Origin of the sequence: Streptomyces sp. HPF1205 (assembly GCF_020400825.1) — a bacterium.
GTDB lineage: Bacteria > Actinomycetota > Actinomycetes > Streptomycetales > Streptomycetaceae > Actinacidiphila.
The window spans coordinates 56,641-112,989 of record NZ_JAINVH010000014.1; the positions used below are offsets into that span (position 1 = coordinate 56,641).

The 56,349-nt window shown below is 73.8% G+C and carries 49 protein-coding genes and 2 pseudogenes (2 of these 51 cut by a window edge); 17 read left to right on the plus strand and 34 right to left on the minus strand.

The features are described 5' to 3' along the window. Together K7G61_RS17700 and guaA are read right to left on the minus strand one after the other, a co-directional pair. Positions 1-461 carry the 5' portion of a DoxX family membrane protein gene (locus tag K7G61_RS17700; RefSeq protein ID WP_225847837.1) on the minus strand. 79 nt of this gene lie to the left of the window's left edge, so only the first 461 of its 540 coding nucleotides appear in the window; it begins with the start codon at positions 459-461; its stop codon lies off the left edge, out of view. Between the two features lie 124 nt (positions 462-585). Further along, a complete protein-coding gene (gene guaA / locus K7G61_RS17705) occupies positions 586-2,256 on the minus strand; it encodes a glutamine-hydrolyzing GMP synthase (protein WP_263984517.1) in 1,671 nt (556 codons plus the stop codon). A 202-nt stretch (positions 2,257-2,458) separates the two neighbouring features. Between guaA and K7G61_RS17710 the strand changes: the two genes are divergently transcribed. Next, complete coding sequence (locus K7G61_RS17710; RefSeq protein ID WP_225847839.1) at positions 2,459-2,830, plus strand: chorismate mutase; 372 nt, start codon at positions 2,459-2,461, stop codon at positions 2,828-2,830. A gap of 377 nt (positions 2,831-3,207) precedes the next feature. On the opposite strand, the gene K7G61_RS17715 is transcribed toward K7G61_RS17710, so the two are convergent. From K7G61_RS17715 to K7G61_RS17745, 7 genes are all read right to left on the minus strand, one after another. After that, positions 3,208-5,112 carry a GMC oxidoreductase gene (locus K7G61_RS17715; RefSeq protein ID WP_374204153.1) on the minus strand — a complete coding sequence of 635 codons (1,905 nt, stop codon included), beginning with the start codon at positions 5,110-5,112 and terminating at the stop codon, positions 3,208-3,210. A gap of 33 nt (positions 5,113-5,145) precedes the next feature. Next, positions 5,146-6,753: a succinic semialdehyde dehydrogenase gene (locus K7G61_RS17720; RefSeq protein WP_225847840.1), complete on the minus strand. Its 1,608-nt coding sequence runs from the start codon at positions 6,751-6,753 to the stop codon at positions 5,146-5,148. 134 nt (positions 6,754-6,887) lie between these two features. Continuing rightward, positions 6,888-8,549, minus strand: a complete 1,662-nt coding sequence (locus K7G61_RS17725) for a serine/threonine-protein kinase (protein ID WP_225847841.1) — start codon at positions 8,547-8,549, stop codon at positions 6,888-6,890. Between the two features lie 272 nt (positions 8,550-8,821). Next, positions 8,822-11,023 (minus strand): protein kinase, encoded by a 2,202-nt coding sequence (locus K7G61_RS17730; RefSeq protein WP_225847842.1) that lies wholly within the window; start codon positions 11,021-11,023, stop codon positions 8,822-8,824. 178 nt (positions 11,024-11,201) lie between these two features. After that, complete coding sequence (locus tag K7G61_RS17735; RefSeq protein ID WP_225847843.1) at positions 11,202-13,121, minus strand: serine/threonine-protein kinase; 1,920 nt, start codon at positions 13,119-13,121, stop codon at positions 11,202-11,204. An 80-nt stretch (positions 13,122-13,201) separates the two neighbouring features. Next, on the minus strand, positions 13,202-14,977 hold the full coding sequence (locus K7G61_RS17740; protein ID WP_225847844.1) for a serine/threonine-protein kinase: 1,776 nt from the start codon (positions 14,975-14,977) through the stop codon (positions 13,202-13,204). 58 nt (positions 14,978-15,035) lie between these two features. Next, positions 15,036-16,742: a glycerol-3-phosphate dehydrogenase/oxidase gene (locus K7G61_RS17745; RefSeq protein ID WP_225847845.1), complete on the minus strand. Its 1,707-nt coding sequence runs from the start codon at positions 16,740-16,742 to the stop codon at positions 15,036-15,038. Between the two features lie 253 nt (positions 16,743-16,995). On the opposite strand from K7G61_RS17745, the gene K7G61_RS17750 reads away from it, so the two are divergent. Both K7G61_RS17750 and K7G61_RS17755 read left to right on the plus strand, forming a co-directional pair. Continuing rightward, on the plus strand, positions 16,996-18,288 hold the full coding sequence (locus K7G61_RS17750) for a nucleotide sugar dehydrogenase (protein WP_225847972.1): 1,293 nt from the start codon (positions 16,996-16,998) through the stop codon (positions 18,286-18,288). A 141-nt stretch (positions 18,289-18,429) separates the two neighbouring features. Then, the gene (locus K7G61_RS17755) at positions 18,430-19,044 is read left to right on the plus strand and encodes a hypothetical protein (RefSeq protein WP_225847846.1); all 615 of its coding nucleotides are present in this window, start codon (positions 18,430-18,432) and stop codon (positions 19,042-19,044) included. Between the two features lie 87 nt (positions 19,045-19,131). On the opposite strand, the gene K7G61_RS17760 is transcribed toward K7G61_RS17755, so the two are convergent. Beyond that, positions 19,132-20,256 carry a GuaB3 family IMP dehydrogenase-related protein gene (locus K7G61_RS17760; protein WP_225847847.1) on the minus strand — a complete coding sequence of 375 codons (1,125 nt, stop codon included), beginning with the start codon at positions 20,254-20,256 and terminating at the stop codon, positions 19,132-19,134. 399 nt (positions 20,257-20,655) lie between these two features. Between K7G61_RS17760 and K7G61_RS17765 the strand changes: the two genes are divergently transcribed. Together K7G61_RS17765 and K7G61_RS17770 are read left to right on the plus strand one after the other, a co-directional pair. Next, positions 20,656-21,699, plus strand: coding sequence for a glycosyltransferase family 2 protein (locus K7G61_RS17765; protein WP_225847973.1), 1,044 nt, complete (start codon positions 20,656-20,658; stop codon positions 21,697-21,699). 152 nt (positions 21,700-21,851) lie between these two features. Further along, positions 21,852-22,016, plus strand: coding sequence for a hypothetical protein (locus K7G61_RS17770; protein WP_225847848.1), 165 nt, complete (start codon positions 21,852-21,854; stop codon positions 22,014-22,016). A gap of 64 nt (positions 22,017-22,080) precedes the next feature. On the opposite strand, the gene guaB is transcribed toward K7G61_RS17770, so the two are convergent. The 3 genes from guaB to K7G61_RS17785 all read right to left on the minus strand — a co-directional run bounded on the left by guaB (position 22,081) and on the right by K7G61_RS17785 (position 25,294). Further along, a complete protein-coding gene (gene guaB, locus K7G61_RS17775; RefSeq protein ID WP_225847849.1) occupies positions 22,081-23,580 on the minus strand; it encodes an IMP dehydrogenase in 1,500 nt (499 codons plus the stop codon). A gap of 237 nt (positions 23,581-23,817) precedes the next feature. Next, positions 23,818-24,423 carry a sigma-70 family RNA polymerase sigma factor gene (locus K7G61_RS17780; protein WP_225847850.1) on the minus strand — a complete coding sequence of 202 codons (606 nt, stop codon included), beginning with the start codon at positions 24,421-24,423 and terminating at the stop codon, positions 23,818-23,820. 259 nt (positions 24,424-24,682) lie between these two features. Further along, entirely contained in the window at positions 24,683-25,294 is a 612-nt protein-coding gene (locus K7G61_RS17785) for a response regulator transcription factor (RefSeq protein ID WP_003948568.1), read from the minus strand. A 499-nt stretch (positions 25,295-25,793) separates the two neighbouring features. Between K7G61_RS17785 and K7G61_RS17790 the strand changes: the two are divergent. Next, positions 25,794-26,075, plus strand: a pseudogene (locus K7G61_RS17790) (WhiB family transcriptional regulator); the annotation flags it as partial. A gap of 429 nt (positions 26,076-26,504) precedes the next feature. On the opposite strand, the gene K7G61_RS17795 reads toward K7G61_RS17790, so the two are convergent. After that, on the minus strand, positions 26,505-27,419 hold the full coding sequence (locus K7G61_RS17795; protein ID WP_225847851.1) for a LysR family transcriptional regulator: 915 nt from the start codon (positions 27,417-27,419) through the stop codon (positions 26,505-26,507). Positions 27,420-27,502: 83 nt separating this feature from the next. On the opposite strand from K7G61_RS17795, the gene K7G61_RS17800 reads away from it, so the two are divergent. The 4 genes from K7G61_RS17800 (at position 27,503) to K7G61_RS17815 (ending at position 31,112) form a co-directional block, all read left to right on the plus strand. After that, entirely contained in the window at positions 27,503-28,672 is a 1,170-nt protein-coding gene (locus tag K7G61_RS17800; RefSeq protein WP_225847852.1) for an aminotransferase class V-fold PLP-dependent enzyme, read from the plus strand. A 120-nt stretch (positions 28,673-28,792) separates the two neighbouring features. Further along, positions 28,793-29,572 (plus strand): GNAT family N-acetyltransferase, encoded by a 780-nt coding sequence (locus K7G61_RS17805; protein WP_225847853.1) that lies wholly within the window; start codon positions 28,793-28,795, stop codon positions 29,570-29,572. A 2-nt stretch (positions 29,573-29,574) separates the two neighbouring features. Beyond that, positions 29,575-30,288, plus strand: coding sequence for an MOSC domain-containing protein (locus K7G61_RS17810; protein ID WP_225847854.1), 714 nt, complete (start codon positions 29,575-29,577; stop codon positions 30,286-30,288). 44 nt (positions 30,289-30,332) lie between these two features. Then, a complete protein-coding gene (locus K7G61_RS17815) occupies positions 30,333-31,112 on the plus strand; it encodes an SDR family oxidoreductase (RefSeq protein ID WP_225847855.1) in 780 nt (259 codons plus the stop codon). Between the two features lie 128 nt (positions 31,113-31,240). Here the strand turns inward: K7G61_RS17815 and groL are convergent, their stop codons facing one another. Both groL and groES read right to left on the minus strand, forming a co-directional pair. Further along, positions 31,241-32,863 carry a chaperonin GroEL gene (gene groL, locus K7G61_RS17820; protein ID WP_225847856.1) on the minus strand — a complete coding sequence of 541 codons (1,623 nt, stop codon included), beginning with the start codon at positions 32,861-32,863 and terminating at the stop codon, positions 31,241-31,243. A gap of 129 nt (positions 32,864-32,992) precedes the next feature. Next, positions 32,993-33,301 carry a co-chaperone GroES gene (gene groES, locus K7G61_RS17825; RefSeq protein ID WP_225847857.1) on the minus strand — a complete coding sequence of 103 codons (309 nt, stop codon included), beginning with the start codon at positions 33,299-33,301 and terminating at the stop codon, positions 32,993-32,995. Positions 33,302-33,557: 256 nt separating this feature from the next. Here groES and K7G61_RS17830 point away from each other — a divergent pair, with 256 nt between their 5' ends. Continuing rightward, positions 33,558-34,733 (plus strand): class I SAM-dependent methyltransferase, encoded by a 1,176-nt coding sequence (locus K7G61_RS17830; RefSeq protein WP_225847858.1) that lies wholly within the window; start codon positions 33,558-33,560, stop codon positions 34,731-34,733. Positions 34,734-34,787: 54 nt separating this feature from the next. Here K7G61_RS17830 and K7G61_RS17835 read toward each other — a convergent pair whose 3' ends face one another. From K7G61_RS17835 to tsaB, 5 genes and pseudogenes are all read right to left on the minus strand, one after another. Continuing rightward, positions 34,788-35,669, minus strand: a complete 882-nt coding sequence (locus K7G61_RS17835) for a polysaccharide deacetylase family protein (protein WP_225847859.1) — start codon at positions 35,667-35,669, stop codon at positions 34,788-34,790. Between the two features lie 99 nt (positions 35,670-35,768). Then, the gene (locus K7G61_RS17840; RefSeq protein WP_225847860.1) at positions 35,769-36,041 is read right to left on the minus strand and encodes a hypothetical protein; all 273 of its coding nucleotides are present in this window, start codon (positions 36,039-36,041) and stop codon (positions 35,769-35,771) included. Continuing rightward, the gene (gene tsaD, locus K7G61_RS17845) at positions 36,038-37,234 is read right to left on the minus strand and encodes a tRNA (adenosine(37)-N6)-threonylcarbamoyltransferase complex transferase subunit TsaD (protein ID WP_225847861.1); all 1,197 of its coding nucleotides are present in this window, start codon (positions 37,232-37,234) and stop codon (positions 36,038-36,040) included. Before tsaD ends, K7G61_RS17840 begins: the two co-directional genes overlap by 4 nt. A gap of 178 nt (positions 37,235-37,412) precedes the next feature. Then, positions 37,413-37,895 (minus strand): annotated as a pseudogene (rimI, locus tag K7G61_RS17850) (ribosomal protein S18-alanine N-acetyltransferase); the annotation flags it as partial. 71 nt (positions 37,896-37,966) lie between these two features. Further along, on the minus strand, positions 37,967-38,632 hold the full coding sequence (gene tsaB / locus K7G61_RS17855) for a tRNA (adenosine(37)-N6)-threonylcarbamoyltransferase complex dimerization subunit type 1 TsaB (RefSeq protein WP_225847862.1): 666 nt from the start codon (positions 38,630-38,632) through the stop codon (positions 37,967-37,969). A 172-nt stretch (positions 38,633-38,804) separates the two neighbouring features. Between tsaB and K7G61_RS17860 the strand changes: the two genes are divergently transcribed. Then, positions 38,805-39,380 carry a hypothetical protein gene (locus K7G61_RS17860; protein ID WP_225847863.1) on the plus strand — a complete coding sequence of 192 codons (576 nt, stop codon included), beginning with the start codon at positions 38,805-38,807 and terminating at the stop codon, positions 39,378-39,380. A gap of 145 nt (positions 39,381-39,525) precedes the next feature. Further along, positions 39,526-39,777, plus strand: a complete 252-nt coding sequence (locus K7G61_RS17865) for a hypothetical protein (RefSeq protein ID WP_225847864.1) — start codon at positions 39,526-39,528, stop codon at positions 39,775-39,777. A 91-nt stretch (positions 39,778-39,868) separates the two neighbouring features. Here the strand turns inward: K7G61_RS17865 and tsaE are convergent, their stop codons facing one another. The 4 genes from tsaE to K7G61_RS17885 all read right to left on the minus strand — a co-directional run bounded on the left by tsaE (position 39,869) and on the right by K7G61_RS17885 (position 44,457). Then, complete coding sequence (gene tsaE, locus K7G61_RS17870; protein ID WP_374204155.1) at positions 39,869-40,426, minus strand: tRNA (adenosine(37)-N6)-threonylcarbamoyltransferase complex ATPase subunit type 1 TsaE; 558 nt, start codon at positions 40,424-40,426, stop codon at positions 39,869-39,871. A gap of 11 nt (positions 40,427-40,437) precedes the next feature. Further along, positions 40,438-41,643 (minus strand): alpha/beta fold hydrolase, encoded by a 1,206-nt coding sequence (locus tag K7G61_RS17875; RefSeq protein WP_225847865.1) that lies wholly within the window; start codon positions 41,641-41,643, stop codon positions 40,438-40,440. A 5-nt stretch (positions 41,644-41,648) separates the two neighbouring features. Further along, the gene (gene alr, locus K7G61_RS17880; protein WP_225847866.1) at positions 41,649-42,827 is read right to left on the minus strand and encodes an alanine racemase; all 1,179 of its coding nucleotides are present in this window, start codon (positions 42,825-42,827) and stop codon (positions 41,649-41,651) included. A gap of 190 nt (positions 42,828-43,017) precedes the next feature. Continuing rightward, a complete protein-coding gene (locus tag K7G61_RS17885) occupies positions 43,018-44,457 on the minus strand; it encodes an NAD(P)H-hydrate dehydratase (RefSeq protein ID WP_225847867.1) in 1,440 nt (479 codons plus the stop codon). 118 nt (positions 44,458-44,575) lie between these two features. Here K7G61_RS17885 and K7G61_RS17890 point away from each other — a divergent pair, with 118 nt between their 5' ends. Together K7G61_RS17890 and K7G61_RS17895 are read left to right on the plus strand one after the other, a co-directional pair. Beyond that, positions 44,576-44,833, plus strand: a complete 258-nt coding sequence (locus K7G61_RS17890) for a type II toxin-antitoxin system Phd/YefM family antitoxin (RefSeq protein ID WP_225847868.1) — start codon at positions 44,576-44,578, stop codon at positions 44,831-44,833. Beyond that, positions 44,830-45,090: a Txe/YoeB family addiction module toxin gene (locus tag K7G61_RS17895; RefSeq protein ID WP_225847869.1), complete on the plus strand. Its 261-nt coding sequence runs from the start codon at positions 44,830-44,832 to the stop codon at positions 45,088-45,090. Before K7G61_RS17890 ends, K7G61_RS17895 begins: the two co-directional genes overlap by 4 nt. Before the next feature lie 13 nt (positions 45,091-45,103). Here the strand turns inward: K7G61_RS17895 and K7G61_RS17900 are convergent, their stop codons facing one another. Further along, complete coding sequence (locus K7G61_RS17900; RefSeq protein WP_225847870.1) at positions 45,104-45,472, minus strand: holo-ACP synthase; 369 nt, start codon at positions 45,470-45,472, stop codon at positions 45,104-45,106. Positions 45,473-45,649: 177 nt separating this feature from the next. Here K7G61_RS17900 and coaA point away from each other — a divergent pair, with 177 nt between their 5' ends. Continuing rightward, complete coding sequence (gene coaA, locus K7G61_RS17905; RefSeq protein ID WP_225847871.1) at positions 45,650-46,624, plus strand: type I pantothenate kinase; 975 nt, start codon at positions 45,650-45,652, stop codon at positions 46,622-46,624. Between the two features lie 15 nt (positions 46,625-46,639). Here the strand turns inward: coaA and glmM are convergent, their stop codons facing one another. The 4 genes from glmM to K7G61_RS17925 form a co-directional block, all read right to left on the minus strand. Beyond that, positions 46,640-47,998 (minus strand): phosphoglucosamine mutase, encoded by a 1,359-nt coding sequence (gene glmM / locus K7G61_RS17910; RefSeq protein ID WP_225847872.1) that lies wholly within the window; start codon positions 47,996-47,998, stop codon positions 46,640-46,642. 288 nt (positions 47,999-48,286) lie between these two features. Next, on the minus strand, positions 48,287-48,802 hold the full coding sequence (rpsI, locus tag K7G61_RS17915; protein ID WP_225847873.1) for a 30S ribosomal protein S9: 516 nt from the start codon (positions 48,800-48,802) through the stop codon (positions 48,287-48,289). 39 nt (positions 48,803-48,841) lie between these two features. After that, complete coding sequence (gene rplM / locus K7G61_RS17920) at positions 48,842-49,285, minus strand: 50S ribosomal protein L13 (RefSeq protein WP_225847874.1); 444 nt, start codon at positions 49,283-49,285, stop codon at positions 48,842-48,844. A gap of 337 nt (positions 49,286-49,622) precedes the next feature. Further along, a complete protein-coding gene (locus tag K7G61_RS17925; RefSeq protein ID WP_225847875.1) occupies positions 49,623-51,269 on the minus strand; it encodes an ABC-F family ATP-binding cassette domain-containing protein in 1,647 nt (548 codons plus the stop codon). Positions 51,270-51,407: 138 nt separating this feature from the next. Here K7G61_RS17925 and K7G61_RS17930 point away from each other — a divergent pair, with 138 nt between their 5' ends. Then, positions 51,408-52,772, plus strand: a complete 1,365-nt coding sequence (locus tag K7G61_RS17930) for a hypothetical protein (protein ID WP_225847876.1) — start codon at positions 51,408-51,410, stop codon at positions 52,770-52,772. Positions 52,773-52,818: 46 nt separating this feature from the next. Here K7G61_RS17930 and truA read toward each other — a convergent pair whose 3' ends face one another. The 4 genes from truA to rpsD form a co-directional block, all read right to left on the minus strand. Further along, on the minus strand, positions 52,819-53,676 hold the full coding sequence (gene truA / locus K7G61_RS17935) for a tRNA pseudouridine(38-40) synthase TruA (RefSeq protein ID WP_225847877.1): 858 nt from the start codon (positions 53,674-53,676) through the stop codon (positions 52,819-52,821). 96 nt (positions 53,677-53,772) lie between these two features. Next, positions 53,773-54,336 carry a 50S ribosomal protein L17 gene (rplQ, locus tag K7G61_RS17940; RefSeq protein ID WP_225847878.1) on the minus strand — a complete coding sequence of 188 codons (564 nt, stop codon included), beginning with the start codon at positions 54,334-54,336 and terminating at the stop codon, positions 53,773-53,775. A gap of 315 nt (positions 54,337-54,651) precedes the next feature. Then, positions 54,652-55,674: a DNA-directed RNA polymerase subunit alpha gene (locus K7G61_RS17945; protein ID WP_225847879.1), complete on the minus strand. Its 1,023-nt coding sequence runs from the start codon at positions 55,672-55,674 to the stop codon at positions 54,652-54,654. Between the two features lie 142 nt (positions 55,675-55,816). Beyond that, positions 55,817-56,349: the 3' portion of a 30S ribosomal protein S4 gene (rpsD, locus tag K7G61_RS17950; protein WP_225847880.1), read on the minus strand. Its footprint extends 94 nt past the window's final position; 533 of the gene's 627 nt are visible here — the last part of the coding sequence; its start codon lies beyond the right edge, outside the window; it ends in the stop codon at positions 55,817-55,819.

Sequence of the window (56,349 nt, forward strand, 5' to 3'; positions counted from 1 at the left end):
GTACGACGCCGCCTGATCAGCGCGTCCAGCGACAGGTAGGGCGCCCCGGCCAGCACCAGCGGCAGCCACGCCATGAGGTACGCCAGGTCGTTGCCGTAGTAGTACGGGGTGGTCGGCCAGCTCACCGTCAGCCACAGGCTGAGCGAGACGAGGGCGCCGCCGGCCGCAGCGACCCGGCCGAGCAGCCCGGCCAGGGTGCCCAGGCCCGCCGCGATCTCACCGAAGGCGATGGCGTACCCGAAGCCGTGCGGCGCCTTCAGCGCGAGGTCGACCATCGCGGGGATCGCCGCGCCGCCCTTGGCGCCGTGCAGGATGCCGACCAGGGAGCCGGGGGCGGAGTCGGTGAAGAAGGTGGGGCTGGTGAGCTTGTCGAGCCCGGCGTAGACGAAGGTCGCACCGAGGAAGATCCGCAGCGGCAGCAGGGCGTACCGGCGTGCGGTGTCCCGCACCGTTTCGAGCATCGTCGACCACCTCTCCTCGCCGCCGCCGGCCGTGGCGGCGGTTTCGGAGAGCTGTACGCAGACGGCGGGCGAGCCGCTCAACGCGGACCGGGACCGGATGGAGATCCGGTCCCGGTCCTGGCAGTCACTCCCACTCGATGGTGCCCGGGGGCTTGCTGGTGACGTCGAGGACGACCCGGTTGACGTCCTTGACCTCGTTGGTGATGCGGGTGGAGATGCGGGCCAGGACGTCGTACGGGAGCCGGGACCAGTCGGCGGTCATGGCGTCCTCGGACGAGACCGGGCGCAGCACCACGGGGTGGCCGTAGGTGCGGCCGTCGCCCTGGACGCCGACGCTGCGGACGTCGGCGAGCAGCACCACCGGGCACTGCCAGATCTCGCGGTCCAGGCCGGCGGCGGTCAGCTCCTCGCGGGCGATGAGGTCGGCCTCGCGCAGCAGGTCCAGCCGCTCCTTGGTGACCTCGCCGACGATACGGATGCCCAGGCCCGGGCCGGGGAACGGCTGCCGGTGGACGATCTCGTCGGGCAGGCCCAGCTCCTGGCCGACCATCCGCACCTCGTCCTTGAACAGCTTGCGCAGCGGCTCGACGAGTTCGAACTCCAGGTCCTCGGGCAGGCCGCCGACGTTGTGGTGCGACTTGATGTTGGCGGTGCCGGTGCCGCCGCCGGACTCGACCACGTCCGGGTAGAGGGTGCCCTGGACCAGGAACTCCACCGGCTGGTCGTCCGGCGCCTCGGCCACGATCTGGGCCTGCGCCTGCTCGAAGACCCGGATGAACTCGCGGCCGATGATCTTCCGCTTCTGCTCGGGGTCGGACACCCCGGCCAGCGCCGCCAGGAACCGCTCCGAGGCGTCGACCACCTTGAGCTGCACACCGGTGGCGGCGACGAAGTCCTTCTCGACCTGCTCGGTCTCACCCTTGCGCATGAGGCCGTGGTCGACGTACACGCAGGTCAGCTGCTTGCCGATGGCCCGCTGCACCAAGGCGGCGGCGACCGCGGAGTCCACTCCGCCGGACAGACCGCAGATCGCCCGCCGGTCGCCGACCTGGGCGCGGATCGCGGCGATCTGCTCGTCCACGACGTTGGTGGTGGTCCAGGTCGGGGCCAGGCCCGCGCCGCGGTAGAGGAAGTGTTCGAGGATCTGCTGGCCGTGCGTGGTGTGCAGCACCTCGGGGTGGTACTGGACGCCGTACAGCCGCTTGGCGTCGTCCTCGAAGGCGGCGACCGGGACCACGTCGGTGGAGGCGGTGACGGTGAAGCCCTCCGGGGCCGCCGAGCAGGCGTCGCCGTGGGACATCCACACCGACTGGTCGGCCGGGGTGCCCTCGAAGAGGGTGGAGGCGGGCTTGGCGACGGTCAGCGCGGTGCGGCCGTACTCCCGGGCCCCGGTGTTGTCGACGGTGCCGCCGAGCGCGGTCGCCATCACCTGGAAGCCGTAGCAGATGCCGAGGACGGGCACGCCGGCCTCGAACAGCGCCCGGTCCAGCCCGGGCGCCCCCTCCTCGTACACCGAGGACGGGCCGCCGGACAGGATGACCGCGCTGGGGTTCTTCGCCAGCATCTCGGCGACCGGCATGGTCGAGGGCACGATCTCGCTGTACACCCGCGCCTCGCGCACGCGGCGGGCGATGAGCTGGGCGTACTGGGCACCGAAGTCGACGACGAGGACGGTGTCGGTACGCACGTCGGTCGCGTCGGGGACGGCGGGGGCGGGGCTTGCCACGGGCGGCCTTCCGGCGGTGGTTTCGGGGGGTTCGGGTCCCGAGTCTACCTTCGCTACACTCGGCCTCATGAACTCGCCCACCTTCGCGTTTACCTACGGCACCCGGCCGGTCCGGCTGCCATGGTCGCGTCGCGTGAGCGACTGACGAGCGACTCACCAAGGCGCCCCGGGCCACACGGCCCGGGGCGCCTTTCGCGTTCCGCGGGTCGGGCCCGGCCGGTTCAGGCCTTTCGGCGAGCACGTCAGCCGGCCACCAGAAAAGGAGCAGACCATGACCCTTCCCGGCACCGACCCCCGGACCGCCCCGACCGCCCGCCCCGCGGCCGATCCGGCTCCCGTTCCCGCCGGCGTCCCCGCCCCGGCCACCGCCACCGCCCCCACCGCCGGTCCCGAGGCCGGTCCCGAGGCGCTCATCGCCGAGCGGCGGCGCCGGATCGACGCCCTCGACGCCCGCCTCATCGACCTCGTACGCGAGCGGATGAACGTGTCCGCCGAGGTGCAGGCCGCCCGCGTCGGCAGCGGCGGGAGGCGGGTGCACCTGGCCAGGGAGATGGAGATCCTGCGGGCCTACGGCGACGCGCTCGGCCGGCCCGGCACCGCGCTGGCCATGACGCTACTGGAACTGTGCCGCGGCAAGGTGTGAGCCGGGGCGGCCGGGGCGGGGACTCGCGCGGTGCGTACGGGAGGGGCCGGGCGGGAGCCGCGCTGTGCGGCAACCCCGTTCAGGCGGATCACCCGATCGGCACGTGACCGGGTCGCCGGCCCTTCGTTGGAGGAGGTGTCCGTGCCAGCCAGGGGCGGTGCAACCAGCACCACGCGCGTGTGGGCGAGGTGTGACCGGTGCGATGAGGCGGCCGCTGTCGTGCGGCCGCCGTGGGACCTCGCACCGGCGTCCAGCGACCGGACGGCAGGGGACAGCGGCCCGGTCGCGACTCGAAGAGGCGGTCGGCTCCCGGGGACGCCTGGGACCGGCCGCTCCGCGCAGGCAACATTACCGCCTTTTCAGGGCGATCGCGGCGATCACGGCTTTCCGGGCGCGGGTGCCTTCGGCGGGACCGCCGGGACCGGGAGGAGCGGCAGCCGCAGCGCGCCGAAGGCGTCCTCCGGCACCGCCGGTGCGGCGGGCGCGACGGGTGCGATCCGCCGGTAGCCCTCGCCCTGGGCCGGCCGCGGGTCGGGCTCGCCCTTGTTGGGCCACAGCGCCATCGCCCGCTCGGCCTGCGCGGTGATGGTCAGCGACGGGTTGACGCCGAGGTTCGCGGAGACCGCGGAGCCGTCGACCACCGAGATGCCGGGGTGCCCGTACAGCCGGTGGTAGGGGTCGATGACGCCGTGGCCGGCGTCCTCCCCGATCGGGCAGCCGCCCAGGAAGTGCGCGGTCATCGGGCGCTCGGCGGCCTCGCCGATGTTGCTGCCCGCGAAGCCGTTGATCTCCCGGGCCAGCAGCCGGGCGGCCTCCGCGCCCTCGGGGATGTGGGTGGGGTTGGGAGCGCCGTGCCCCTGACGGGCGGTCAGCAGGCCCTTGCCCAGCCCCTTGGTCTTCCGGTACGTGGTCAGCGAGTTGTCGCTGGTCTGCATCACCAGGCCGATGATCGTCCGCTCCGACCACCGGTAGTTGGACAGCGAGCGCAGCGCCAGCACCGGGTGGCGGACGTTGTTGCCGAGGAACTCCGCCCAGCGCGGCAGCCTGCCCTTGTACGGCGCCGCCAGCGTGGACAGCGAGCCCATCGCGTTCGAGCCGCGGCCGTAGCGCACCGGCTCGATGTGGGTGTGGTCGTTGGGGTGCACGGAGGAGGTGATGGCCACGCCCTGCGTGAAGTCCGGGATCCGGCCGGGGTGGCGCTTGCGGTAGCGGCGCGCCGAGGTCTGCGCGCCCACCAGCGCCTCGGAGTTGGTGCGGGTCAGCTCGCCGAGCCGCGCGGACAGGCCGGGCAGCCTGCCTGTGTCGCGCATCGCGTGCAGCAGCGTCTGCGTCCCGTACGTGCCCGCCGCGAGCACCACGTGGCGGCACCGCAGCACCCGCCGGGGGCCCTTGCCGCGGCGGTCGGTCGGCACGGTGGTGACCTGGTGGCCGCCCTCGGCGTGCTCGGTGACGTCCACCACGGTGGTCATCGGGTGGATGACGGCGCCGGCGCGCTCCGCGAGGTGCAGGTAGTTCTCGGTGAGCATGTTCTTGGCGCCGTGCCGGCAGCCGGTCATGCACTCGCCGCACTCGGTGCAGGCCCGGCGCGTGGGACCCGCGCCGCCGAAGTACGGATCGGCGACCTCCTCGCCGGGCGCCGCCTTCGCCCCTTCCGCACCGCCCGCGTCCTTGCCGTCGCCGAAGAACACGCCGACCGGCGCCATGTGGAAGGTGTCGCCGACCCCCATCGCCTCGGCCGCGGCCCGCAGGTGCACGTCGGAGGGGGTGAGCGTGGGGTTGAGCCGCACCCCGAGCATGCGCCGCGCCTGGTCGTAGTACGGCTCCAGCTCCTCCTGCCAGTCGGTGATGTGCCCCCACTGGCGGTCCTGGAAGAAGGCGGGCGGCGGCACGTACAGGGTGTTGGCGTAGTTCAGCGAGCCGCCGCCGACCCCGGCGCCGGCCAGCACCAGGACGTTGCCGAGGACGTGGATGCGCTGGATCCCGTACAGCCCGAGCGCGGGCGCCCACAGGTAGTCGCGGACGTCCCAGGAGTTCTTGGGCAGTTCGTGGCGGGCGAAGCGGCGGCCGGCCTCCAGGACGCCGACCCGGTAGCCCTTCTCGGTCAGCCGCAGGGCGGCGACCGAGCCGCCGAACCCGGAGCCGACCACGATGACGTCGTAGTCGTACGGGTCGTCGCTGCGGGTGTCACTGCCGGTGTCGCGGCCGGTGTCGCGGCCGGTGTCGCGGGCAGCGTCGCTGCCGTCGGCGTCGTGCGGGCCGGTGCCGTCGGTGTCCTGTGGCACGGGGTCCTCCGGGATTCGGCGGTACGGGGGGGGTCAGCGCATCCGCAGCGTCTTCATCAGCTTCAGGGAGCGGCTGAGGAACGCGGCGTACTTCTCGTCTGTCATGCCCAGGGCCGGCCCCATCGGCAGCAGGCGCTGGGTGGCGACGGTCTGCGCCTCGGTGTACTTGAGGATGCCCTCCGAGCCGTGCCTGCGGCCGAGTCCCGAGTCCTTCATGCCGCCCATGGGCGCGCGGACGCTGCCGTACGCGGAGGCGTACGCCTCGTTGACGTTGACCGTGCCGGAGTTCAGCCGGGCGGCGAGGCGCGCGCCCCGGCGCGTGTCGCGGGTCCACACGCTGGAGTTGAGGCCGTACGAGGTGGCGTTCGCCCGCTCGACGGCCTCGTCCTCGTCGCGGAAGCGGTAGACGGACACCACCGGCCCGAAGGTCTCCTCGGCGCAGACCGCCATCGGGGGCTCGACGCCGTCGAGGATCGTCGGCTCGTAGACGTACGGGCCCACGTCCGGCCGCGCGCGGCCGCCGGCCAGCACCCGGGCGCCCTTCTCCCTGGCCTCCTCGACGTGCCGGGTGACGGTCTCCAGCTGCCGCGGGCCGACCAGCGATCCCATGCCGGCCCCGTAGGCGAGGGAGGTGCCCAGCCTGATCCGCTTCGTGCGCGCGACGAACTTCTCCAGGAAGGCGTCGGCGACGGACTCGTCGACGAAGAGCCGCTCGATGGAGATGCACAGCTGCCCGGCGGAGGCGAAGCAGGCGCGGACCGCGCCGTCGGCGGCCTTGTCCAGGTCGGCGTCGCGCAGCACCAGCAGGGCGTTCTTGCCGCCGAGTTCGAGGGAGGCGCCGATCAGGCGGGCGGCGGCACGCTGGGCGACCTCCCGGCCGGTGCGGGTGGAGCCGGTGAACGAGACGTAGTCGGCGTGCTCGACCACGGCGGGACCGACCACCGGGCCGTCGCCGATGACGACCTGCCACACGTCGGCGGGCAGCCCGGCCTCGATCATCTGCTCGCGCGCCCACAGGGCGGTCAGCGCGGTCTCGGTGTCGGGCTTCATCACCACGGCGTTGCCGGCCGCGAACGCGGGCAGGGCGTCGCCGATGGTCAGCTCGAACGGGTAGTTCCAGGGCGCGATCTGGCCCACCACGCCCTTGGGCCGGCGCAGTTCGACGGTCTTGGTCAGTACCGGGATGGCTCCGGTGTGCCGCCTGGGCCGCAGGTACGCCGGGGCGCGGAACCCGAAGTGCCGGGCGGCCATCGCCACCACCTGCACTTCCTCGTGCGCGTGCAGCCGGGTCTTGCCGGTCTCCACCTGGATCAGGTCCAGCACCTCGGCCTGCCGGGCCAGGACCAGGTCGTGGAACCGCAGCAGGACGGCGGCGCGGCGCCCGGCCGGTACCGCAGCCCAGTCCCGCTGCGCCGCCCGCGCCCGGTCGAACGCCTCGGCCACCTCCCGCGGGCTCGTCTCCGGCAGGTCGGCCAGCTTCTCGCCGGTCAGCGGGGTGTGGCTCACGGTCCGCCCGGACCCGGTGACGCCTTTCACCAGCCGGGCGACCACGTCAGGGGTGACGACGTCGTGCGGCTCCCGGCCGCCGGGGGGCGCGACCGGGTTCGCGTCGGCGGGCGGCGTGCTCGGCGATTCCGTCATGCGGGGAGGTTACGACTGCCGGGCGCCCTGTGGATACCCGTCAGTAGCTGTTTTTGGGGTGAGCTTGCCAACCAAGCCAGTCCCCGGTGGCACTTTCCGGCGAACGGCTCCCCCGCGGGTACCGGGTGGTCCGGTCAGCGCGGCCGGAACGTGGCCCGTGCCGTGTCGAAGGTGTGACGGGCCTCTTCCACGCGCTCGATGGGCGAGGACAGCCATATGTCGTACATCCGGCCGTCCTGGGTCCAGCACAGGTCGAAGGTGCGGCGCGGGCCGCCGCCGTCCGGGAAGCCGTCGTAGGTGAACTCCCACAAGGCGGCGGCCTGTCCGTGCTGGGTGGTGCGGGTGATGATGCCGTCGCGGTAGCCCTGGTACTGGGTGTTCCTGCCCTGCGAGGCGAGGTCCTGGTCGCGCAGCACGGCGTACGGGCCGCGCGGGTCGGTCCGCTGGCTGCGCTCGCCGAAGCGGAAGGCGTGGTCGGCCGACCAGTAGTAGACCCGCGGCGGCTGGTCCTGCCGTACGTAGCCGGCGGGCAGCGCCACGGTGAAGCCCGCGGGGTCGTGGACGGTACGGAAACCGGCCGGGGTCGTCGCGGGTCCCGTGGTGGGCGCGGGCGTCGTCGGCGGGGCCGTGTGGCCCAGCGGCGGCAGGGAGGCGGTCGTGGTGACCGTCGTGGGCGAGGGAGCGCCGCCGGCCTCTCCCCGGGTGACCACGATCGCCGCGGTCGCGCCCGCCACCACGGCCAGCACGGTCACGGCGACGGCCCCGAAGGCCATCCGCCCGCGGCCCGCACCCGGCCGGTCCGGCGCGGGCCGGTCGGTACCGGCGGGGACCGCCGTGCCCGCCGGCTCCGGCCCGGCGGGCACGTGGGACGCGGGGGCCGCCCCGCCGTCCCCGGGGCCTTCGGGGTTCGGCAGGACCGGCGTGTCCGGCTCGGCGCCGGTCACCGCGTACGCCATCAGGACCGTCTGCACCTCGGCCGCCGCCATCCGCCGTGCCGGGTCGCGGTCCAGCAGGCTGCTCACGACCGGCAGCAGCGGCCCCACCGTGGCGGGCGGCGTGAAGTCGTCGATCGCGACCGCGTGCACGATCTCGCCGATCGACTCGCGGTGGAAGGGCGACTGGCCGTCGACGGCCGCGCACAGCAGGGCGCCCAGCGACCACAGGTCGGACTCGGGTCCCGCGCCGCGCCCCGACATCCGCTCGGGCGCGGTGTACTCGGGCGAACCGACGAACGAGCCGGTCTCGCTGATGGTGGCGCTGCCCGGGACCCGGGCGATGCCGAAGTCGGTGAGGACCACCCGGCCGGTGTCGCGCTCGATGAGGACGTTGGCCGGTTTCACGTCGCGGTGCTGGATGCCGTGGTCGTGGGCGGCCCGCAGCGCGCCCGCGACCGCCGCGCAGATCCGGGCGGCCTCGCGCGGGTCCAGCGGACCGTCGTCCCGCAGGACGTCGGCGAGCGAGCGGCCGTCGACCAGCTCCATGACGATCCACGGGCGGCCGTCCTGCTCCACCACGTCGTGGACGACCACGACGTGCGGGTGCCGGATCCTGGCCACGCTCCGGGCCTCGCGCAGCGCGCGCTCGCGCCGGTCACCCGCCTCGACCTCGGTCAGCCCGATGTCGGGCAGGTGCAGTTCCTTGACGGCCACCTGACGGCGCAGCAGCTCGTCGGTGGCACGCCACACCGTGCCCATGCCGCCGCGGCCGAGCCGCCCCTCGATCCGGTACCGGCCCGCGACCATGTCGCGCGACTGCCGCTCGGCCATGGTCTGTCTCCGGCCCCCGTCACCTGACATACGGCCATCATGCCCGACCCCGGCTCCGCCTTGAGAGCTCCGAGCAGAATGGGCGTCCGGTCAGCTCGCGGCGTCTGGTGCCGTACATCGCAAGGCGCCGGTTCGTCCTCGTACTGGGCGTACTCGGACGAATCGGCAACTGGGGGTGCCTCCCGCCGAAGGTAGGGGGAGAGGTGCGGTGCCAGGCGTCGCGAGCAGGACGCCCATTCTGCTCGGAGCTCTGAGGCCAAGCACACGATCCCCACACCTGAGGGGCCGCCCCCACCGGCCGGTCAGGACGCCGTGTAGGTCTCCACGGCCTTGTCGAAGGCGCGCTGTACGGCGGCCCGCTCGCTGTCCGGGCCGGAGACGAGGACCACGTGGTAGCGGCCGCCGATCTGGACGGCGAGGTTGCGGGCGTAGACGGTCCTGTCGTCGGCGTCGCGCCAGGTGTACTCGCCCTCGGCGGCGGGGTGGCCGCGCACGGTGAGGGTCTGCAGGCCGGAGGCCGAGGACCAGCCGGAGTCGCGGAAGTCGCCGAGCTCGGGCTCCACGAGCTGGTACGCGAGCGGGTCACTGCTGTCCCCCGACGCCTTGTCGCGGCCCGGGACCACGGTCATCCGCAGGTCGCTGCCCGTGAAGACGACCTGGCCGCTTCCCCCGGCCGTCCGCTGCCAGCCGGTGTGGACGGCGACGGTGAAGCCCGCGCGGTCGGTCCGCAGCGCGAAGTCCGGGCCGAGGTCGGGCGGCGCGGTCAGGGACGGTGAGGCGGGCGGGGGCGCGCTCGTCGCCGGGTGGGTGGCCTTCGCGGTGGTGGGCGGAGCCGTGGTGGACGGGGTCGTGGTGGGCCGGCCGGTGTCCTTGCCGCCGGGACCGCCGCCGTCGCCGCCGGACACGCGGGCCGGCACCGAACGGTCCCCGGTGGCGCCCTGGCTGCCGGTACCGCGGTGCGGCATCGCCACCAGGGCGTACACCACCGCGGCCGCGAGGACGACCAGCACCGCGATCAGCGCGCGTCTGCCCAGCCGCCGCGGCGAGCCGGCGCCGGCCTGGGGCTTGCGGTAGACGACCTGTTCGCGTTCGTGCTGCTCGTGGCGGAGCTGGGAGCCGGCGCCGCGGAACCGGCCGGGTCCCGGCGCGGCCGGCCCGGCGGGGCGGGCGGGGGCGGGCGCCGGGGCCGCGGGGGCCGGGGCGGGCGGGGCGGCGAAGGCCGCGGCGGGCGCTACCGGTCCCGGCCGCGCGGCCTGCCCGGCGGACTTCGCGGACTTCGCGGATTTCGCCGGATCGGCGGACTTGGCCGGCTTCGCGGGCTTGACGGACTTGGCCTGCTTGCCGCGGGCGTGCCTGCGGTGCTGGGGGCCGCCGTCGGGGGCCGCGGACCGGCGGCGGCGCCGTACCAGCTCGCCCTTGCGCCGCTTGACCGGCAGCTTCGCCGGGTCGGCCGGGACCTGGACCGTCTCGGCGCCGAGGTCGGGTTCGGGCGCGGACCGGATCAGGGAGCGCAGCCAGCCGCCCAGTTCCTCGGCCTCGGGACGCTCCTCGGGGTCGGGCCGCAGCAGCGACTCCACCACCGGGCGCAGCGGCCCGCAGTCCTCGGCGAACGCCGGCGGTTCCGCGCACACCAACTGGACGAGCTCGGCCGCGTTCTCCTCGGGGAAGGGCGGATGGCCCTGGACGCTGCGGAAGAGCAGCGAACCCAGCGCCCACAGGTCGGCGGCCGGGCCGACCGGGGGCGACAGCCGCCAGTTCTCGTGCACCTCGTGGGCCTGTTCGGGGGCCCAGCGCTCGGTGACCGCGCCGACCACCGTGATCCGGTTCTGCCGGGCCCGCTCCTGCTCCAGCGCCGACCGCGGGCCGTGCCAGGACGGCTCGGCCGCCTCGCCGCCGGCCAGCACCTCCTCGGGCAGCGGATCGTAACCGCACAGCGCCTCCTGTGCGGCGCCGGCGGCCAGCCCGCCGAGCATGGCCCGGCCGTCGTCGCAGACGAGGACCGTACTGGCGGTGACGTTGCGGTGGGTCCAGCCGTTGGCGTGCAGGGCGCGCAGCGCGGTGAGGACGTCGGAGGCGACCTCGGCGGCGCGGTAGGCGTCCAGCGGGCGCTCGGCGAGGAGGGCGGCCAGCGGGCGCCCGGACACCAGTTCGCTCGCGATCCACAGGCTGCCGCCCTCGACGAAGATGTCGAAGACCTGGACCAGCCGCGGGTGGTCGGGTATCGCGGCGGCGGCCCTCGCCGCCTCCAGCGCGCGCCGGGCGGTGTCGCCCAGCGGCTCGCCGCCGTCCCCGCCGTCCCCGGTGCCGCCGCCGGTCCCGCCCGGGCCCCCCGGCGCGTCGGCGTCCTCCGCCGTCAGCACCTCGGGCAGCAGGACCTGATGGACCAGCACTTCCTGGCCGCTGTAGGTGTCGAAGGCCCGGGTCTCGACCAGCTCGAACTCGTCGGCGGGCGGCCGGGGCAGCCGGTACCGGTCGGCGAGCACCCGTCCCGCGTATTCCTCCACGGTGCCCCCCTCTCGGGCCCGATCCAACTGCGGCACCGGACGGTCCGGTTCGCACAGAACCCGCTCCGGACAGTCCTCAGCTCTTCACCATACGTGCCGCGACGGACTCGGCGGGCTGCTTTGCGGGCTGCGATGCCTTTACCCGCCCCGCGCCGCCGCTACTCCGCCCGACGCCGCGTCAGCGGAGCTGCTGGAAGGAGGAGAAGAAGGCCTGCCGCATGGCGGTCATCGACGGGGAGTCCCACTGGTCGGCCGGCATCGAGACCATGATCGCGTAGCCGTGGCTGCCGTCCGTGACGAAGCCGCGGTCGAGCACGTGGACCTTGGTGCCGTCGCTCGCGGTCCGCAGGAACTCCCAGTCGGCGGCGGTGCGGTAGCCGCGGTAGGGGACCGACTTGATGTAAAGGAAGTGGTAGCCGTTGCTGGACGAGGCCACGTCGGGCTCGTTGGCGCGCCAGGCGGCCGCCGCGTCCTTGCCCGGGTGCGAGGTGAAGTCGACCTGGACCCGGGGGTATCCGCCGTGGGCGCTGTAGATGGCGCCAGAGTCGCCCGACGTGGTGCCGGTCCAGTGCCAGTCCGAGGGCAGGGCGATCGAGAAGTGGAACTTGTCGTTGGTGAAGGTCTTGTAGCCCGCAGGGAGCGAGCCGGACGACCCCGGTGACCCCGACGCCCCCGACGACGGGGAGGCGGAGGCCGAGCCGCCCGAAGAGGCCGACGGGGAGGCCGTGCTCGTGCCGCTCGTACCGCCGGACCCGCCGTGGGAGGCGGACGGTGTGCCGCCCTTCGTACCCGAGTGGCCGCCGGCGCCGCGCGAGGGGGACGTCTTGGTGCCGGGGGAGCCGGAGTTCTTGTGGCCGCCGCCGGAGTTGGCGACCGCGATCCCGATCACCGTGCCCAGCACGGCCAGGACGACCAGGGCGATCACGATCATGGTGCGGCGGGGGACCACGTCGCTCAGCGGCGCGCGGGGAGGCGGGGGCGGGGCGCCCACCGGGGTGCCGTGCTCCGGGGCGGCCGGGGTCCGCGCCGGCGTCTGGCCGCTCTTCTGCCCGCTCTTCTGGCCGTTGGTCTGCGCGGGCTTGGCGGGGGCCTGGCGCAGGGAGCGCAGGGCGTCGCGCAGCCGGGCCTGGTCGGCGGCGGCCTGGCGGGCGGCGGGGGGCGCGTCGGTCGGCGTGGGCTGGGGGTCGACGGGAAGGACGGCGGTACGCGTCTCGCCGCTCGGGGGCGCCGGGGGCGCGACGGGTCTTTCGGGGGTGTACGCCACCGCGTTCAGCAGCCGGCGCGCGGCCGGTTCGTCCAGCCGCCGCTCGGGGTCCTTCGCCAGCAGTCCGGTGATGGCCTCGGCGAGCGGGCCGGCGTTGGCCATCGGTCCCACCGGCTCGGTCATCACCGCGGTGAGGGTGGCGATCGCCGAGCCCTTGTCGTACGGCGGCCGGCCCTCGACCGACGCGTACAACAGCGCGCCCAGCGACCACAGATCGCTGGGCGGGCCGGGCTTGCTGCCGCGGGCGCGCTCCGGCGAGATGTACGAGGGGGCGCCGACGAGCATGCCGGTGGAGGTCACGGACGGGTCGCCGTCTATCTGCGCGATGCCGAAGTCGCTGAGCACCACGCGGCCGTCGTCACCGATGAGGACGTTGGACGGCTTCACGTCGCGGTGCAGGATGCCCTCCTTGTGGGCGTCCTTGAGCACGTCGAGCAGCACCAGGCCGACCTCGGCCGCGCGCTTGGGGGTGAGCGGGCCGTCCTCGCGGATCACGTCGGCGAGCGACCTGCCCTCGACCAGTTCCATCACGATCCAGGGCCGGTCGTCCACCTTGACCACGTCGAAGACGGTGATGGCGCCGGTGTTGCGGATCCGCGCGGTCGCCTTGGCCTCGCGCAGGGTCCTGGTCACCAGGCGGCGCTTCTCGTCCTCGTCGACGTTTCCGGGGAACCGCAGTTCCTTGACGGCGACCGAGCGGCCCAGCGTCTCGTCGGTCGCCCGCCACACCGTGCCCATGCCGCCCTTGCCGAGCACGTCGGCGAGGCGGTACCGGTCCGCGAGCACACGGCCCTCGGCACCTTCGACGCCCTCGGTACCTTCGTGCTCGCTCATGGTGTCCCTCTGCTGCAAAACGGCGGCGTGTGAATTGCCATCATCCCCGACCGGGCCGACGGGGCGCCAACCCGACCCGGTCAGCCCGCTGTTGCGTCGGTCTCGCGGAACCCGGCCACCGCCGTGTCGAACACGTCGAGGTGCGCGTCCCACTCGGCCTTGGGGGCCGACAGGTAGACCGCGTACTCGGTGCCGCCGGGCTTGCCGAAGCCCAGGTCTATGGCGCGCCACTCGCGCAGCGAGCCCCTGAAGGTGAACTGCCAGATGGCGGCGGCCTCGCCGCCGCGCGTCGTCGGCTGGAGGCGCTCGCGGTGGTAGTTCTTGACCTGGGAGCGGGTCTGCGGTTCGAGGGTCAGCCAGTGCTGGTAGGGGTCGGTGCTGGCGAAGGGCAGCGCGCTGACCTTCAGTCCGACCAGGCCGGTCGGGTCCACCCAGCTCACCTGGTCGCCGTTGTCCGTGACCGTTTTCTTCCAGCCGTCGGGCACGGGCAGCGCGTAGCCGTGGTCGGGCTGCCTGGCCAGGTGGTAGCCGGCGGGTACGGGCGGCGGGGCGGGCGTCGTCGGGGACGTCGTGGGCGGGGCCGACGTGGTCGGGCCGGCCGGGCCGGTGCCGGTCGTGGTGGGCGTCGGTCCCGCGGCCTTGTGGTCGGAGCGGAAACGCTTCGCCGCGATGGCGGCCCCCGTGCCCAGCAGGACCATGGCGACGGCCGCGGCGATCCAGGGCGCGGCCCGGCGGCGGCGCGCGGGAGGCGGCGCGAGGGTCCGGGCGGAGGTGTGCGCGGGCGTCTGCGGGGGGAACCGCGCGGGCATGGGCGCCTGGGGCGGCGGGTACGCGGACGGGGGCGTGTGGCCGCCGGTGCCGCCCGTGCCGCCGGACGCGGCCCCTGCCGCGGCCCCGGCCCCGGCGGCGGGTCCGGGACCGTACTCCGTGCGCGGCAGCCCCACCGTGGGCGGCTCGGGCCGCGCGAAGCCGGAGCGTTCGACCGGCCTGGTCTCCCGCTCGGCCTCGGACAGCCGCAGCATGTGCTCGGCCTGGTCGGCCGACAGGCGCCGGCCGGGCTCCTTGGCGAGCAGGCCGGTGATGACGGTGGTGAGGGCGCCCGCGTTGGCGGCCGGGGCGACGTCCTCCTCGGCGATGGCGTACGCGGTCTCGATCGCGGTGGGCCGGCGGAAGGGCGCCTCGCCCTCGACGGCCTGGTAGAGGGTGGCGCCCAGCGCCCACAGGTCCGACTCGGGGCCGGGCATCGCGCCGCGGATGCGTTCCGGCGACAGGAAGTCGATGGAGCCGATGAGTTCGCCGGTGCGCGTCAGCGTGGAGGTGCCGGAGGCCTGGGCGATGCCGAAGTCGGTCAGGACGACCCGGCCGCTCCCGGCGGTCCCCGAGCCGGTGTTCTCCCCCTGGCCGAGCAGGACGTTGCCCGGCTTGACGTCGCGGTGCAGGACGCCGACCTGGTGCGCGGCGCGCAGGGCGGCGAGCATGGCCCGGCCGACCCTGGCGGCCTCATGGGGCGTCAGCGGGCCGTGCTGCTTGAGGTGTTCGCCGAGCGTCACGGACGGCACGTACTCCATGACGATGGACGGCAGCCCGGCGTCGTCGACCACGTCGTGCACGACGATGACGTTGGGGTGGCTGATGCGGGCGGCGGCGCGGGCCTCGCGGCGCGTGCGCTCGAAGAGCGTGGCCAGTTCGTCGTCCATCATGTGGGGCTGGGGCGGGTGAAGCTTCTTCACCGCGACCTGGCGGCCGAGCAGTTCGTCCTCCGCCCGCCAGACCGTGCCCATGCCGCCGCGGCCTATCCGCTCGATCAGCCGGTACCGGCCGGCGACCAACCGCCCCTCGTCGACCTGTCCGACCATGTCGTGCCTTTCGCCCGCTCCCCCGTCACGCGCCCTTTCCGCGCCAGGCGCACACCGCCTACGTCGGAACGATATCTGGCGCGCCCAGCCGCGCGGCATCCGCGGTCAGGTCGTCGGGCTGCAACTGCGACTCGCGCTCGGCCTCCACCCGCTTCTCGTAGTAGGCGACCTCCTTGTCGACCTGGGCGTCGTCCCAGCCCAGGACGGGGGCCATGAGCTCGGCCGCCTCGCGGGCGGTGCGGGTGCCGCGGTCGAACGTCTCGATCGAGATACGCGTACGGCGGGCCAGCACGTCGTCCAGGTGCCGGGCGCCCTCGGCGCGGGCGGCGTGGACGATCTCGGCCTTCAGGTAGTCGTCGGCGGCGGGCAGCGGCTCCCCCAGCGACGGGTCCCGGGCGATCAGGTCCAGGATCTCCTCGCTCTCCGAGCCGTACCGGTTGAGCAGGTGCTCCACCCGGGCGACGTGGATCCCGGTACGCATGGCGGTGCGCGCCCGGGCGTTCCACAGCGCGTGGTAGCCCTCGGCGCCCAGCAGCGGCACCTCCTCGGTGCAGCAGTCGGCGACCCGGCGGTCCAGGCCGTGCACGGCCTCGTCGACGGCGTCCTTGGCCATCACCCGGTAGGTGGTGAACTTGCCGCCGGCCACCACGACCAGCCCCGGCACGGGGTGCGCCACGGTGTGCTCGCGCGACAGCTTGCTGGTCGCGTCGGACTCGCCGGCCAGCAGCGGGCGCAGCCCCGCGTACACGCCCTCCACGTCGTCCCTGGTCAGCGGGGTGTGCAGCACCGAGTTGACGTGTTCGAGCACGTAGTCGATGTCGGCGCTGGAGGCGGCGGGGTGCGCCTTGTCCAGGTTCCAGTCGGTGTCGGTGGTGCCGACCAGCCAGTGCCGGCCCCAGGGGATCACGAACAGCACGCTCTTCTCGGTGCGCAGGATCAGCCCGGTGGTGGAGTGGATGCGGTCCCTGGGCACCACCAGGTGGACGCCCTTGGACGCGCGCACGTGGAACTGGCCGCGCTCGCCGATCAGCGCCTGCGTCTCGTCGGTCCACACCCCGGTGGCGTTGACCACCTGGCGGGCCCTGATGTCGTGCTCCGCGCCGGATTCGACGTCCAGCACGCGGGCGCCGACCACGCGCTCGCCCTCGCGCAGGAAGGTGGTGACCTTGGCGCCGTTGGCGGCGAACGCCCCGTAGGAGGTGGCGGTACGCACCAGGGTGACGACGAAGCGGGCGTCGTCGACCTGGGCGTCGTAGTACTGCAGCGCCCCGACCAGGGCGTCCTTGCGCAGCGCCGGGGCGACCCGCAGGGCGTGCTTGCGGGTGAGGTGGCGGTTGAGCGGCAGCCCGCGGCCGTGCCCGGAGGAGACGGACATGATGTCGTAGAGCGCGACGCCGGAGCCCGCGTAGAGCCGCTCCCAGCCGCGGTGCTTGAGCGGGTAGAGGAACGGCACCGGTTTGACCAGGTGCGGGGCCAGCCGCTGCAGCAGCAGGCCGCGCTCCTTGAGGGCCTCGCGCACCAGGGCGAAGTCCAGCATCTCCAGGTAGCGCAGCCCGCCGTGGATGAGCTTGCTGGCCCGGCTGGACGTACCGCACGCCCAGTCGTGCGCCTCGACGATGCCGACGCTCAGCCCCCGGGTCGCGGCGTCCAGGGCGGTGCCGGCGCCGACCACCCCGCCCCCGACGACCAGCACGTCCAGCTCCTGCTCCGCCATCCGGGCGAGGTGTTCGGCCCGTTCGGCGGGGCCCAGTGTCGTGGTACGCATCCTGCCCTCCGTGCCTGCCTGAGCGGTCGGGGTACGGCCCGGGGAACCCCCGGGTCCCCTCCTTCGATAGTGACCGCCCACGGCGGCGGCGGCCACCCCGATCGGCGCGCCGCATGGTCATATCACCGATTTGTCTGGTTAGCCTGTTTTAGAGTCGCTTGTGAGTCCATTGGAGTGGCCGACGCGCTCCGCCCTGTTTCCGGGCGGTCACCGTCCGCTGCCCGGGAGAGGACGGACCATGCCCGCTGGACCCGTGCCCGCAGACCTCGCCGTGCTCGGCCTCGGCCGCCAGGGCCTGCCCCTCGCGCAGGCGGCCACGGCCGCCGGGCTCGGCGTGATCGGCTACGACCCCGATCCGGCCGCGGTCGCCGAGATCAACGCGGGGCGGGCGCCGGCCGGCGCGCTGCCGCCGCAAGGCCCCGGCGGGTCCCCGGCCGCCGACCTGCGCCGGATGCTCGCCGGGGGCTTCCGGGCCACCGCGGAGCCCGCCGTGCTCGGCCGGGTCAGGACCGCGGTGATCTGCGCGCCGACCCCGCCCGGCGAGGACCACGCGCCGGACCTGACCGCGCTGACCCGGGCGGCCCGGGCGCTGGCGGCGCACCTGCGCCCGCACACCACCGTCGTGCTGGAGTCCGCGGTCCACCCCGGCACCACCGAGGACTTCCTGCGCCCGCTGCTGGAGTCCGGCGGGCTGCGGGCCGGCCGCGACTTCCACCTGGCGTACTCCCCCAGCCGCCTCGATCCCGGCAGCCGCGACTTCCCCCTGGCCGGCATCCCCAAGGTGGTCGGCGGCTGCACCCCCGCCTGTACCGAGGCCGCCGCCGCCTTCTACGGCCGCTTCACCGAGCGGATCGTACGGGCGCGCGGGCCGCGCGAGGCCGAGGCGGTCAAGATGCTGGAGACCAACTACCGGCACGTCAACATCGCCTTCGTCAACGAGATGGCGGTCTTCTGCCACGACCTCGGGGTGGACCTGTGGGACGTGATCAGGTGCGCCGAGACCAAGCCGTTCGGCTTCCAGGCGTTCCGGCCCGGACCCGGTGTCGGCGGGCCGGCCGTGGCGCTCGACCCCAACGCGGCGCCCGCCTTCGCCCGGGCCCGGTTCCGTACTCCAGGACACCCGCTGCGGATGGTCGAACTCGCCCAGGAGGTCAACGGCCGCATGCCGCGCTACGTCGTCCAGCGCGCCGCCGCGCTGCTCAACGAGCACGGCAAGTCGCTGCGCGGCGCGCGGGTGCTGCTGCTCGGCGTCACCTACAAGGCCGACCTCGCCGACCAGGAGGGCGCGCCCGCCCGGGAGATCGGCGCGCGGCTGATCGACATGGGCGCGCAACTGGGCTACCACGACCCCTACGTGCCGCAGTGGCGGGTACTGGACCGCCCGGTGCCGCGGGCCGACTCGCTGTGGGAGGCCGCGGCCGACGCGGACCTGACGCTGCTCCTGCAGCACCACCGCACCTACGACCTGCAAGGTCTCGCGGTCAAGGCCCAACTGCTCCTGGACACCCGGGGGGCCACTCCCGCGGGGGCCGCCGAGCGGCTGTGAGGCGACGGGGCCGTGGTGATCCTGTAACGACCGCCCGATTCAACTTGTCCGATTGTCGTAGCCCCCTGCTAGATTTCGGCGTCATCGTGGCGCGCTGCGCACTGTTCGCACCGCCGTTCACCGTCTTCGGGGGGACCCTTCATGAGCTCCAGCTACCCGCCGCCCCAGCCTCCGGCCGGCCAGAACCCGTACGGCGGCCAGAACCCGTACGGCGGCCAGCAGCAGTACGCCCCGCCCGCTCCTGGCCAGTACCCCGCCCCGGCGCCGGGCGGCTTCAACGGCATGGGCTACCCGGCCCCCGCCCCCGCCGCCCCGGCCCGCAGTGACGCCGGCATGGCGATCCTGGCGGGCATCGGCTCCATCGTGGTGCTCACCGCGGTCTACGGCGGCATTCTGCGGGCGATGTCCAAGAACGACGGCAGCTTCTACGAGTTCCGGCTGATCGCCATCGGTGTCGGCGCCCTGGCGGGCCTGGCCATCGGCAAGGCCGGCGGCCGCAGCGCCGCCGTTCCCTTCGTCGGCCTCGTCTCGGCGCTGGCCGCCGTCATCTTCGGCGAGCTGTTCGGCGGCGCCCTCATCATCAGCCACTACGCCTCCACCCACGGCGGCAGCGTCTCCGTCAGCAACGTCCTCTTCCATCACTTCGGCCTCCTGTGGGACGCCTGGAAGGCGGACTTCGGCGTCAAGCGCTTCATGTTCCTGGCGTTCGCCTGCCTGGCCGGCTTCGGCGTCTCCAAGAGCGTCGGCAGCCGCTGACCGCACCCGTACGACGGCCGAGGGGCCCGTACCGCTGATCCGGGCGGATCAGCGGTACGGGCCCCTCGCCGGTGCTGTGAGCGGCGGTCAGCGGTGGTTCGTGGTCGGGGAGACGGTGACCTCCACGCGCTGGAACTCCTTCAGGTCGGAGTAGCCGGTGGTGGCCATGGAGCGGCGCAGGGCGCCGAAGAGGTTCATGGAGCCGTCGGGGGCGTGCGAGGGGCCGAGCAGGATCTCCTCGGTGGTGCCGGCCGTGCCGAGGTTCATCCGCTTGCCGCGCGGGAGTTCGGGGTTGACCGCCTCCATGCCCCAGTGGAAGCCCCGGCCGGGCGCGTCCGTGGCGCGGGCGAGCGGCGAGCCCATCATGACGGCGTCCGCGCCGCAGGCGATCGCCTTGGGCAGGTCGCCGCTGGAGCCGAACCCGCCGTCGGCGATCACGTGCACGTAGCGTCCGCCGGACTCGTCCATGTAGTCCCGGCGGGCCGCCGCCACGTCGGCGACCGCGGTGGCCATCGGCACCTGGATGCCCAGGACGTTGCGGGTGGTGTGCGCGGCGCCGCCGCCGAAGCCGACGAGCACGCCCGCCGCCCCCGTCCGCATCAGGTGCAGCGCCGCGGTGTAGGTGGCGCAGCCGCCGACGATCACCGGCACGTCCAGCTCGTAGATGAACTGCTTGAGGTTCAGCGGCTCGTGCGAGCCGCTCACGTGCTCGGCGGAGACGGTCGTGCCCCGGATGACGAAGATGTCCACCCCGGCGTCCACCACGGCCTTCGAGAACTGCGCGGTGCGCTGCGGGGAGAGCGCGGCCGCGGTCACCACGCCCGCCTCCCGGACCTCCTTGATGCGCTGCCCGATCAGCTCCTCGCGGATCGGCGCCGCGTAGATCTCCTGCAGCCGGCTGGTGGCCCGCGAGTCGTCCAGCTCGGCGATCTCCGCCAGCAGCGCCTCGGGGTCCTCGTAACGGGTCCACAGGCCCTCCAGGTTCAGCACCCCGAGCCCGCCGAGGTTGCCGATCCTGATCGCCGTCTCCGGCGACACCACCGAGTCCATCGGAGCGGCCAGGAACGGCAGCTCGAACCGGTAGGCGTCGATCTGCCACGCGATCGAGACCTCTTTGGGGTCCCGGGTGCGCCGGCTCGGCACCACGGCGATGTCGTCGAACGCATACGCCCTGCGGCCCCGCTTGCCCCGCCCGATCTCGATCTCTGTCACAGCCCGCGCCTCTCTCTCCTGGCCTCGCGCCCCCAGTATCCCGCACCCGGCGGTCGCAGATCACCCTCCGCACCAGGGGTGATACCGAGACTGCGGAGGCGGTTCGGCACCGATGGGGACATGGGGGAGCCTTCCCTTCATAGGGTGATCAAGCCGTCACATTTATCATCTTGTGTGCTTGTGGAGATCTCGTGCAGGATTCATGGACAACGGTCACAGGGGAGGACCGGCCGGACATTCGGAGCTGACGTGCACGACCTGGCGGAATCGCGCTCCCCGGCACCCGCGCGGACGCGCCCGCGCGAAGCCGCGCCCCCGTACCGTACGAGCCACCGGCGCCCCCGGCACGCCACGGGCCGCGCGCACGCCGCCGAGGACTTCACCGGCGGCCGGCCCCGGCTGATCGCCCTGATCCCCGCGCACAACGAGCAGGACCGGATAGCGGCGGCCATCGCGGGACTCGACGCGCAGACCCGGCGCCCCGACCTGGTCGTCGTGGTCGCCGACAACTGCACCGACGCCACCGCGCTGACCGCCCGGCAGGCCGGCGCCGAGGTCTTCACCACGCACGGCAACACCCACAAGAAGGCCGGCGCCCTCAACCAGGCCATCGCCTGGGCGCTGCCCCACCTGGCCGACCACGACCTTGTGCTGGTGCAGGACGCCGACACCGTGCTCAACCCCTGGTTCGCCGAGACGGCCGCGGGCACCTTCAACCGCAAGGTCGGCGCGGTGGGCGGCGTCTTCTACGGCGAGGAGGGCGGCGGGCTGCTGGGCCTGCTGCAGCGGATGGAGTTCCACCGCTACGCCTGGGAGATCGAGCGGCGCGGCGGCAAGGCGTCGGTGCTCACCGGTACGGGGACGATGTTCCGCGCGCGGGTGCTGCGGGAGGTCCGCGCCGCGCGCCGGGCGGGCCGGATCGGCGGCGGCAGCGAGTACTACAGCCTGGCCTCCCTCACCGAGGACGACGAGATCACCAAGGCGGTCAAGACGCTCGGCTACCGCACGATGTCGCCCGCGGGCTGCGCGGTGACGACCGAGGTGATGCCGAGCCTCGGCAAGCTGTGGCACCAGCGGATGCGCTGGCAGCGCGGCGCCCTGGAGAACCTGCGGGACTACGGCTGGACCAAGGTGACGGCGCGTTACTTCGTGCAGCAGTTCATGATGGGCTTCGGCGCGCTGAGCTTCCTGGTGTACCTGGCCTTCATGACGCTCACCCTGCTCACCTTCGGCTGGCCGGGGCTGTCGCCGTTCTGGACCGCGATCGGGCTGATCTTCATGGTGGAGAAGGTCGTCTCGGTACGCAGGGCCGGCCCGCGCGCGGTCGCCGTGGCCCTGCTGATGGTGCCCGAGATGCTCTACGACCTCTTCCAGCACGCCGTGTACTTCGTCTCGCTGTGGGGACTGCTCCGGCGCAGCGAGGAGAAGTGGGTGGCGACCTGACCAGCCCGCCACCCGACCGGCCCGCCACCTGCCCCGCCCCGGCCACCTGACCGGCCCGGCCGCCCGGCCCGCCCGGCACCGTGGCCCCTTCGATCTCCCCCCACGCACCGCACCACCCACCACGACCGCAGCAGCAGCACAGGAGGAGACGTATGTACGGAAGAGTCGTCGGCGCCGGCACCACGGGAACGGCGGGTGCCACGCTCGCCGCCACCGGCGTGTGGATGCACAGCGTGGCGCTGTTCGTGGCCGCCACCACCCTGGTCACCGCGGGCCTGGCCCTGGTCAAGCTGGCGCCGCGCCGCCGGACCCGCTGAGACCGGTCGGTCACGACGAAGCGGGCCGGCGTCCTCGCCGGCCCGCTTCGTCGTTCGACCCTGGTCAGCCGTGGTAGTTGGGCGCCTCGACCGTCAGCTGGATGTCGTGGGGGTGCGACTCCTTGAGCCCGGCCGCGGTGATCCGCACGAAGCGGCCCTTGGTCTCCATCTCGGCGATGGTCGCCGCGCCCACGTACCCCATGGTCTGGCGCAGGCCGCCGACGAGCTGGTGCAGGACGGCGGACAGCGGGCCGCGGTAGGGCACCTGCCCCTCGACGCCCTCGGGCACGAGCTTGTCGTCGCTGGCGACCTCTGCCTGGAAGTACCGGTCCTTGGAGTACGAGCGGCCCTGCCCGCGGGACTGCATCGCGCCGAGCGAGCCCATGCCGCGGTACGACTTGAACTGCTTGCCGTTGATGAACAGCAGCTCGCCCGGGGACTCCTCGCAGCCGGCCAGCAGGCTGCCCAGCATCACCGTGCTCGCGCCGGCCGCCAGCGCCTTGCCGATGTCGCCGGAGTACTGCAGGCCGCCGTCGCCGATCACCGGGACGCCCGCGTCGCGGCAGGCCTGCGCGGCCTCGTAGATCGCGGTGACCTGCGGGACGCCGATGCCGGCCACCACGCGGGTGGTGCAGATGGAGCCGGGGCCGACGCCGACCTTGACGCCGTCCACGCCCGCGTCGATCAGCGCCTGGGCGCCGTCCCGGGTGGCGATGTTGCCGCCGATGACGTCCACCGGGACGTTCGACTTGATCTTGGCCATCCAGTTCAGCGCGTTGCTGTTGTGGCCGTGCGAGGTGTCCACGACCAGGAAGTCGACGCCCGCGCCGACCAGAGCCTGGGCCCGGTCCAGCGCCTCGGGGCTGGCGCCCACCGCGGCGCCGACCACCAGCCGGCCGTCCTTGTCCTTGGCCGCCCGCGGGTACTGCTCCGCCTTCACGAAGTCCTTGACGGTGATCAGGCCCTTGAGCCGGCCCTCGTCGTCGACCAGCGGCAGCTTCTCGATCTTGTGGCGGCGCAGCAGCTCCATCGCGTCCGTGCCGGAGATGCCGACCTTGCCGGTGACCAGCGGCATCGGGGTCATGACCTCGCGGACCTGGCGGGACCGGTCGTTCTCGAAGGCCATGTCGCGGTTGGTGACGATGCCCAGCAGCCGCCCGTTCGCGTCGGTGACCGGCACTCCGCTGATCCGGAACCGCGCGCACAGCGCGTCGGCCTCGCCGAGCGTGGCCTCCGGGCGGACCGTGATCGGGTCGGTGACCATGCCGGACTCGGAACGCTTGACCAGGTCGACCTGGGCCACCTGGTCCTCGATCGACAGGTTGCGGTGCAGGACGCCCACGCCGCCCTGCCGGGCCATCGCGATCGCCATGCGGGCCTCGGTGACCTTGTCCATGGCCGCGGACAGCAGCGGGATGTTCACCCGCACGTTGCGCGAGACCAGCGAGGAGGTGTCGACCTGGTTCGGCAGGACCTCCGACGCACCGGGCAGCAGCAGCACATCGTCGTAGGTCAGCCCGAGTGTGGCGAACTTCTCGGCTACTCCGTCGGCGTTCAGCGACATGACACCTTCCCGAATGGTCTTGCCCGGTGAGTTGTTCAATGGTAGTGGCTGAGCCGCTATTCCCCGGACCGATCACTGTGGGCAAGGCCGCACGCGGGCGGAGGCCGTTCCCGACCGCGTGCGCGGAGCCGCACGCACGGCTGTACGTACGGCCGCAAAGCGCGGGCGCGGGGCCGCACGCACGGGCTGTACGTACGGCCGCAAGGCGCGAACGCACGGCGCGGACGGCCCGCGCGTCTACGCCGTCAGGCCGCGGGTGTCCGCCGCGCTCTCCTCGGCGATCGCCCGCAGCCGGCTGAGCGCGCGGTGCTGGGCGACCCGCACCGCCCCCGGCGACATCCCGAGCACCCGGCCGGTCTCCTCGGCGCTCAGCCCGACGGCGACCCGCAGCAGCACGAGTTCGCGCAGGTGCCCGGGCAGCCGGTCGAGCAGCTTCTTGGCCCAGGCCGCGTCGCTGTTGAGCAGCGCCCGCTCCTCGGGACCCAGCGAGTCGTCCGGCGTCTCGGGCATCTCGTCGGACGGGACCGCGGTGGAACCGGGGCCGCGCATGGCGGCGCGCTGGAGGTCGGCGACCTTGTGGGCGGCGATGGAGACGACGAACGCCTCGAACGGCCGCCCCAGGTCCCGGTAGCGCGGCAGGGCGCACAGCACCGCGAGGCAGACCTCCTGGGCGAGGTCGTCGACGAAGTGCCGCGCGTCACCGGGCAGCCGGGACAACTTGGTCCGGCAGTACCTCTCGGCGAGCGGATGGACATGCGCGAGCAGTTCGTGCGTGGCCCGCGGGTCGCCGTCCACCGCGCGGCGAACGAGCGCACCAATGGCCGGGGTGTCGTCGTCGCGCATCCACCCATGGTGCCTCGCCGCCGGACGTTCCGCCGCATCGCGGTCGGACTTCTGCACCGAAGCGTTATGAGCGGCCGTGGCCGTCGCTGTCATCTCCGCCATATGAGGCCCCCGCCGATCCCCGAGGAAGTCCATACCTCAAGCATGCGTCCTCCCCCGGGAAACCGAGGACTCCCCGCCGACATCACCGCGCCGCGCACCGTGCTCCGCACCGCGCGGCGCGGCCCGCGCACCGGACCGCACGGGTCCGGAACCCGGGTCAGCGGACCAGGCCCCAGCGGAAGCCGAGCGCCACCGCGTGCGCCCGGTCGGAGGCGCCGAGCTTCTTGAACAGCCGCCTGGCGTGCGTCTTGACGGTGTCCTCCGACAGGAACAACTCGCGGCCGATCTCCGCGTTGGACCGCCCGTGGCTCATGCCCTCCAGCACCTGGATCTCCCGGGCGGTGAGGGTGGGCGCGGCGCCCATCTCGGCCGAGCGCAGCCGGCGGGGGGCGAGCCGCCAGGTGGGGTCGGCCAGCGCCTGCGTCACGGTGGCCCGCAACTCGGCCCGCGAGGCGTCCTTGTGCAGGTAGCCCCGGGCGCCGGCCGCGACGGCGAGCGCGACCCCGTCGAGGTCCTCGGCCACGGTGAGCATGATGATGCGGGCGCCGGGGTCGGCGGACAGCAGCCGCCGTACCGTCTCCACGCCGCCCAGGCCGGGCATCCGGACGTCCATCAGGATGAGGTCCGAGCGGTCGGCCCCCCAGCGGCGGAGGACCTCCTCGCCGTTGGCCGCGGTGGTTACGCGCTCGACGCCGGGCACGGTCGCCACCGCCCTGCGCAGGGCCTCTCGGGCGAGCGGGGAGTCGTCGCAGACGAGGACGGATGTCATGGCCGCCCTCCGCAGCAGAACCGCGTCACGTTGTGCCTCCAGGCTGTACGAAGTACGAATCTTCACCGGTGGGGCCGACGGCTCGGGCAGGCGCCCGAATCGGACGTTCCGCCGACCGCTTCCGCCTCACTCAACGACCCTCACCCGAAAGAGTTACGGGATTGGGGCGGCGCGATCGGCACTCTACGTGATCATGCGCGTACTGATCACTCACGCCGCAGGTCAGCGCGCGTGGCAGCCGGGTGACGCGGGTGGTTTCGGGAGTTCGCGGGGGGCGCGTGGAGCGGCGAACGCACGCGGTGCGGCGCCCGTTGAGCGCCGAGACCGGGGGTTTATGCCGGAGTTGGAAGATGTCTGCCTGTTTGGCCGCTCTTTTCTGGTGTGCGGGCTAATCGCCGCTAGATTGGCGATGAGTCATATTTACATCTACTACGACAGTAGATGTACGGTCGAGAGGTCGAAGCCTCCGACCATCCCGCACCCTCCGAGGGGATCAGCAATGGCAGACTTCTCCCGCCTTCCCGGCCCCAACGCGGACCTGTGGGACTGGCAGCTCGTGGCCGCCTGCCGCGGCGTCGACAGCTCGTTGTTCTTCCACCCGGAGGGCGAGCGCGGGGCCGCCCGCAGCGCGCGGGAGGCCGCCGCGAAGGAGGTGTGCATGCGCTGCCCGGTACGGGCCGAGTGCGCCACCCACGCCCTGGCGGTGCGGGAGCCGTACGGCGTGTGGGGCGGGCTGACCGAGGACGAGCGGGAGGCCATGATGGGCCGCTCGCGCCACCGCGGCACGGAGGCGCACGACGCGGACCACGAGGAGGCCGGGCACGACGCGCACCACCCGCGCATGCGCCACCGCGCGCACGAGCACGACCCGGATTTCGACCCCGATTTCGATGCGGATTTCGGCCCGGATTTCGACTTCGAGCCGGACGACGACCACGATCCGCGGCGCGAGCACGTCCGCGACCACCCGCACGACCGCGTGCACGAGCACACGCACGACCACGGGCACGACCACGGGCACACGCACGACCACGGGCACGACCGGGCGCACGACCGCCCGTACGACCGCCCGTACGACCGGGCACGCGACCACGGGCACGAGCACCCGCACGAGCACGCGCAGGAGCACCAGCACGCACGCCGTTGACCGGCACCCGCGGCCGTCGTCGTCGAAGAATCGATTCTGCCGCCAACCCCTCCCCCCTCGGCCTCATTTCCCCTGCCGCAGCGCCGCCCGCGCCAGCCTGGCCAGCATCATGTCCACCGCCGGGACGTGCGCGAGATCGGGCAGCGTGAGGGCGACCACCTCGCGCTCGACGGCCGGCAGCAGCTCCACCACCCCGACGCCTCTGGCCCGCACCGCCTCCAGGGCGAGTTCCGGCAGCACCGCCACCCCCAGGCCCGCCGCGACCAGGCCGACCACGGCCGGATAGTCGTCGGTGGCGAAGTCGATGCGGGGCGTGAACCCGGCGCGTTCGCACAGCTCGACCAGGTGGCGGCGGCAGCGCGGGCAGCCGGCGATCCACTGCTCGCCCGCGAGTTCGCCGATCACCGCACCGCCCTCGCGCCCGGCCAGCGGGTGCCCGTCGGGCACCAGGCCGACCAGCCGGTCGGTCAGCAGCGGCCGCACCACCAGGTCGTCCCACGACTCCTCGCCGGGCGTGGGCAGGTCCACGTAGCGGAAGGCGAGCGTGATGTCGCAGTCGCCGGCCCGCAGCATCTCCACCGAGCGCGGCGGCTCCGCCTCGACCAGCGAGACCTTGGTCCCCGGGTGGTGCGCGCGCATGTCGGCGACCGCGTCGGGGACGATCGTGGAACTGCCCGAGGGGAACGACGTCAGCCGCACCCGCCCCGCCCGCAGGCCCGCGATCGCCGCCACCTCCTCCTCCGCGGCCGTCAGCCCGGCCAGGATGCCCGCCGCGTGCCTGACCAGCGCCTCGCCGGCTTGCGTCAGCCGCATCTCCCGGGCGCCGCGGACCAGCAGCGGGGTGCCCGCGGCGCTTTCCAGCGCCTTCATCTGCTGGCTGACGGCGGGCTGGGTGAAGCCCAGTTCGCGGGCGGCGGCGGAGAACGATCCGGTGCGCGCCACCGCGCGCAGCACCCGGAGGTGACGAGCTTCGAACATGGTCCAACCATAAGCGATTCTTAGGGGTACCCGACAAATATCCGCAATGGACTTTGAGGTCAGGGCGGCTCAGGCTTGAGGTCATGGAGATGGAAGCGCGGACGGAAACGCAGACGGCGACGGAGACGGCGGCAGCGGCGGCAGCAGCAGCAGCAGCGGGGACGGCGGCAGCGGCGACGGCGGGGACGGCGCAGGCGCCCTCCTTCGCGGCGGTCCAGGCGGCGGAGTACCCGGACGTGCCCGCCGGCTACCTCAACACGGCGGCGCTGGGACTCGCCCCGGCCCGTACGGTCGCGGCCCTGCGGCAGGCGCTGGACGCCATGGCGGCGGGACGGCCGGACGTGGACACCTATGAGGAGGCGGTCGCCGCGAGCAGGGCCTCGTACGCCCGGATCACCGGGGTGCCCGTGGAGCGCGTGGCGCTGGCCTCGACGGTGGCCGAGAGCGTGGGGCTGATCGCGGCGGCGCTCCCGCGGGGAGCCGAGGTGGTGGTGCCGGAGGGCGACTTCAGCTCCCTGGTGCACCCCTTCGCCGGCCGGGGCGGGCTGGACCTGCGGATCGTGCCGCTGGACCGGGTCGCCGAGGCGGTACGGGGGCGTACGGCGCTGGTCGCGGTCAGCGCGGCGCAGTCGGCGGACGGGCGGGTCGCCGACCTGGCCGCGATCCGCGAGGCCGCGGCCGCGCACGGGGCGCGGGTGCTGGTCGACGCCACCCAGGCGGTGGGGTGGCTGCCGCTGCGGGCCGGCGACTACGACTACGTGGTCTGCCACGCCTACAAGTGGCTGCTCAGCCCGCACGGGGCGTGCTTCCTGACGGTGCGGGAGGAGGCGGAGGGGACGCTGGCCACCGGGTTCGCCGGGTGGTACGCGGGCGAGGACCCCTGGCGGTCCTGCTACGGGCCGATCGAGCGGCTCGCCCCGGGAGCCAGGCGGTTCGACGCGCGCCCGGCCTACCTGCCCTTCGTCGGCGCGGCGGCCTCGCTGAGCCTGATCGAGGAACTCACCGTCGAGGCGGTCCGGGCGCACGACCTCGCCCTGGCGGACCGCCTGCGCACGGGGCTCGCGTCCTTGGGCTACGCGCCCGTCCCGGGCCCCTCGGCGATCGTCTGCGCCACCGCCTACCCCTCGTCCGCGCCCGACCGGCTCACCCGCGCGGGCATCGGCTTCTCCCTGCGGGCGGGCTCGCTCCGGTTCTCGCCGCACCTCCACAATTCGCCCGCCGACGTCGACCGGGCCCTGAACGCCCTCGCCTGAGCCGCCCGCGGACCGCGGACCGTGGACCCGTGGACCCGTGGACCCGTGGAGCCTCGAATGTGCCGCGCCGCGGCGGGAAATTGCGTGGTCGGCGGGCGACGGGGGTGCTGGAATGCCCCGATGGACGCGAAGCGAGAAGCAGAAATACTGGAGACGTTCGACGCGCAGATGCGGCGGGATGCCGCGGGCGGGGTGCGCGTCGGGCGGGTGGTGCGGGTGAGCGGGCCGGACACGGCGTCGTGGAGCGGGGTGGTGTGGTCCGACCTGGACGAGGCGGGCGCCGACGAGGCGATCGCGGAGCAACTGCGGTGGCTGGCGTCGCCCGAGGGGAAAGGGCGGGAGTTCGAGTGGAAGCTGTACTCCCACGACCGGCCCGCGGACCTCGGTGAACGGCTGCGCGCGGCCGGGTTCGTGCCCGAGCCGCCCGAGACGCTGATGGTCGCGGAGGTCGCCGCGCTCCCGACCGAGGTACGGCTGCCCGCCGGGGTGCGGCTGGAGCCGGTCACCGACGAGCGGGGCGTCGACCTGCTCGCCCGCGTCCACGAGCAGGTCTTCGGCACGAGCGCCGCCCGCCTGCGCGAGCGCGTCCTGGCGCAGCTCGCCGAGGCCCCCGGCGAGGTGGTGCTGACCCTCGCGATGGCCGGCGACGAGCCGGTGTGCGGTGCCCGGATGGAATTGAACCCGGGCACGGACTTCGCGAGCCTGTGGGGCGGCGGCACCCTGGAGGCGTGGCGCGGCCGCGGGATCTACCGCGCGCTGGTCGCCCACCGCACCCGTATCGCCGCGGACCTCGGCGTCCGCTACCTCCAGGTGGACGCCTCCGACCAGAGCCGCCCCATCCTGCAACGCCTCGGCTTCGCCTCCCTGTCCGTAACGACGCCCTACCTCACCCAGGGGTGACCATGTCCGCACCGCCCACGCCGTCCCTGTCCTTCGTGACCAGCGTCAACGTCGGCCGGCCGCGCCCCAACCCGTGGAAGCGCCTGGACGCCACGGGCATCGACAAGCGGCCGGTGCCGGGTCCGGTGCGGGTCGCCGCACCCGGCCCGAAGGGCACCGGCGCGGTCGCTCTGGAGGGTGACCGGGTCTACGACATCAAGAACCACGGCGGCGACGACCAGGCGGTGTACGCCTACGCCCGGGAGGACCTCGACGTCTGGGAAAGGGAGTTGGGCCGGGTCTTCGCCAACGGTTCGTTCGGGGAGAACCTCACCACCACCGGTATCGACGTCAATTCCGCGCTGATCGGCGAGCGGTGGCGGATCGGCCCGGAGGTGGTGCTGGAGGTGTCCTGCCCGCGCATCCCGTGCGCGACCTTCGCCGGCTGGCTGGACGAGCGCGGCTGGATCCGTACGTTCACGCGGGCCGCGCGCCCGGGACCGTACCTGCGGGTGGTGGAGCCCGGCGAGATCGGCTCGGGCGACACGATCACCGTGCTGTCCCGGCCCGAGCACCAGGTGACGGTCGCGCTGTCCTTCCGCGCCCTCACCATGGAGCCGGAGCTGCTGCCGCTGCTGGTGGACGTCGAGGCGCTGCCGGCCCCGGACAGGGACGCGATCCGGCGCCGCCTCGCCAAGGGCACCGGGGGCGCCAAGGGCGCCGGGGACGGCGCGTAGGCCGCCTCCGGGCGCGCATCGCCGCGGCTGCCTAGGGTGTGGGGATGACCACTTCACTGGTGACAGGGGCCAGCGCCGGGATCGGTGCCGCGTTCGCCCGGCGGCTGGCGGCCGACGGCCACGATCTCGTCCTGGTCGCGCGCGACGGGAAGCGGCTGGCGGACTTCGCCGCCTCGCTGGAGGCGCGCCATGGGATCCGGGTCGAGGCGCTGCCCGCCGACCTCGCCGAGGACGAGGGCATCGCGGCGGTCGAGGACCGGCTCAGGCGTACGGACGGCCCGGTCGACGTGCTGGTCAACAACGCCGGCTTCGGCAACAAGGGGACATTCCTGCAGGCCCCCGTCGCCGACGAGCTGCGGATGCTCAAGGTGCACTGCGAGGCGGTGCTGCGGCTCACCGCGGCCGCGGCGGAGAGCATGCGGGCGCGGGGCCGCGGCTCGGTGATCAACGTCGCCTCGGTCGCCGCCTTCGTCCCGCGCGGCACGTACGGTGCGAGCAAGGCGTGGGTCGTGCAGTTCACCCAGGGCGTGGCGTACGAGCTCGCCGGCTCGGGCGTCCGCTTCCTCGCCCTGTGCCCGGGCTTCGTCCGTACCGAGTTCCACGACCGCGCGGGGATGAAGGCGTCCAACGTCCCGTCCTGGGCCTGGCTCGACGCCGACAAGGTGGTCGCCGCCGCGCTGCGCGACCTCGCCCGCGGCAGGACGGTCAGCGTTCCCGACCCGCGCTACAAGGTCGCGGCGGCCCTGGCCCGCCACACTCCCGCCGCGCTGTTCGGCGCCACCTCCACGCGGGCGGGGCGCCGCTACGACCCGAAGAACACCTGAGGACCGGAAACATCCGAGGCAAGGAAACATCCGAGCCCGGAAACGCCCGAGGCCCGGGGTCCGCGCGTGTCGCGCGGACCCCGGGCCTCACCCGGCCGGTCCGGACCCGGGGGGCCGGACCCGAGGGGTCAGTGGGAGTGGCCGTGCCCGGCGGCGGCCTCGGCCGGCTCCTCCTCCTTCTTCTCGACGACCAGGGTCTCGGTCGTCAGGAGGAGGGAGGCGATGGACGCGGCGTTCTCCAGGGCGGAACGGGTGACCTTGACCGGGTCGATGACGCCCGCCTTGACCAGGTCGACGTACTCGCCGGTGGCCGCGTTGAAGCCGTGGCCCTTGTCCAGCTCGGCGACCTTGGAGGTGATGACGTAGCCCTCCAGGCCGGCGTTCTCGGCGATCCAGCGCAGCGGCTCGACGGCGGCGCGGCGGACGACCGCGACACCGGTCGCCTCGTCGCCGGTCTTGCCGAGGTTGCCCTCCAGCACCTTGACCGCGTGGACCAGCGCCGAGCCACCGCCGGAGACGATGCCCTCCTCGACGGCCGCGCGGGTCGCGGAGATCGCGTCCTCCAGGCGGTGCTTCTTCTCCTTCAGCTCGACCTCGGTGGCCGCGCCGACCTTGATGACGCACACGCCGCCGGCCAGCTTGGCCAGCCGCTCCTGGAGCTTCTCGCGGTCCCAGTCGGAGTCGGTGGTGGCGATCTCGGCCTTGATCTGGCCGACCCGCCCCTCGATCTCCGCCTTGTCGCCGGCGCCGTCGACGATGGTGGTGTCGTCCTTGGTGACGGTCACCCGGCGGGCGCTGCCCAGCAGGTCCAGGCCCGCGCTGTCCAGCTTCAGGCCCACCTCCTCGGCGATGACGGTGCCGCCGGTCAGGGTGGCGATGTCGCCCAGCATGGCCTTGCGGCGGTCGCCGAAGCCCGGCGCCTTGACCGCGACCGCGTTGAAGGTGCCGCGGATCTTGTTGACGACCAGGGTGGACAGCGCCTCGCCCTCGACGTCCTCGGCGATGATCAGCAGCGGCTTGGAGCCGCCGGCCTGGATGACCTTCTCCAGCAGCGGCAGCAGGTCCTGGATCGAGGAGATCTTGCCCTGGTGGATGAGGATGTACGGGTCGTCGAGGACGGCCTCCATCCGCTCCTGGTCGGTCACGAAGTACGGCGACAGGTAGCCCTTGTCGAAGGCCATGCCCTCGGTGAAGTCCAGTTCGAGACCGAAGGTGTTGGACTCCTCGACGGTGATGACGCCGTCCTTGCCGACCTTGTCCATCGCCTCGGCGATCAGCTCGCCGACCTGCTTGTCCTGCGCGGACAGGGCGGCGACGGCGGCGATGTCCTCCTTGCCCTCGATCGCGCGGGCGGTGGTCAGCAGGTCCTCGGAGACGGCCTTGACGGCGGCGTCGATGCCCTTCTTCAGGGCGGCGGGGGAGGCGCCGGCGGCCACGTTGCGCAGGCCCTCGCGGACCAGGGCCTGGGCCAGCACGGTGGCGGTGGTGGTGCCGTCACCCGCGATGTCGTTGGTCTTGGTCGCCACCTCCTTGACGAGCTGCGCGCCCAGGTTCTCGTACGGGTCCTCGATCTCCACCTCGCGGGCGATCGTCACGCCGTCGTTGGTGATGGTCGGGGCGCCGAACTTCTTGTCGATGACGACGTTGCGGCCCTTGGGGCCGATGGTCACCTTCACGGTGTCGGCGAGCTTGTTGACGCCGCGCTCAAGGGCGCGACGGGCGTCCTCGTCGAATTTCAGGATCTTGGCCATTGCCTGGAACTACCTCGTCTACTCGTCAGTGCGGGGCGGCAGAGAACGTCAAGGAAACCGCCCCGGGCCCGGCCTCAAGGGCACGGACAACCCGGGGCGGGATCACGGCTGCGGCGGTGGGGCCTGGGCCTACTTCTCGACGATCGCGAGAACGTCGCGGGCCGAGAGAACGAGGTACTCCTCGTTGTTGTACTTGACCTCGGTGCCGCCGTACTTGCTGTAGAGGACGACGTCGCCCACGGCCACGTCGAGCTCCACGCGCTTGCCGTCCTCGATGCGGCCCGGGCCCACGGCCAGGACTACGCCCTCCTGGGGCTTCTCCTTGGCGGTGTCCGGGATGACCAGGCCGGAGGCCGTGGTCTGCTCGGCGTCGAGCGGCTGGACCACGATGCGGTCCTCAAGCGGCTTGATGGCAACCTTGGTGCTGGCGGTCGTCACGATCCGACCTCCCCCTTCAAAGGGCTCACGGGAGTGTCTGTCAGGGTCGGCGACCTGGTAGGCCCGTCGTCGCGGGTGCCGGACCTGCCCGTCGCTGTCTGCTTACTGGCACTCAACGCTGTCGAGTGCCAGACCCGAGACTAGGACGCTCTTAGCACTCGGTCAAGCGGAGTGCCAGACGTGCACCCATGCGGACGACAGCGGCCCCCGCGCTCCCCTCGGCCCGGCCGCGTCAGCCCCCGTGGACAATGGGCACGTGAACGGAGAAGAGTTCGCCGCCCTGCTCGGGCCGGCGGGCCGGAGCGTGCTGGAGGCCGTGCGGGACGTGGGGCCGGAGGACGAACTCGCGGCGGTCACGCGCCTGAGGAGGACGTACGAGGCCGGGCTGGTGTCCGCCGCGATGAGCCAGGCGCGGCTCAGGCGGCGGGCCGCGGCGAAGTTCGGGGCCGACGCGGAGCTGATGTACTTCACCCCGTCGGGGGTGGAGCAGGCGACCCGGCGTGTCGTGGCCGAGCACCGGGCCGGGCGGCTGCGGGCGCTCGGGGTGGGCCGGGTGGTGGACCTCTGCAGCGGCATCGGCGGCGACGCGCTGGCGTTCGCGCGGGCCGGCATCGAGGTGGTGGCCGTCGACCGCGACCCGCTGACGTGCGAGGTGGCGCGGGCCAACGCGCGGGCGCTGGGTCTGCAGGACGCGATCGAGGTGCGGTGCGAGGACGTGACGCGGGTGCCGACGCGCGGGTACGACGCGCTGTTCGCCGATCCCGCGCGCCGCACCGGCCGGGGCCGGACGTTCGACCCGGAGGCGTACTCCCCGCCGTTGTCGTGGGCGGTGGGCGCCGCCCGCGGCGTCCCTTACGCGGCGCTGAAGGTGGCGCCCGGCATCCCGCACGAGGCCGTCCCGGCGGAAGCGGAGGCCGAGTGGGTCTCGGACCGCGGGGACGTGAAGGAGGCGGCGCTGTGGTTCGGTACGGCGCCCGGCACCGTCCGCGCGACCCTGCTGCCTTCCGGGGCCGCCCTGTCGGCGGCCGAGCCGCTGCCGCCGCCCGAGGTGCGGCCGGTGGGGCGGTTCCTGTACGAGCCGGACGGCGCCGTGGTGCGCGCCCACCTGGTCGCGGCGGTCGCGGCCGGCGTGGGCGGCGGGCTGCTCGACGCGACCATCGCCTACGTGACGGCCGACGAGCCGCGCCCGACCCCGTACGCGACGGCGTACGAGATCACCGACGCGCTGCCGTTCAACCTCAAGCGGCTCAAGGCGCTGCTGCGCGAGCGCGGGGTGGGCGTGCTCACCGTGAAGAAGCGCGGCTCGGCCGTGGAACCGGAGGAGGTGCGGCGCCGGGTCGCGCCGCGGGGCCCGAACCGGGCCACGGTCTTCCTGACCCGGGTGGCCGGGACGCCCTCGATGCTCATCGGGCAGCCGCTGGACGGCCGCTGACGCCGGCGGGGCGGGTCCGGTGGGCCGTACGTCCGGTGGACCGTACGGGCGCGGTCAGACGTAGTCCTCCAGGTTGGCGACCGTGAAGCCCTGGGCGGCGATCTCCTTCAGCAGGTTCGCGGTCATTTTGGTCATCGACTCGCCCTTGAGCTGCGCGGGGCCGCGGAAGTGGGCCAGGATGATGTCGCCGGGGTGGAAACGCTTGCCCGGGTCCTGGAAGGTGACCCGCTTTATCTGCATCGACTCCCGCCACAGGATGATCGCCCGCAGGCCGCCGCAGGACTTCACGGCCTCGCGGGTGGCCGTGTTGTAGGCGCCGTACGGCGGCCGGAACAGGCCGGGCCGCACCCCGTACTCCTTGGCGAGCTTGCCCTGCTGGGCGCAGATCTCGTGCTTCTGCGCGGCCAGGGACTTCAGCGGCAGGTCGGGGTGGCTGAGGGTGTGGTCCTCGATGGAGTTGCCGAGCCGCTGCAGCGGGCGGAAGTAGCCGTAGTCGCTCTTGATGATGTCGTCGGTCAGGAACATCGTGAACGGCACCCGCAGGTCCCGCATCATCCGGACGAAGGCCGGGTCCTTCTCGGCGCCGTCGTCGAAGGTCACGAAGACGATCTTCTTGTCGGTGGGGACGCGGCTGACCACCGGGACGACCGGGCCGCCGGTCCGTACCGGCTTCACCGCCGGCGGGGCGGGCGGGAGCGCGAGGACGGGGATGCCCCACTTGCGGAACGCGGCGGCGCGGGCGGCCGGGCCCGGCTCCGGGTCGCCGTTCTTCCGGCCGCCCCCGCCGGACCCGCCCGTCGTCCTGGTCGCGCCCGCCGGCGGGCCCGTGTGGGCCGGGGAATTGGAGGAGGAGACGCTCGAACATCCGGACAGCACGCCGGAGACGAGGACCAGGCCTATGGCGGCCAGGAGCGGGAGAACCGCTTTCAGACGCATGGAGGGGTGCCCTGTTTCGGAGCCGGGGTAACCGCGGTCGCGGGTGCGCGCCCGGGGGTGGTGGTCCCGGCCGCGCGCCCACCCTGGCTGATGCGGGATTCAGGCCCTGGGTTCCACGGACACCGACATGAACCGCCAGCGGTGGATCTCGCGGCGGACCAGCACGGGGTCGGGGTCGGGCAGTTCGGGCAGCTCGGCGTCATAGGGTGCGTCCCACCAGGTGATGACCAGCACCCGGTCGCCCGGCGCGGTGAGGAACTCCCGGCGGCGGGGCGTCCCGGGCAGGGCGGGGGCCTGCGCCCTGGCCCAGTCCAGGAGTTCGGGGCCGCGGCCCTCGGCGGCGGCGGCCTCCCACATCAGGGTGACGGTCATCCGTACAGGTTGTCCTTGCTCAGCTCGTGGTCGTGGTCGTGGTCGTGGCCGTGGTCGTGGCCGTGGGCCTGACCGTGGACGTGGGCCCGGGCCTGTCCGCCGGTCTCCCCCGCCCGTTCCTGGGCCCGCTCCCGCGGGGCAGGGTGCGTGTGGCCCGGGACCGACACCTCGGTCAGCGGCAGCGAGGAGTCGGCGGGCAGGTCGAAGGTGGAGGCGGGGCGGCCACGGGCCACCATCTCGGCCCCGAGGGCGGCGACCATGGCTCCATTGTCCGTGCACAGGCCGGGTCGCGGCACCCGCAGCCGGATGCCCGCGTCCTCGCAGCGCTCCAGGGCCAGCGCGCGCAGCCGGGAGTTGGCGGCCACTCCCCCGCCGATCATCAGGTGGTCGACGCCGTTGTCCTTGCACGCCCTGATCGCCTTGCGGGTCAGCACGTCCACCACGGCCTCCTGGAAGGAGGCGGCCACGTCGGCGACCGGCACCTCGCGGCCCTCGCGGCGGCGGCCCTCGACCCAGCGGGCCACGGCGGTCTTCAGGCCGGAGAAGGAGAAGTCGTACAGCGGGTCGCGTCCGCCGGTCAGGCCGCGCGGGAACGCGATGGCGGCCGCGTCGCCCTCGCGCGCGTACCGGTCGATGACCGGGCCGCCGGGGAACCCGAGGCCGAGGACGCGGGCCACCTTGTCGAAGGCCTCGCCCGCCGCGTCGTCGATCGTCGAGCCGAGCGGGCGCACGTCGCTGGTGATGTCCGGGGCCAGCAGCAGCGAGGAGTGGCCGCCGGAGACGAGCAGCGCCATCGTCGGCTCGGGCAGCGCGCCGTGTTCGAGCTGGTCGACGCAGATGTGGGAGGCGAGGTGGTTGACGCCGTAGAGCGGCTTGCCGAGCGCGAAGGCGTACGCCTTGGCCGCCGACACGCCGACCAGCAGCGCCCCGGCCAGCCCGGGACCGGCGGTCACCGCGATGCCGTCCAGGTCGCGGGCGCTCACGCCCGCCTGGTCCAGCGCGCGCCTGATGGTGGGGACCATCGCCTCCAGGTGGGCGCGGCTGGCCACCTCGGGCACCACGCCGCCGTAGCGGGCGTGCTCGTCCACGCTGGACGCGATGGCGTCGGCCAGCAGGGTGCGGCCGCGTACGACCCCGACCCCGGTCTCGTCGCACGAGGTCTCGATGCCCAGCACAAGGGGTTCGTCAGCCATGGATCTCGGTTTCCTGTACGTCCGCTGCTTCTGCGTCTTCGTCTGCGTCCGGCGCGTGCTCGTCCGGGGCCGGTGCCGGTGCCGCCGATGCGTCCGCCGCTGCCGCCGTCGTGCCATGGGCCGCGCCCGCGTCCACGGCCGGAGCGCCGCCGGTGGCCTCGGTGCCGCCGGCGCCGCCGGTGCCGTCGCGTACCGCCGCGGGGGCGGCCGCGCCCGGCGCCGGGTCGGCGAGCCGCATGACCAGGGCGTCCACGTTGCCGGGCTGGTAGTAGCCGCGGCGGATGCCGATGGGTTCGAAGCCGAACCGCCGGTAGAGGCGCTGGGCGCGCTCGTTGTCGACCCGGACCTCCAGGAGCACCTCGTGGCACTCGGCGGCGGTGGCGGCGCGCAGCAGCGCGGTCAGCAGTGCCGAACCCAGGCCCGTGCCCCAGTGGTCGCGAGCGGTGGCGATGGTCTGCACGTCGCCGGTCCCGGCGACCGCGGCGAGCCCGGCGTACCCGACGATCCGGCCGCCGCCGTCCTCGGCGACGACATACGTGCGGGTGCCCCCCGGGTGCCGCGCGTCGGCGAGTTCGGACCAGAACATGCCGCGCGACCAGGCGTCCTCGGGGAACAGCTCCTGCTCCAGGGCGATCACGGCGTCCAGGTCCCACCAGCGCATGGCCCGAAGCGCCACCCCGCCGGTGTGCGGCCCGCCCCGGCCGTCCGGCCCGGCCGGCCTGTCCGGTGCGGTCACGTGGGCAGGACCGCCTTGTAGCCGGCGGGGACCTGCGCGTCGGGGCGGCGCAGGTAGAGCGGGAGCGGGGGCTCGAAGGGCTCGCCGGCGGCGAGCCGGTGCGCCGCCAGGGCCGCGAGCGCGCCCGCCGACTGGTGGGCGGGGTCGGGCCGGTGGCCGGTGAACACGTCGGGGTAGAGAGCGGCTCCCGCGCCCACCGCGGGCAGGCCGCGCACGGCGTCGGCGATGTCGGCGGGGCGGTCCACGGCGGGCTCGGTGACACGGCGGCCGGGGCCGTCGTACCGCGCCCAGTAGACCTCCTTGCGGCGGGCGTCGGTGGCGACCACGAACGGGCCGTCGAGGCCGGCCTCGCCCGCCGCCCACGCCAGCCCGTCGAGGGTGCACACGCCGTGGACGGGGATGCCGAGGCTGTCGCCGAACGCGGCCGCCGTGACCAGCCCGACCCGCAGCCCGGTGTACGGGCCCGGGCCGACGCCGACCACGACGCCGGTGACCTCGTCCAGGCCGCGGCCGGCGGTGGCCGTCACCCGCTCGACGGCGGGGACGAGCAGCTCTCCGTGCCGGCGCGCGTCCACCGTGGTGGATTCGGCGAGCACCTTTTCCCCGTCGTGCAGGGCGGCGGTGACGGCGGGTGTGGCGGTGTCGAAGGCAAGCAGGAGCACGGCACCAGCCTACGGCGCGCGCCCGCGCGGGCGGGGCGGAGGGCGCCGCGGCTGTTACCGTCGAGCCGGACCGGATACCGACAATCCCCATCAAGTCCGGCGATTCACCCGAGGGTGGTTCGCGTGTACGCGCGAGCTCCCGCCGACGCTTTCGGACGTACGGAGGTGCCGCGTGGTAACGATCTCGTCCCGCACGCTGGTCACCGGGCTGCTCGCGGCAGCCCTCGGCACGGTCGGGCTGCTGACCGTGCAGGCCGCCGATTCGGCGGGCACCGCTCCGGCCGGAACGGCAGGAGGGACGGCAGGGGCGGGAGCGGCCGGGCTGGGCGCCGGGCGCGGCGCGGGTCCCGCGACCGGTCACGGCACGACCCGGCTGCCGGCCGGTTCCGGGACCGGGGAGCGGGTGGTCTACAGCCTGTCCGGCGGCCGGGTGTGGCTGGTCGGCGGGCACGGCGAGGTGGTCCGCAGCTTCGCCGTGGTCGGCGGCGGCCTGCCGCCGTCGGTAGGGCCCCACAAGGTGTTCGCCCGCCGCCAGGGCGGTCGGGGCGGCGACGGCGTGAAGGTCGAGCACGTCGTGCTCTTCGCCGAGACCGACGGGCTGAACATCGGTTTCAGCGCTGCCGCCGACGGCTCCATGGCGGCCCGCGACCCGGCGATGCGCAGCGGGGCGGTCCGGGAGAGCCGGGCGGACGCGGCCGCGCTGTGGCAGCGCGCGCCGATCGGGGCGGCCGTGGTGGTCGTGCGGTGAGGTTGCGGTGGTGATTCACCCGTTCGGTCGAATGAGCCGACAGCCTGTCGGGAAGATATTGCGGACCGGCGGTTCCCCATGGTGTGCTTGGAGACGAACCCTTTGGTCAGGGTTGCCTCACTTCGCCAGTTTCAGGGAGGCGCGCATGCCGGCCACCTCGGCCCATGACCCGCGGGACCCGCGGCCGCCCGGCACGCCGTCGGTCGACGCCGTGCTCGCCGCGTGCGCCGCCGCCCGTACCGTGTCGACCCCACCGCCCGCGCGGCCGTCCACCCGGCCGTCGGCCTCGCCGTCCGTCTCCTCGCCGTCCGCCGACGAGGACCGGCCGGGGCAGGCCCCGGCCTCTCGCACCCCGGTGCGCGCCCCCGTCCCGGACCCGGACCGCGACGCGGCCTGAGGCGCGGGCGGGCCGGCACGACCCGCCCGGACCCGTAACGGTCCGGACCCGCACGGACCCGTAACCGGTCCTTACGCAAGGCGCGGGGCGGTCAGCCCCGCAGGACGTCCAGGTTCTCCGCGGCCCAGCGCGGGCCGATGCCGGTGACCGTGACCTCCCGCGGCCCGTCAGGACCGGTGACGCCGCCCCCGTCGTCGGGGCCGCCCGGCTCGCGCCCGATCACCACCTGCAGCCGCGCCTCGGACAGGTCCTCGACCTTGCCCTCGCCCCACTCCACGACCACCACGGACTCCGGCAGCGAGACGTCCAGGTCCAGGTCCTCCATCTCGTCCAGGCCGCCGCCGAGGCGGTAGGCGTCGACGTGGACCAGGGCGGGGCCGCCGGTCAGCGAGGGGTGGACCCGCGCTATGACGAAGGTCGGCGAGGTGACGGCTCCGCGCACCCCCAGCCCCTCACCGAGGCCGCGGGTCAGCGTGGTCTTGCCGGCGCCCAGGTCGCCGCTGAGCAGGACCAGGTCACCGGGGGCGAGCAGGGACGCCAGCCTGCGGCCCAGTTCGCGCATGCGCTCGGCGGTCCCGACGGTGATCGTGACCGCCGGGGCGTCGTCCTGTTCCGTACCCGCCGGGTACTGGTCGTGCGGTGTGCCCATGATTGCTGATGCTACTTGTCGGCCGCCGCTGTGAGGTCGCGAAGCCCCTGAGGAACGGGAGCGCGCACCGCGTCGCAGGCGTGCGAGACGAGTGCGGCCAGCGCGCGGTTCACCAGGTCGGGCCGCTCCAGTATGACCAGGTGGCCCGCGCCGTCGATGACGACCAGCTCGGCGCCGGGCAGTTTCTCGGCGATCTCGGCGCTGTGCGCGCTGGGGGTGAGCAGGTCCTTCTCCCCCGCCAGCACCAGCCCGGGCAAAGCGTCGAACCCGGCCAGCGCTTCGGCCTTGTCGTGGGTGGTGAACGCCGGGTAGAACTCGGCGACCACGTCGATCGGCGTGTCCTCGATCAGCCGCTCGGCGAACCGCTGGACGGCCGGGTCCACGTCGTCCGAGCCGAACGAGTACCGCTTGACGACCCCGGTGAACAGGTCGGCGGTGGCACCGCGCGCCCGCTCCACCAGCTCGGCCTGCCGGCCGAGCACCCGCAGCAGGCCCGGCGCGAGGAGGCGGAAGGCCCTGGCCCCGGCGGCCGGCAGGCCCAGGGTGACGGCGGCGAGCTTGCCCGCGGAGGTCGACAGGAAGGCGACACCGGCCACCCGCTCCCGGACGTAGTCGGGGAACTGGTCGGCGAGGGCCATGACGGTCATGCCGCCCATGGAGTGGCCGACCAGGACCACCGGTCCCTCGGGCACGGCGGCGTCGAGCACGGCCTTCAGGTCGCGGCCGAGCTGGTCGATGGTGACCGGTCCGCCCGCCGCCTGGTCGCGGCCGCGCTCGCTGCGGCCGTGGCTGCGCTGGTCCCAGTAGACGGCCCGCACGGCGCCGCGCAGGGCGGCGCGCTGGAAGTGCCAGGAGTCCTGGTTGAGGCAGTAGCCGTGGCAGAAGACGACGGTGACCGGCCGGACCTGCGGGGCGGCGCCCTTGGCCGGGCGGCGCAGCCAGCCCCTGCCGCGCCGCTGCGGTACGGCGGGCGCCGGCGGCTCGGCGGCGTCCTCGACCTCGTAGTAGAGCTCGGTGCCGTCCTCGGCCGCGGTGGTGCCGGGGGCGCCGCGCAGCGTCCCGTACGGCCCCGCGGCGTCCAGCGCGAGACGGGCCTCGCGCCGCACCGAACGGCTCACCGTGGCGCGCTCGATCGCCATGCCGGCGGCGGCCCCGGCCGCCACCACCCCGATCGCGGCGCCGACCAGCCCGGCCCGCTCCCACTTCGCCTCGGCCACGGCGCTCAGCGCCCGTCCAGGTGGATCCGCGGTACGCGGGAGCCGACGCGGGTGACGATCTCGTACGCGATGGTGCCGCAGGCGCGGGCCCAGTCCTCGGCGGTCGGCTCGCCGCGGTCGCCGGGGCCGAAGAGGACGGCCTCGTCGCCGGGCTCCGCGGTGTCGCCGCCGAGGTCCAGCACGAACTGGTCCATCGCCACCCGGCCCGCGATCGTCCGCCACTTTCCGGCGACCAGCACCGGGCCCGCGGACGAGGCGTGCCGCGGCACTCCGTCCGCGTACCCCACGGGGACCAGCGCGAGGGTGGTCTCGCCCGGCGTGACGTACTGGTGCCCGTAGCTGACGCCGTGGCCGCCGGGGACCCGCTTGACCGAGGCGAGGCGGGCGGAGAGCGTCATCACCGGCCGCAGCCCGAAGTCCGCCGGGGCGCCGACCTGGGGCACCGGCGAGATCCCGTACATCGCCACGCCGGGGCGCACGAGGTCGAAGTGGGACTCGGGGAGGGTGAGGGTGCCCGGCGAGTTGGCGATGTGCCGGACCTCCGGTTCGAGGCCGGCGTCCGCGGCGCGGTCGACGGCCTCGCGGAAGATGCCCAGTTCGCGGTCGATCGAGGGGTGGCCGGGCTCGTCGGCGCAGGAGAAGTGCGCCCACACGCCGGTGACCTTGATCAGGCCGTCCCGCTCGGCCGCGCGGGCGGCCCTGGTCAGGTCGGGCCAGTCGGCGGGCTGCGCCCCGTTGCGCCCCAGGCCCGCGTCGATCTTGAGCTGGACGCGGGCGGTGCGGCCGGCCGCGCGCGCCGCCGCCACCGCCTCCTCCAGCGCCCAGCGGGCGCTGACCGTCACGTCGATGTCGGCCGCCACGCACTCGCGCCACGGGCCGCCGGGCGTCCACAGCCAGCACAGCACCCGGCCGCCCAGCCCGGCCGCGCGCAGGGCGAGCGCCTCCTCGGGCGTGGCCACGCCCAGCCACTGCGCGCCCGCCTCCAGCGCGGCGCGGGCGCAGGGCACCATGCCGTGCCCGTAGGCGTCGGCCTTGAGGACGGCCATGAACGCCGCGCCGGGTGCCTTGGCCCGGAGCGCGGCGACGTTGGCCCGCAGCGCGGCCAGGTCGATGGCCGCCCAGGCGCGCGGGGGCGGGACGCGGGTGGGGCCGGTGCCGTTCGTGGTGCCGTTCGTGCCGTTCATCACGGACAGTGTCTCAGGCGCGGGCCGCCCGGCGGCGACGCCTGTCCACAGGGCGCGGGCGGCGGGGGTGCGGCCGGTTCCTGACGGCAGGACGCGGCGCGGCACGGGAGGCGGTGCTCGTACAGGGCCCACTCGCCGCACAGGGTGCGGTCGGCCGGCGGGCGCCTTTGCCGCGTCCGCCGGCCGGCCGTCAGCCGCACACGTTGCGCCAGGCAGCCGGGACCGCCTCGGCCACGTCCGCCGCCGACAACGGCCCCTCGGCGAGGCGGGCCGCGAGGCCGTGCAGGTAGGCGCCGCAGGAGGCGGCGTCCAGGGCCGGGAGGCCGCCCGCGAGCAGCGAGCCGGTCAGGCCGGACAGCACGTCGCCGCTGCCGGCGGTGGCGAGCCAGGGCGTACCGGTCGGATTGACGCGAACCGGAACAGCCGGGTCCGGATCGGCGATCAGGGTGGTGGAGCCCTTGAGCAGTACGGTGGCGCGCAGCCGCGCGGCCAGCGCGCGAACGGCTTCCAGGCGGCGCGCCTCCACCTCCTCGCGCGCCCACCCCAGGAGGGCGGCCGCCTCCCCGGCGTGCGGGGTCAGGACGGTGGGCGCGGCCCGGCCACGTACCGCGTCGGCGTCCATCAGCCGCAGCCCGTCGGCGTCCACCAGGACGGGCACGTCGGAGGCGAGCACCTCGGCCACCGCCCGGCGGGCGTCCGCCTCGTCGCCGAGGCCGGGGCCGGCCACCCACGCCTGCACGCGGCCCGCCTGGTGCGGCGAACCGCTCGACACGAGCGTCTCGGGGTGCCGGGCGAGCACCGCGTCGCCGCCGGCGCCCACGTACCGCACGGCCCCGGCGCCCGCCCGCAGCGCCCCGGACACGGCGAGGACGGCCGCCCCCGGGTAGCGCGGGGAGCCGGCCACGACACCGATGACGCCACGCCGGTACTTGTCGCTCTCGCCCTTCGGACGCGGCAGCAGCGCGGCCACGTCGGCGTGCTGCGGCGACTCGACGTCCGGGGCGCCGAGGTCGCCGCCCAGGCCGATGTCGACCAGGTGGAGTGCGCCGGCGAACCCGGCGGCCGGGTCGATGAGATGGGCGGGCTTGTACGTCCCGAAGGTCACGGTGACGTCCGCGCGGACGGCCGCCCCCTGCACCTCGCCGCTGTCGGCGTCCACGCCGCTGGGCAGGTCGACGGCGACGACGGCGGCCCCGGACCGGTGCGCGGCCTCGGCGAGCGGCACGGCCGCAGGCCGCAGGCCCCCCTTGCCGCCGATACCGGTGATGCCGTCGAGCACGAGGGCCGCCCGGTCGATCAGGGCCTCCCCCTGCTCCGGGCCGACCGCCCGCCCGCCCGCGGCCCGCAGCGCCGCCAGTCCCCCGGCGTGCGCCCGCTCCGGGCTGAGCAGCACGGCCGTGACGGCGGCCCCGCGCCGCGCCAGCCGGGCGCCCGCGTACAGCGCGTCCCCGCCGTTGTCCCCGCTCCCGGTCAGCACCACCACCCGCGCGCCCGAGACCCTGCCCAGCAACCGCGCGCCCACCGCGGCCAGCCCGGCCGCCGCCCGCTGCATCAACGCCCCTTCGGGCAACCGTCCCATGAGCGCCCGCTCGGCCTCCCGCACGACCGCCACGCTGTGCCCGTACCTCATCCACCGACCTCCCGGACTCCGGATCCCCCCATCTTCCCCGCCGGGCCCCGGGCCCGCCCGCGCGCCCGGCAGCCCGGGAGGCTGGTTGTGCAATTTTCCGTACACGAGGAGGTGTCCCATGAAGACCATGACGTATTCCGAGTCGCGCGCCAGGTACGCCGAAGTACTCGACTCGGTCAACGACGACCGCGAGGAAGTCGTCATCACGCGCGCCGGACATGAACCGGCCGTGATCGTGTCACTCGCTGAGTACGAGTCGCTGAAGGAGACCGCGTACCTGCTGAGGAGCCCGGCCAACGCCCGGCGCCTGCTCGCCTCGATCGACCGACTCGAGCACGGCGGCGGCACGCCTCGCGAACTGGTGGACGACGAGTGAAGGTCGTCTTCGACGAAACGCCGTGGGCGGACTACCAGTGGTGGCAGACCCAGGACCGCAAGGTCCTGAAGCGGATCAACGTCCTCATCGCGGACATCGCCCGCAACGGCAACGAAGGAATCGGCAAGCCCGAACCGCTCAAGCACGGCTTCCACGGCTACTGGTTTCGGCGGATCACCGAGGAACACCGCCTCGTGTACCGAATCGACGAGGACGAGATCCGCGTCGCCGCCTGCCGCTACCACTACGGGAACTGACGGACCCACACCCTCACGCCTCCGCTATCACCACCGCCGAGGCGATGCCCGCGTCGTGACTCAGCGACAGGTGCCAGGTCGTCACACCCAGGGCGGCGGCGTGGGCGGCGACCGTGCCGCGGACGATCAGGTGGGGGCGGCCCGATGAGGTGGTGACGACCTCCGCGTCGAGCCAGTGCAGGCCCGGCGGGGCGCCCAGGGACTTCGCCAGGGCCTCCTTGGCGGCGAAACGGGCGGCCAGGGAGGCGATGCCCCGGCGGTCACCGCTGGGCAGGTGCAGCTCGTCGTGGTTGAACAGGCGCTCGGCCATGCCCGGGGTGCGGTCCAGGGCCTCGGCGAAGCGGCCGATCTCCGCCACGTCGATCCCGACTCCGACGATCACCCGGCGGTCACCGGCCCCGCGAGACGGCCGAACCGGCCGGCGTCGCCGCCGGCCCGCACCACGCCACAAGCGCGCCCGGCGCCCATGTCTTCCACGATCCCGTACATACCGGCCAGCTTAGGCCCGCGCCCCGCACCGCCCGTCACCTGGCGCCGCGGCCTGTGGAAAACTCCTGGCATGACCTCGCCCGACAGCGCCCCCACCAGCCCGTACGTCGATCTGACCCGGGAACAGTGGAGCGCGCTGCGCGACCGTACGCCGCTGCCGCTGACCGCCGGCGAGGTGGAGGAGCTGCGCGGCCTCGGCGACGTGGTCGACCTGGACGAGGTGGTGGACGTCTACCTGCCGCTGTCCCGGCTGCTCAACCTGTACATCGCCGCGCACAGCGGGCTGCGCGGCGCCCTCAACACCTTCCTCGGCGGCGACGCGAACGGGCGGGGCCCCCACCAGCCCGGCACGCCGTTCGTCATCGGGGTGGCCGGCAGCGTGGCCGTCGGCAAGTCCACCACCGCCCGCCTGATGCGGGCGCTGCTGGCCAGATGGCCGGAGCACCCCCGGGTCGAACTGGTCACCACCGACGGCTTCCTGCTGCCCAACGCCGAACTGCGCCGCCGCGGCCTGATGTCCCGCAAGGGGTTCCCCGAGTCGTACGACCGCCGCGCCCTGACCCGGTTCGTCGCCGACGTCAAGGCGGGCAAGGCCGAGGTGAGCGCCCCCGTCTACTCGCACCTGAGCTACGACATCGTGCCCGGCGAGCGGCTCACCGTACGCCGTCCCGACATCCTCGTCGTGGAGGGGCTCAACGTCCTGCAGCCCGCCCTGCCCGGCAAGGACGGGCGGACCAGGATCGGCCTGGCGGACCACTTCGACTTCAGCGTGTACGTGGACGCGCGCGCCGAGGACATCGAGCGGTGGTACCTGGAGCGGTTCCGCGCGCTGCGCGACACCGCCTTCCAGGACCCGTCCTCGTACTTCCGCCGGTACACCGAGGTCGGCGAGGACGAGGCCCTGGACTACGCACGGCGGATGTGGCGGACCGTCAACCGCCCCAACCTGGTGCAGAACATCGCCCCGACCCGCGGCCGGGCCACCCTCGTCCTGAGGAAGGGCCCGGACCACAAGGTACGGCGGCTGTCGCTGCGCAAGCTCTGAGGCGGGCCGCGGCCCTCAGCCCAGCGCGGACTTCACCACGTCCGCGAGCCGCTGGGCGACCGCGCGGGCGTGGTCGATGTCGGCCGCCTCGACCATGACCCGGACCAGCGGCTCGGTGCCGGAGGAGCGCAGCAGGACGCGGCCGGTGGCGCCCAGCTCCGTCTCGGCCTCGGTGACGGCGGCGGCCAGTTCCGCGGAGGAGCCGACGCGGCTCTTGTCGACATCGCGGACGTTCACCAGGACCTGCGGCAACCGCTCCATGACCGTGGCCAGTTCGGCCAGCGGGCGGCCGGTGGCGGCGACGCGGGCGGCCAGCAGCAGGCCGGTGAGCGTGCCGTCGCCGGTCGTGGCGTGGTCCAGCACGATGACATGGCCGGACTGCTCACCCCCGAGGGCGTAGCCGTGCTCCTTCATGGCCTCCAGCACGTAGCGGTCGCCGACCGCCGTCTGGACCAGGTCGATGCCCTCGCGTTCCATCGCCAGCTTGAAGCCGAGGTTGGACATCACGGTGGCCACCACGGTGTTCTGGCGCAGGGCGCCGCGCTCGCGCAGCGCCACCGCCAGTATGGCCATGATCTGGTCGCCGTCGACCTCCTGGCCGGAGGCGTCCACGGCCAGGCAGCGGTCGGCGTCGCCGTCGTGCGCGATGCCGAGGTCGGCGCCGTGCTCGACCACGGCGGCCTTGAGCGGGCCCAGGTGGGTGGAGCCGCAGCCGTCGTTGATGTTCAGGCCGTCGGGCTGCGCGCCGATCGTGACGATCTCGGCGCCCGCCCGGGAGAACGCCTCGGGCGAGACGCGGGCGGCGGCGCCGTGCGCCTCGTCGAGGACGACCTTCAGCCCGTCCAGCCGGTTGGGCAGCACCCCGATGAGGTGGGCGACGTACTGGTCGAAGCCCTCGTCGTAGTCCTTGACGCGGCCGACGCCGGCGCCGGTGGGGCGGTTCCAGGGGGCGCCGGTGCGGTGCTCGGCGTAGACCGCCTCGATCCGGTCCTCCAGCTCGTCGTCCAGCTTGTGGCCGCCGCGGGCCAGGAACTTGACACCGTTGTCCGGCATGGCGTTGTGGCTGGCGGACAGCATGACGCCGAGGTCGGCACCCAGCGCGCCGGTGAGATACGCCACCGCCGGGGTGGGCAGCACACCGACCCGCAGGACGTCCACGCCCGCGCTGGCCAGGCCCGCCACCACGGCGGCCTCCAGGAACTCGCCCGAGGCCCGCGGGTCGCGCCCCACCACGGCCACCGGCCGGTGCCCCGCGAACGTGCCCGCCTCGCCCAGTACGTGCGCCGCCGCGACCGACAGGCCCAGTGCCATCTCCGCCGTCAGGTCGGCGTTGGCGATTCCGCGCACCCCGTCGGTGCCGAAGAGTCGTCCCACAGTTGTTCCTCCGAAAGGTGCGCGTTGTCGTGCGGCTCGGTGATACGGCGGGGCTGACGCGGGCGGCGCCCCCCGGACGAGAACGCCCCGCAAGGGAAGGTCCCGGACGGAAGCGCCCCGCACGGGAACGTCCCGAACGGGAACGCCCCGCAGGGGAACGTCCCCGAACGGACAAGCGCCGATCGGGAACGCCCCGAATGCGAACGCCCCGGAGGCATCGGACTGCCTCCGGGGCGACGACGGACCTGCCGGGGTCCCCCGGCAGGTCCGGGTGACCGCCGGAGGCGATCAGCGCTTGCTGAACTGCGGCGCCTTGCGGGCCTTCTTCAGACCGGCCTTCTTCCGCTCGACCGCGCGGTCGTCGCGGGTCAGGAAGCCGGCCTTCTTCAGCGGGCCGCGGTTGTTGTCGACGTCCGCCTCGTTGAGCGCGCGGGCCACGCCCAGGCGCAGCGCACCGGCCTGGCCGGAGATGCCGCCGCCGGCGATGCGGGCGATGACGTCGTAACGGCCGTCCAGCTCAAGGACCTTGAACGGCTCGTTGACCTCCTGCTGGTGCACCTTGTTGGGGAAGTACCCCTCCAGGGTGCGGCCGTTGATCTTCCACTTGCCGCTGCCCGGGACGATGCGGACGCGCGCGATGGACCGCTTGCGGCGGCCGGTGCCGGCGGCCGGCTGCGGCTCACCGAAGCGGGAGGCGAGGGACTCGGAGGTGTACTCGGACTCGACGGCCTCCGACTCGAAGGTCGTGATCTCGTCGTAGGTCTCTTCGCCCTCGAGAGGGGACTCGGCGGTGGTCTCAGCCACGATGCTCCTCGAATTCTTTCCGGTAGACGGTGGCCGGGACTACTGCGCGACCTGGGTGATCTCGAACGGCACCGGCTGCTGGGCGCCGTGCGGGTGCTGGTCACCCGCGTAGACCTTCAGCTTGGTGAGCATCTGCCGGCCCAGGGAGTTCTTGGGAAGCATGCCCCTGACGGCCTTCTCCACGGCCTTCTCGGGGCTCTTCGCCAGCAGCTCGTCGTAACGCACCGAGCGCAGACCGCCGGGGTAGCCGGAGTGGCGGTAGGCCATCTTCTGGGTCTTCTTGTTGCCGCTCAGGTGCACCTTGTCGGCGTTGATGATGACGACGAAGTCACCGGTGTCGACGTGGGGGGCGTAGATCGGCTTGTGCTTGCCGCGCAGGAGGACGGCGGCCTGGGAGGCGAGCCGGCCCAGGACGACGTCCTGGGCGTCGATGACGTGCCACTGGCGCTTCACATCGCCGGGCTTGGGGCTGTACGTACGCACGGTCGTAGCCTTCGCTTCTTCTCAGAGGTCAAGGTCCTGACAAGGCCACCCGGACGATCACGACAGCCTGGGCGGTACTCGGGGACGCAACCCGCGCACCCGCCGCTGTCCATCGGCCCGGTGGACCGGCGTAAGGGCCCCTCACGTGAGATAGAGCAAGCCAATACGCATAACGAAGCCCGAGAATACCGTTCACGGCCCGCGCGGGTCAAAACGACCCCGGCTCGCGTCCGGGCCCGGCTCGCATCCGGGCCCGGCTCGCATCCGGGCCCGGCCGCCGGCCGCCACCGGCGCCCGGCGACCGACGCCCGGCGACCGGCGTCCTGCCGCTCGCGTCCTACCGTTCGCGCTCGACCCTGCGCTCGTCCCAGACCGGCTCGGCGGTCTCGCGGACCACCCCGTCCGCGCCGAAGACCAGGAAGCGGTCGAAGGAGCGGGCGAACCAGCGGTCGTGCGTGACGGCGAGGACCGTGCCGTCATAGGCGTCCAGGCCGTCCTGGAGCGCCTCGGCGGACTCCATGTCGAGGTTGTCCGTGGGCTCGTCGAGCAGCAGGGCGGTGCTGCCCCGCAGCTCCATGAGCAGGATCTGGAACCGCGCCTGCTGGCCGCCCGACAGCTTGTCGAAGGGCTGGTCGCCCTGGCGTTCCAGCTCGTAGCGCCGCAGTACGGACATCGCCCGGCCGCGGTCGCGGGCGTGCTCGGTCCACAGCACGTCGACGAGGCTCTGCCCGGCCGGCCGGGGGCGCTCGGCCTCCTGCCCCGGATGCGGCCCGTGGGTCTGCGCGAAGTACCCGGGCACGACCCGGGCGCCCAGTTTGTACGAGCCGGTGTGCGCGACGCCCCGGTCGCCGGCCAGCAGCCGCAGGAAGTGGGACTTGCCGGAGCCGTTGGAGCCGAGCACCGCGACCCGCTCGCCGTAGAAGACCTCCAGGTCGAACGGTTTCATCAGGCCGGTGAGCTCCAGCCGCTCGCACGTCACCGCCCGTACCCCGGTACGGCCGCCGCGCAGCCGCATCCGGATGTCCTGCTCGCGCGGCGGCTCCGGCGGCGGGCCCGCCTCCTCGAACCTGCGCAGCCTGGTCTGGGCGGCGTGGTAGCGCGAGGCCATGTCGGGGCTGTTGGCCGCCTGCTGCCGCAGCCGCAGCACCATGGCCTTGAGCTTCGCGTGCTCGTCGTCCCAGCGGCGGCGCAGCTCCTCGAAGCGGGCGAAGCGCTCCTTGCGGGCCTCGTGGAAGGTGCCGAAGCCGCCGCCGTGCACCCAGGCGGTGGTGCCGGCCGGACCGGTCTCCAGACTGACGATCTTCTCGGCGCTGCGGGCGAGAAGCTCGCGGTCGTGGCTGACGAACAGGACCGTCTTCCGGGTCCGCGCCAGCTGCTCCTCCAGCCAGCGCTTGCCGGGGACGTCCAGGTAGTTGTCCGGCTCGTCCAGCAGCAGCACCTCGTCGGGGCCGCGCAGCAGGGCCTCCAACACCAGGCGCTTCTGCTCGCCGCCGGAGAGCGTCTTGACCTCGCGCCACTGGGCGCGGTCGTACGGCATGCCGAGCGCGGCCATGGTGCACATGTCCCACAGCGTCTCGGCCTCGTAGCCCCGCGCCTCGGCCCACTCGCCGAGCGCGGCCGCGTACGCCATCTGGGCAGGCTCGTCGTCCTGCGCCATGATCGCCAGCTCGGCGGCGTCCACCGCCCGCGCCGCCTCCCTGATCCGCGGATGGGCCACCGAGACCAGCAGGTCGCGGACGGTGCGGTCGTCGCGGACGGTGCCCACGAACTGCGGCATCACGCCGAGGCCGCCGCTCACGGTGACCGTCCCGCCGTGTGGGGCCAGCTCGCCCGCGATCAGCCGCAGCAAGGTGGTCTTCCCCGCGCCGTTCGGCCCCACCATGGCCACCGCGGCACCTTCGCCCACCCGGAACGAGACGTCGCCCAGCAGCGCCCGCCCGTCCGGCAGGTAGTACTCGACGTGCGCTGCTTCGACATGACCCATGAGCGGGATTCTCCCCGGACCGGATGCACACCCCAACTGCTTTTCCCGGCCGGTGGGGTGGGGGCCGGGCACGGGGCGGTACGGGCGGTACGCGGCCGACCGTATGGAGGGGGGCGGTCCGGCAATATGATGCGCGGCATGAGTGAAGGCCCCGGGCAGCAGCTCCCGCAGGACCCCCGCTCCGGCTCCGCCGAGAGCAGGCGCGAGGTCCTGGAGGGACGCGTCATCCCCTCACGGTCGGCGCAAGCGCGGTCCTACCCGGCAGCGCCGGCCGACCCGCGGCAGGGCTTCGGGCCGCCGGCCGGCCCGGCGGCCGAGCAGTCCTGGCAGGGGCAGGGCCCCGCCGGGCCCCCGCCCCAGCCCCAGGGCCAGTCCCAAGGCCAGCCCCAGGGCCAGTCGCAGGGCCAGGGACAGCCCCATGGCCAGGGCGGCCCCCAGGGCGGGCAGGGCCCCGGCCCCGGGCAGCCCTCGCAGCAGCCGCAGCCCCCGCAGCAGCCGGGTGGTTACGGGCCCTCCGGCGGGATGCCGCGGCAGGGCGGCCCCGCGCCTTCCGGGCCCACCGGTCCCGGCCCGGGCGGACCCGCCGGGCCCCCGCCGGGCGCGGGCGGCTTCGGCGGCGGGCCGTCCCGCCCGAACACGCCGTCCCAGACCCCGTTCCCGCCCCAGGCCGCGCCCGCTCCCGCCGCGCGGCCGCCGGTCGGGGCGCAGAGCCCGGGCACCCCGGACTGGGAGTCGCTGGCCCAGGCGCAGGAGTCCGGCGCCAAGCGGCGCAAGGTCATGATGCTGACCGGCGGGATCGTGGCCGTCGCGGTCATCGCGGGAGGCGTGGCGACCGCCGTCGTCATGTCCGGCAAGAGTTCGAACACCGCCGGCGGCGGGCCGACGACCTCGGCGAGTGCCGGGAGTACGCAGCCGCTGCCACCGGCGCCGACGTTCAGCTCGGTGGCCCCGCCGCCGCCCGCCAACCCGCTGGACTACCTCCGCACGCCCGCGAAGGACAAGGCGCCGCTCACCCCGGCGAGCCTGTTCCCCGGCAAGCGGTTCACGATGAACGGCCACACGTACGTCAAGACGAGCACCGCCGTCACCACCCACTGCGCCACCGGCGCGCGCTCCGCGCTGTCCGGCGCGCTGGCGGCGAACAAGTGCCGCAAGCTCATCCGCGCGACCTACGTCAGCGGCCAGTACGCGGTCACCGTGGGCGTGGCCGTCTTCGACGACACCGCGCACGCGGCCAAGCTGCAGAAGACGGCGCAGTACATCGCGCCGCTCAACGGCGGCGGCGTCGGCGACTTCTGCCACGCGGTGGCCTGCCAGATGACATCGAACGCGGTCGCCCGCTACGCCTACTTCACGATCTCCGGCCTGAAGAACGGCAAGACGCTCGGCGGCCCCACGACGTCCCCGGCGCTCCAGGCCGCGAACGACACCTCGAACTTCGCCTTCGACCGCATCATCCAGCGCGGCCGCGACGCGGCGGCCGCGGACCCGTCCCGCAACTGACGCCGGCGGCGGTCCGCGCCTGCGCGGACCGCCGGCAAAGGCGGCACTAGCAGGTGCTGGGAGGCGACGGCGACAGCGTGCGGATGTTGCGGGACTCGCGGTTGCGGGCGGCCAACTGGTCGTCCGGGGGGTAGCCGACCTCTTCGAGGGTGAGGCCGTGGGGGCGCACGACGTTGACCGCGGAGTGGCGGACGCGGCCGGCCAGGACCTCACCGGGGAAGCCCACGGGCCGGTGGCCGTCGCCGACCAGCAGCATCGCGCCGACCAGGGCGCGGACCATGTTGTGGCAGAAGGCGTCGGCCCGCACGGTGGCCACCGCGATCCCGTCCGCGGTGCGCTCCCAGCGCAGGTCGAGCAGGGTGCGGATGGTCGTGGCGCCCTCCCGCTTCTTGCAGTACGCGGCGAAGTCGTGCTCCCCGAGCAGCAGCTCGGCGGCGGTGTTCATGGCGTCCACGTCCACCGGCCGGTCGTGCCACAGGACGTAGCCGCGCATGAGCGGATCCACGCCGCCCGGGTGGTCGCCGACCCGGTAGGCGTACCGCCGCCAGACCGCCGAGAAGCGCGCGTTGAAGCCGGCCGGCGCCTCGGCCGCGCGCCAGACGCGTACGTCCCAGGGCAGCCGCCCGGCCAGCCGCCGCCGCAGCCTGTCGCGCTCCCGTGACCACACCTCGGCCGGCAGGTCCACGTGCGCGACCTGGCCGCGGGCGTGCACGCCGGAGTCGGTACGGCCGGCCACCGTCAGCTCCACCGGCTCGTCCAGCCGCAGCACGGTCCGGATCGCGTCCTCCAGCTCTCCCTGCACGGTCCGCCGGGCCCGCTGCCTGGCCCACCCGGAGAAGGCGGCCCCGTCGTACGACAGGTCCAGCCGTACCCGTACGAACCCGGGTGCCGGGTCGTCGCTCACACCTCGCTCCTCGCTCTTCGCCACCGCTCCACCTCGTACGCCACCATGCGGAACGGGCCCGCACCCCCCTGGGGTACGGGCCCGTCCTGGGCACGCTCAGGCGTCCTTGGACTCCTCGTCGGACTCCTCGGCGGTGGCGGGGACGGCGTCCTGCACGTCCTCGGCCTCCTCCGCGGCCTCCGGCTTGGCGTCCTCGACCGGCTCGTCCTTCTTGAACTCGGCGGCGGCCTCGTCGCCGGCCCGGTCCTTGGCGGAACGCCGGGTGGCGGCCTCGGCCTCGCCGACCGCGGACTGCTGCACGGTCAGCGCCTCGACCAGCTCGATGACGGCCATGGGCGCGTTGTCGCCACGCCGCGGGCCGATCTTGGTGATGCGGGTGTAGCCACCGGGGCGGTTGGCGTACCGCGGGCCGATCTCGGTGAAGAGCGTGTGCACGATGCCCTTGTCCGTGATCGTCTGCAGCACCTGGCGACGGTTGTGGATGTCGCCCTTCTTCGCCTTGGTGATCAGGCGCTCGGCGACCGGGCGGAGCCGGCGCGCCTTGGCCTCGGTGGTGGTGATCCTGCCGTGCTCGAACAGCGACTTCGCGAGGTTCGCGAGCAGCAGCTTCTCGTGCGCGGCACTGCCGCCCAGACGGGCACCCTTGGCGGGCTGAGGCATGTCTTTCTCCTTCTACGCTGCACCGGCCGTACCAGGTACCGATGTCAGTGCCGAGCCTGCGGCCGCAGACCCGGAATTCCGGTTGCGCCCCGAAGGGGCGCGGGGTCCCCCGGAGGGGGCGCCCCCAGCGCGACCGGCCACAACGAGGCCGGCACGCCGCGACCGTCCCGAAGGGGCTGTTGCTGTCGCAGCCGGACCACCGGCCGGCGGTGGTTGCGCGCGGGGGGCACCCCCAGGCGAAGCTCTGGGGGACCCCGCGCCCCTTGGAGGCACTCCGAAAGCTCACCGTACTTCCCGGTGAACCGTCGGAGACGGTCAGTATTGCTCGGTCTCCACGAAGCCCGCGTCCACGTCGTCGTCGGCGCCGAAGGCGTCGGCGGCGGCGGTCGGGTCGAATCCGGGCGGGCTGTCCTTGAGGGCCAGGCCCATGCCGGCCAGCTTCGCCTTGACCTCGTCGATCGACTTGGCGCCGAAGTTGCGGATGTCGAGCAGGTCCGCCTCCGAGCGGGCGACCAGCTCGCCGACCGAGTGGATGCCCTCGCGCTTGAGGCAGTTGTAGGAGCGGACGGTGAGCTCCAGCTCCTCGATCGGCAGGGCGAGGTCCGCGGCCAGGGCGGCGTCCGTCGGGGACGGGCCCATGTCGATGCCCTCGGCGTCGACGTTGAGCTCGCGGGCCAGGCCGAACAGCTCGACCAGGGTCTTGCCGGCCGACGCCATGGCGTCACGCGGCCGCATGGCCTGCTTGGTCTCGACGTCGACGATCAGCTTGTCGAAGTCGGTGCGCTGCTCGACACGGGTCGCCTCGACCTTGTAGGTGACCTTGAGCACCGGGCTGTAGATCGAGTCGACCGGGATGCGGCCGATCTCCTGGCCCTGCTGCTTGTTCTGCACCGCGGAGACGTAGCCGCGACCGCGCTCGACGGTCAGCTCCATCTCCAGCTTGCCCTTGGCGTTCAGGGTGGCCAGCACCAGGTCGGGGTTGTGCACCTCGACACCGGCCGGCGGCGCGATGTCGGCGGCGGTGACCACACCCGGGCCCTGCTTGCGCAGGTACATCACGACCGGCTCGTCGTGCTCGGAGGAGACGACGAGGCTCTTGATGTTGAGGATGAGGTCGGTGACGTCCTCCTTGACACCCGGCACGGTGGTGAACTCGTGCAGGACGCCGTCGATCCGGATCGACGTGACCGCCGCACCCGGGATCGAGGACAGGAGCGTACGGCGCAGGGAGTTGCCGAGGGTGTAGCCGAAGCCCGGCTCCAGCGGCTCGATGACGAACCGGGAGCGGAACTCGTCGACGACCTCTTCGGTCAACGAGGGACGCTGAGCGATCAGCATGGGTTCAGATCCTTCAGTCGTGGGCGCCCGCTATTTGACGCCCCCTGTACTACGAGGGTACGGGCGGTACGGCCCGGTTCCCGCCCGGGAACCGCGGGACCGCACCGCCCGTCACTCGGAGCAGTGCTCCGGTGGCTGCTCGTTACTTCGAGTAGAGCTCGACGATCAGCTGCTCCTGCACCTGGGTGTCGATCACCTGGCGCTCGGGCAGGCTGTGCACGAGGATCCGCAGACGGCCGGCGTTGGCCTCCAGCCACGCGGGGACCGTCTTGTCGCCGGCCTCGCCCTGGGCCACCTGGAAGGGGGTCAGGTTACGGGACGACTCGCGGACCTCGATGATGTCGTTCACGGCGACGCGGGCCGACGGGATGTCGGTCTTGCGGCCGTTGACCACGATGTGGCCGTGCCGGACCAGCTGACGGGCGTGGTCGCGGGACTTGGCGAAGCCGGCCCGGTACACCACGTTGTCGAGGCGGGTCTCCAGGATGCGAAGCAGGTTCTCACCGGTCTTGCCGGTCTTCTGGTTCGCTTCCTTGTAGTAGTTCACGAACTGCTTTTCGAGGACACCGTAGATCCGCGCGCACTTCTGCTTCTCACGCAGCTGAAGCAGGTACTCGCTGTCCTTGGTGCGCCCGCGTCCGTGCTCACCCGGGGGGTAAGGACGGATCTCGATCG

Excerpts from the sequence above, each read along its gene's own strand:
- guaA (WP_263984517.1), bottom strand. The coding sequence starts at position 2,256 with ATGAGGCCGAGTGTAGCGAAGGTAGACTCGGGACCCGAACCCCCCGAA.
- K7G61_RS17710 (WP_225847839.1), top strand. The coding sequence starts at position 2,459 with ATGACCCTTCCCGGCACCGACCCCCGGACCGCCCCGACCGCCCGCCCC.
- K7G61_RS17720 (WP_225847840.1), bottom strand. The coding sequence starts at position 6,753 with ATGACGGAATCGCCGAGCACGCCGCCCGCCGACGCGAACCCGGTCGCG.
- K7G61_RS17725 (WP_225847841.1), bottom strand. The coding sequence starts at position 8,549 with ATGTCAGGTGACGGGGGCCGGAGACAGACCATGGCCGAGCGGCAGTCG.
- K7G61_RS17735 (WP_225847843.1), bottom strand. The coding sequence starts at position 13,121 with ATGAGCGAGCACGAAGGTACCGAGGGCGTCGAAGGTGCCGAGGGCCGT.
- K7G61_RS17740 (WP_225847844.1), bottom strand. The coding sequence starts at position 14,977 with ATGGTCGGACAGGTCGACGAGGGGCGGTTGGTCGCCGGCCGGTACCGG.
- K7G61_RS17745 (WP_225847845.1), bottom strand. The coding sequence starts at position 16,742 with ATGCGTACCACGACACTGGGCCCCGCCGAACGGGCCGAACACCTCGCC.
- K7G61_RS17755 (WP_225847846.1), top strand. The coding sequence starts at position 18,430 with ATGAGCTCCAGCTACCCGCCGCCCCAGCCTCCGGCCGGCCAGAACCCG.
- K7G61_RS17770 (WP_225847848.1), top strand. The coding sequence starts at position 21,852 with ATGTACGGAAGAGTCGTCGGCGCCGGCACCACGGGAACGGCGGGTGCC.
- guaB (WP_225847849.1), bottom strand. The coding sequence starts at position 23,580 with ATGTCGCTGAACGCCGACGGAGTAGCCGAGAAGTTCGCCACACTCGGG.
- K7G61_RS17780 (WP_225847850.1), bottom strand. The coding sequence starts at position 24,423 with ATGCGCGACGACGACACCCCGGCCATTGGTGCGCTCGTTCGCCGCGCG.
- K7G61_RS17785 (WP_003948568.1), bottom strand. The coding sequence starts at position 25,294 with ATGACATCCGTCCTCGTCTGCGACGACTCCCCGCTCGCCCGAGAGGCC.
- K7G61_RS17795 (WP_225847851.1), bottom strand. The coding sequence starts at position 27,419 with ATGTTCGAAGCTCGTCACCTCCGGGTGCTGCGCGCGGTGGCGCGCACC.
- K7G61_RS17800 (WP_225847852.1), top strand. The coding sequence starts at position 27,503 with ATGGAGATGGAAGCGCGGACGGAAACGCAGACGGCGACGGAGACGGCG.
- K7G61_RS17805 (WP_225847853.1), top strand. The coding sequence starts at position 28,793 with ATGGACGCGAAGCGAGAAGCAGAAATACTGGAGACGTTCGACGCGCAG.
- K7G61_RS17810 (WP_225847854.1), top strand. The coding sequence starts at position 29,575 with ATGTCCGCACCGCCCACGCCGTCCCTGTCCTTCGTGACCAGCGTCAAC.
- K7G61_RS17815 (WP_225847855.1), top strand. The coding sequence starts at position 30,333 with ATGACCACTTCACTGGTGACAGGGGCCAGCGCCGGGATCGGTGCCGCG.
- groL (WP_225847856.1), bottom strand. The coding sequence starts at position 32,863 with ATGGCCAAGATCCTGAAATTCGACGAGGACGCCCGTCGCGCCCTTGAG.
- K7G61_RS17835 (WP_225847859.1), bottom strand. The coding sequence starts at position 35,669 with ATGCGTCTGAAAGCGGTTCTCCCGCTCCTGGCCGCCATAGGCCTGGTC.
- K7G61_RS17840 (WP_225847860.1), bottom strand. The coding sequence starts at position 36,041 with ATGACCGTCACCCTGATGTGGGAGGCCGCCGCCGCCGAGGGCCGCGGC.
- tsaD (WP_225847861.1), bottom strand. The coding sequence starts at position 37,234 with ATGGCTGACGAACCCCTTGTGCTGGGCATCGAGACCTCGTGCGACGAG.
- K7G61_RS17865 (WP_225847864.1), top strand. The coding sequence starts at position 39,526 with ATGCCGGCCACCTCGGCCCATGACCCGCGGGACCCGCGGCCGCCCGGC.
- tsaE (WP_374204155.1), bottom strand. The coding sequence starts at position 40,426 with ATGGGCACACCGCACGACCAGTACCCGGCGGGTACGGAACAGGACGAC.
- alr (WP_225847866.1), bottom strand. The coding sequence starts at position 42,827 with ATGAACGGCACGAACGGCACCACGAACGGCACCGGCCCCACCCGCGTC.
- K7G61_RS17885 (WP_225847867.1), bottom strand. The coding sequence starts at position 44,457 with ATGAGGTACGGGCACAGCGTGGCGGTCGTGCGGGAGGCCGAGCGGGCG.
- K7G61_RS17890 (WP_225847868.1), top strand. The coding sequence starts at position 44,576 with ATGAAGACCATGACGTATTCCGAGTCGCGCGCCAGGTACGCCGAAGTA.
- coaA (WP_225847871.1), top strand. The coding sequence starts at position 45,650 with ATGACCTCGCCCGACAGCGCCCCCACCAGCCCGTACGTCGATCTGACC.
- K7G61_RS17925 (WP_225847875.1), bottom strand. The coding sequence starts at position 51,269 with ATGGGTCATGTCGAAGCAGCGCACGTCGAGTACTACCTGCCGGACGGG.
- K7G61_RS17930 (WP_225847876.1), top strand. The coding sequence starts at position 51,408 with ATGAGTGAAGGCCCCGGGCAGCAGCTCCCGCAGGACCCCCGCTCCGGC.
- rplQ (WP_225847878.1), bottom strand. The coding sequence starts at position 54,336 with ATGCCTCAGCCCGCCAAGGGTGCCCGTCTGGGCGGCAGTGCCGCGCAC.
- K7G61_RS17945 (WP_225847879.1), bottom strand. The coding sequence starts at position 55,674 with ATGCTGATCGCTCAGCGTCCCTCGTTGACCGAAGAGGTCGTCGACGAG.